The organism is Arthrobacter sp. Y3225209 (genome assembly GCF_059090685.1).
Map to the genome: position 1 here is coordinate 1 of NZ_JBNHFW010000028.1, position 45,417 is coordinate 45,417.

Consider the following 45,417-nt stretch of genomic DNA (forward strand, 5'->3'; position numbering starts at 1 on the left):
CGCCCCCGCGGCTGGCAGCGCAGCCGGTGAGCCGCTGGAGCCGGCCGCGGGCTAAGCGGGCTTCGGCGCCTGCGGCACGTCCTAGACTGGGCTGGTGAGTGATTTCTCGTTTGTGCCCTCCGCGCCCCGCAGCCGGGATACCTGGCTGCTCAAAGCGCTTGCCGCCGATCTCGGGGAGGCCGGCTACACCGTTGACGGCGTAGCCGGTTTCCTCGGCGATGATGCATCGGCTGCGCTGCAGCGGGACCAGCTGGTTCCTGCACTGCTTGCCTGCCGGGCCGAAGCGGAGGCGGAGCAGCCCAGGCGGCTGGCCCTGCCGGTCCTGCTCTGGCTGCTGGGGGAGACCGTGGAGCGTGCGCAGCTGGATGCCGCCCTGCCCCGCACCGGTACGGAAGGCCTGCTGGAGCTGGGGCTGATTGAACGCGGACGCATCTTCGGCACCTTCCGCGCCGCCGTTGACCTGCGGCCCTACGCTGCGGACGACGGCGGAGCCGGCACGGCGGAGAATCCCGGCGGTGACCTGTGGGTCGCCAGCGACCTGGGCAGCCACCAGCGGCCCGGGGTGCTGCGACGCGACCACGTGCTGGGCATCGGCCAGGCATCGCTGAGCCTGGCGCAGCTCACCGTAAGGACCCCCGTGGACCGTGCCCTGGACCTGGGCACCGGCTGCGGCATCCAGACCTTCCACCTCCTGCGGCACGCCCGGCACGTCACGGCCACGGACATCTCCGAGCGCGCCCTCGCGTTTGCCCGGTTCAATCTCCTGCTCAACGCACCCCAGCTGGGTATCGATCCGGAACAGCCCGACGAGCGCTTCACGTTGCGCCTGGGCAGCCTGCTCGAACCCGTGCAGGGGGAATCCTTCGACCTGGTGGTATCCAACCCGCCCTTCGTTATTACTCCGCGCACCGGAACCGAAACGGACGCGGACCGGTTTACCTACCGCGACGGCGGCCTGGCCGGGGACGGCATCGTGGCCGCCCTGATGTCCGGCCTCGAAACGGTGCTGGCGCCCGGCGGCACCGCCCAGATGCTCGGCAACTGGGAAATCCCCGCAGGCCGCGAGGAGGCATGGTCAGAGCGGCTGGAGCAGTGGCTGCCCGAGGGGACGGATGCCTGGGTGATCCAGCGGGAGCGCCTCACCCCGCCGGAATACGCCGAAATGTGGCTCCGCGACGCGGCCCAGGGCCGGGACCGGGAGGACTACGTGGCGGCCTACGCCGGATACCTCGCGGACTTCGCCTCCCGGGACGTGGGTTCCGTGGGCTTCGGCTCAGTGTGGCTACGCCGTCGGCAGAACCCCGGGGCCGAAGCCCTGCGGCGTTTCGAGGAAATCACCCACCCCATTGAACAGCCGGTGGGACCCCACCTGCAGGCCGCCGTCGAACGCTTCGACTGGCTTGCCGGCAGCTCCGATCTGGCAGCGGCCCACCTTCTGGTGGCCGAGGACGTAACCGAGGAACGCCACCAGCGGCCCGGCGCCGAACACCCCGGCGTCATCCTGCTCCGTCAGGGCGCCGGACTGCGGCGGACCAACCTCATGAGCACCGAACTCACCGGGTTTGTCTCGGCCTGTGACGGTGAACTCTCCGCCGGCCAGATATCGTCGGCGCTGGCAGCGCTCCTGGACCGCACCGATGCCGCGTTTGCGCCGGACCTGATGCAGGAAGTGCGTAACCTTGTCTTGGACGGCTTCCTGGTTCCGGTATCCGGATAAGCGGTGCCCGGGATGGCGTCGGAACGTACCTTCGGTGCTTTCCGGTTACCCTAGTGCTGGGGCATCGCGCATACTGTCTGTGGATGAGCCGGACTCGATGCCCGAATCGGAGATGCGCCGGACACCCGGGATTAAAGCAGCCCCACTCATTTGAACCACCCCGTTACGTAGGAGAACAGTGCCAGTTAAGGCTACGGACAAGAAGACCGGCAAGAAGAAGCTTGTAATTGTCGAGTCTCCGGCCAAGGGCAAGACCATCGCCGGGTACCTCGGCGAAGGTTTCGAGGTGACGGCGTCCATGGGACATATCCGTGACCTTCCCCAGCCCTCCGACCTGCCTGCCGAGCTGAAAAAGACGGCTGTCGGCAAGTTCGCAGTGGACCTGGATAAGGACTTTGAGCCGTATTACGTGGTGTCCGCGGACAAAAAGAAGAAGGTGGCCGAACTCAAGGCCGCCCTCAAGGACGCCGACGAACTTTACCTCGCAACTGACGGTGACCGTGAAGGCGAGGCCATTGCGTGGCACCTCCTGCAGGTGCTCAAGCCCAAGGTTCCGGTTCACCGCCTGACGTTCCCCGAAATCACCCGTGAGGCAATCCAGCGCGCTCTGCTGGAGATGCGCGACGTCGACGTCGCCATGGTGGATGCCCAGGAAACCCGGCGCATCCTTGACCGCCTGTACGGCTACGAGATTTCCCCCGTGCTCTGGCGTAAGGTTGCCCGCGGTCTTTCCGCCGGCCGTGTGCAGTCCGTGGCCACCCGGCTGGTGGTTGAGCGTGAGCGTGAGCGCATGGCGTTCCGCCCGGCGTCGTACTGGGACCTGATCGGTACCTTCGCCACCGAGGCTGCGGAGAAGTTCAAAGCCCGCCTGGTATCCGTTGACGGCGCCCGCGTGGCCACCGGCAAGGATTTCACCGACCGCGGTGAGCTGAAGTCCAAGACCGCCGTCCACCTGGATGAGGCCTCGGCCGTTTCGCTGGCCGCCGGACTGGAATCGGCAGCGTTTACCGTCCGTTCGGTGGACACCAAGCCCTACACCCGGCGCCCCGCGGCACCGTTCACCACCTCCACCCTGCAGCAGGAAGCGGGCCGCAAGCTGCGGTTCTCCTCGCGGGTGACCATGCAGGTGGCCCAGCGGCTGTATGAAAACGGCTACATCACCTATATGCGTACCGATTCCCCGGCGCTGTCGGACCAGGCGATCAACGCTGCCCGCCGGCAGGCCTCGGAACTCTACGGTCCCGAATATGTGCCCGACGCGCGGCGTATCTACAAGGGCAAGTCCAAGAACGCCCAGGAAGCCCACGAGGCCATCCGCCCCGCCGGTGATTCCTTCCGGACCCCGGCGCAGGTGGCGTCCTCGCTGCGCGGCGATGAATTCAAGCTTTACGAACTGATCTGGAAGCGTACCGTCGCCTCGCAGATGGCGGATGCCAAGGGCTCCACTGCTTCCGTGCGCCTCGGCGCCGTCTCCACGGACGGCCGCGACGCCGAGTTCTCGGCCTCCGGCACGGTCATCACCTTCCGCGGCTTTATGGCGGCCTATGAAGAGGGCCGCGACGCCGTGCGCGAGGACGACGACGCCGAGGGCACCGAGGGCGCCCGTCTTCCGGTGCTGAAGGCCGATGACCGGCTGACCGGCACGGACATTGCCGCCAACGGGCACGAAACCTCCCCGCCGCCGCGCTTCACTGAAGCGTCCCTGGTGAAAATGCTGGAAGAGCTCGGCATCGGACGTCCGTCCACCTATGCAGCCACCATTTCCACCATCATGGACCGCGGCTACGTCACCAGCCGCGGCCAGGCGCTGGTGCCGAGCTGGATTGCGTTCTCCGTGGTCCGCCTCCTGGAGGAGCATTTCACCGACTACGTGGATTACGACTTCACCGCCGAGCTCGAAGAGGACCTGGACCGCATTGCCCGCGGCGAGGCCGGACGCGTGGAATGGCTGAACCAGTTCTACTACGGCGACCGCGTCGAGACCGGCCTGCACACCATCGTCAACGACCTGGGCGAGATTGATGCCAAGGCGATCAACTCCATCGAGATTGCCGACGGCATTGTGCTGCGCGTGGGCAAGTTCGGCCCCTACTTGGAACGCCCGCTGCCCGCCGACGCTCCGGAGGGAACCGAACCGGAGCGGGCCAACGTGCCCGAGGACCTGGCGCCGGACGAGCTGACCGCCGCCAAGGCCATCGAACTCATGGAAACGGCAGCCCCCGAGGAACGCGTGCTCGGCACCGATCCGGAGACCGGCCGCACCATCGTGGCGCGCAACGGCCGTTACGGTCCGTACGTCATTGAGCTCATTCCGGAGCCCACTGAAGAGGAACTGGCCAACCAGCCGGTGGAGTACTACAAGAACGGCAAGCCCAAGCCCCCGAAGAAGCCGGTGAAGGTCAAGCCGCGCACCGGTTCGCTGTTCAAGTCCATGAGCGTGGAAACGGTCACGCTTGAGGAAGCGCTGAAGCTGATGAAGCTGCCGCGCGTCCTGGGCACCGACGCCGAGGGCAACGAGATCACCGTGCAGAACGGGCGCTTCGGCCCGTATCTGAAGAAGGGCACCGACTCGCGCTCCATCGGCACTGAAGAGGAAATCTTCACGATCACCCTGGAACAGGCACTGGAGATCTACTCCCAGCCCAAGCAGCGCGGGGGCCGGCAGGCCGCGGCACCGCTGGCCGAGTTCGGCACCGATCCCGTGTCCGAGAAGCCCATTGTGGTCAAGGACGGCCGCTTCGGTCCCTACATCACCGACGGCATCACGAACATCACGGTGCCCCGCTCCACCGCAATCGAGGAGCTCACCCGGGAACAGGCCATCGAGCTGCTGGCGGAGAAGCGCGAAAAGGGACCGGCCAAGAAGCCGGCCCGGAAGCGTGCGGCCCCCAAGAAGGCTGCGGCGAAGAAGTAGCGTGCGGGGTAGAGCGATAATGGGAACATGCGCCTAGGCGTCCTCGACATCGGGTCCAACACCGTCCACCTGCTGCTGGTGGACGCGCATCCCGGTGCCCGCCCGGTCCCGTTCGCCTCGCACAAACGCCCGCTCCAGCTGGTCTCCTACCTGGATGCGGACGGTGCCGTCAGCGAGGCAGGCCAGCTGGAACTGATCGGCTTCGTCAACGAAGCCTGGGACTTCGCCCGCCGGCACGGTGCGCAGGACCTGCTGGCGTTTTCCACCTCGGCCATCCGCGAGGCCGCCAACGGTACCCGGGTGCTGGACCGGGTACACCGGGAAACCCCGGTGCGGCTGGAGGAACTCTCCGGCGCGGACGAAGCAGCCATGACGTTCCTGGCAACCCGGCGCTGGTACGGCTGGGGCGCCGGAACCATCCTTGACCTGGACATCGGGGGCGGCTCCTTTGAGATGGCACTCGGGGCGGATGAACTGCCGGAGATCGCCCGGTCCCTTCCGCTCGGTGCCGGCCGGCTGACCCGGGACTGGCTCCCCGAAGACCCGCCCACCCCCAAAAGCATCAAGAAGCTGCGCAAGTACATCAGGGAACTGGTCCGGGAAGCGGCCGAGGAATTCGCGCCTTTCGGCCGGCCGGACCTGGTGACCGGAACGTCCAAGACCTTCCGTTCGCTGGCCCGGATTGCCGGCGCGGCGCCGTCCGCTGCCGGTCCCTTTGTCCGCCGCAGGCTCAGCCGCGATGACCTGTCCGTCTGGACCAAGCAGCTCGGCGCGATGAGTGCCCGGGACCGGTCCAGGCTGGACGGCGTTTCCGCGCTGCGTGCCCCGCAGATGCTCGCCGGTGCCCTTGTGGCGCAGGCGGCCATGGAAGCCTTCGACGTCCCCGTCCTGCGGATCTGCCCCTGGGCCCTCCGTGAGGGCCTGATCCTGCGACGCTTCGACACCCTGCGCTTTGAAACTCCCGGCGAGCTGCCCCGCGGCCCGGCCGAAGGCGAGGAATTCCTCGTGGCCGCCGCGGCAGCGCCCGCCCCGTCAGCTGTCCACGGAATTTCCCCCAACGGAAAGCCCAGCTAAATGCCCACCTCACCACTGCCAGCGACCGAGCCCGCCACCATCCCGGTGGCGCTCTCCAGTGCGTCGGTCTATCCGCTCTCCGTGCACGATGCCTTCGCGGTAGCCAACGACCTCGGCTACGACGGCGTGGAAGTCATGGTCACCAACAGCCAGATCAGCCAGAACCCGGACACCCTCCGCGGGCTCAGCGAACGGTACCAGCAGCCGATCATGGCAATCCACGCACCTACGCTGCTGCTGACCCAGCAGGTGTGGGGGAAGGCCTGGACCAAGATTGAGCTCTCCGCCGCAATGGCCGCAGAGGTCGGCGCCTCCACCGTGGTGACCCATCCGCCGTTCCGCTGGCAGACCGGTTACGCAGAGAATTTCGCCGAAGGTGTGCGCAACATCGCGGAGCAGTACGGCGTCACCATCGCCGTGGAAAACATGTATCCGTGGCGCGTCCGCGGACGGGAAGCCAAGGCCTACCTGCCGCACTGGAACCCGGTGCCGGAACCCTACGAGCACGTGACCTGGGACTTCTCCCACGCCGCAATCGCCGGAATGGACTCCTTCGAGGAAATCCGCAAACTTGGCGACCGGCTCAGCCACGTTCACCTCACCGACGGCACGCCCAACGGCAAGGACGAGCACCTGCTTCCCGGAGAGGGAACCCAGCGCTGTGCCGAAGCGCTCTCCTACCTGGCGGACAACGATTTCAAGGGGGTGGTGGCCATTGAGGTCAGCACCCGGAAGGCCAAGGGGGCCGGGGGGCGCGAGGAACAACTCAAGCAGACCCTCGAGTTTGCCCGGGAGCATCTGCGCCCCAAGGCGCCGGTCTCCCGCTAGTGACCCGGGAACGCCCCGGGGACACTCTCCGGAGCGCCGCATGACAGAATCGAAGCCATGGACAGCGCACAGAACCCCCGACTGACATTCCTGGGCTGCGGCTCGATGAACGAAGCAATTCTTGGCGGCATCCTTGCCGGCGGGCTGGCACCGGAGCAGGTCACGGCCACGGTCCGGCGCGCGGAGCGTGCCGCGGAGCTCAGGTCGGCCCACGGAGTCACGGTGCTGGCCGGGAGCGAGGATCCGGCCGCAAACGCCAAGGCGGTGGCCGGTGCCGATCTGGTGATCGTGGGCGTTAAGCCCGTCGGTGTGGCGGACCTGCTGCGTGAGATTTCCACGGCTCTTCCCGCAACCGCCGTCGTCCTCAGTGTGGCGGCCGCCGTGCCGCTGGTGCTGATGGAAGAGCTCCTTCCCGCAGGTCAGCCCGTGATCCGGGCCATGCCGAACACACCCTCGCGGCTGGGCCGCGGCGTGGTGTCGATTTCCGCGGGCAGCTCCGCCGGCCCTGAGGCCATGGAACTGGCCCGGCAGGTCCTCTCGGCGACCGGCACGGTGGTGGAAGTTCCCGAAGACCAGGTTGATGCAGTGTCCGCTGTCAGCGGCTCGGGCCCCGCATACGCGTTCTATCTGGCCGAAGCCATGGCACGGGCCGGCGTCGAACTCGGGCTGGACCCCGACCTTTCGGCCCTCCTGGCCCGCGAAACCGTGGCAGGTGCCGGGTACATGCTCGCTGAGCCCGATGCGGACGCTCCGGCTCTGCGGCGTGGTGTCACCAGCCCCAACGGCACCACCGAAGCGGCCATCAGGACCTTCGACGAGCAGGACCTGCCCGGCATTATTGAGGCTGGTGCCCGTGCGGCGGCGGCCCGTGCCGAGGAAATCACGGCCCAGCTCACCGCCTAGGGCGGACTCACTACCAGCGCCGGCTCACTACCCGCGCCGGCTCACTACCCGCGCCGGCTCACCACCGGAGTCGGCGGCCGGCGCGGTCGCCCCCGCAGCAGCCTAGGGCCGTGCGGCGAAGCGTTCCAGCAGGTCCACGTGGCCGGCCACAATCAGGGTGTCGCGGCTGGAGACCTTCGTGTCCGGCTGTGCGTAGGTGAAATCCTCGCCCGGGGATTTCACGCCGACCACGGTGACGCCGTACTTGGCCCGGACGTTCGCCTCGCCCAGGGTAAAGCCCTGGGTTTCCTTGGGCGGATGCATTTTGACAATGGCGAAGCCGTCGTCGAATTCGATGAAGTCAAGCATCCGGCCGCCCACCAGGTGTGCGGCGCGGCGTCCGGCGTCGGCTTCGGGGTAAATAACGTGGTTGGCGCCGATCCGGGTGAGGATCTTCCCGTGGGCAGGGGTGATGGCCTTGACCCACAGGTGTTCAATGCCCAGGTCCACCAGGTTTACGGTGATCAGCACGCTGGACTCGATCGAGGTGCCCACGCCCACCACGGCGGCGGAGAAGTCCTCGGCGCCCAGCTGCTTGAGCGCCTCAATGTTGGTGGCGTCGGCCTGCACCACGTGGGTGAGGATGCCGGAGGCCTTCTGTACCAGCTCGGGGTCGCGTTCCACGGCCAGGACTTCACGGCCCTGGCGGACCAGCTGCTCTGCGGTGGCGGCGCCGAAGCGGCCCAGTCCAATGACCAGTACCGGGGCGTTGTGGGCGGGTCTGTCAGCCAATGATCGGCCTTTCTTCGGGGAAGTGATAAAGCGTGGTGCGCTGGCGTACTGCCAGCGCCGCGGCGAGGGTGATGGTACCGACGCGGCCGGCAAACATAAGCAGGGCAAGCACGTATTTGCCCGACGGCGGCAGTATCTCGCTGAGCCCGGTACTCAGGCCCACCGTGGCAAAGGCGGAGATCACCTCGAACAGCACCGGCTGCAGGGTCTCATCGGTAATCACCAGCAGTGCCAGGGTGGCCACTGCCACCAGAGTGGCGCCCAGGATGGTTACGGAAATGGCCACGCGCATGGCGCTCTGCGGAATGGTCCGGCCGAAGGCACGCACATCGGCATCGCCGCGCGCCTCGGCCACAATGGCGAGGAACAGGACCGCAATGGTGGTGACCTTGATGCCGCCGGCCGTTGACGCCGAGCCGCCGCCGGCAAACATCAGCATGTCCGTGACCAGCAGGGTGCTGGAGTCCAGATCGGACATGGACACCAGGTTGAAGCCGCCGGAGCGTGTCATGACGGAAGCGAAAATGGCGTGGATGATTTTGTCCCCCACGGACAGGTCACCGATGGTGCGGGTGTTGAACCATTCGAAGGCGGCCCAGACCAGGGCTCCCACCACCAGCAGGATCAGGGAGACCAGCACGGTCAGCTTGGTGTGCAGGTTCCATTTGCTGATGCGGTGCCGGGTGCTGATGAGCACCATGATCACCGGGAAGCCGAGGGAGCCGATGAAGACGCCCACCATCAGGGGGATGAGGATCCACAGGTCCTCGTCATAGGGCACCAGGCCGTCGGAGTGCGGGGTGAATCCGGCGTTGTTGAAGGCTGAGATTGAGTAAAACACGGCGTGCCAGACGGCCTGGCCGAAGGATTCGCCCAGGATCATGAAGCGGGGCGCCAGGACCAGCGCCAGTGCCAGTTCAATGATGACGGCGGTGCTGAAGACAATGCGGAGCAGGTGGCCCACCTCGCCCAGCCGGCCGGTGTTCATGCCTTCCTGGGCAAGAAGCTTTCCACGGACGCCGAGGCGTTTGTTGACGGCCAGGGCCAGAAGGGATGCCAGGGTGAGGATGCCCAGTCCGCCCACCTGGATGGCGATCAGGATCATGACCTGCCCGAAGGCGGACCAGTACGTGGCGGTGGACACCACGGTGAGTCCGGTGACGCAGACGGCGGAGACCGCCGTGAAGAACGCGTCATGCAGGGGCGCGGGCTCGCCGCTGCTGGAGGCTGCCGGCAGGCTCAGCAGTGCGGTGAAAAGGAGGATGACGAGGATGAAGACAAACAGTGCCAGCCGTGCCGGCCGGCCGCTGAACACGCCTGCAGCGAAGTCCCGGATCCCGGTAAGGACCGCGGGGCCGGTGCGTTGCTCCGTGCGCAGCGGACGCTGCGGAGGCAATGGCATATTCAAGTCGTTCCAGTTCCAGTTCTTGTCCGCAGGGAGTGCGCACGGTTGAGAATTCAGCACAACAGATGGGGCGGGTAAAACTCCTGATCCGGCGGATGCGCGCGGACACCAATATCAGGGTAACCCCCACATCGCGTAGCCTGTCTGCATGATCAGTTCCGGGCTCAGCCTTCCCGTTATGCCAACGTGCATTGTCTGGGATGAATCCCTGCTGGCCTACAACTTCGGGCAGGGGCATCCGATGGCCCCGGCACGCCTTGAACTCACCGCCCGGCTGGCCCGGGAGGTAGGACTGTTCGACGTCGAGGGGGTGCGGCTGGAACAGCCCTACGTCGCCGCCGCTGCGGACCTATTGACCGTGCACAGTTATGAATACGTCAGTGCCGTACAGGCTGCCAGTGCGGATCCGGCCGGCAGCGACCAAGGCATGGGCCTGGGCACCGAAGACACTCCGGCGTTCGCCGGGATGCATGAGGCCAGTGCGCGGCTGGTGGGCGGGTCCCTGGCTGCAGCGGATGCCGTGCTGTCCGGCAGCGTGCTGCACGCAGTGAACTTTTCGGGCGGGATGCACCATGCCGGGCGCGCGAAGGCGTCCGGTTTCTGCATCTATAACGACGCCGCGGCCGCCGTCGCACGTCTGCTGGCCAAGGGCGTGCAACGGGTGGTGTACATCGACGTCGACGCCCACCACGGTGACGGCACACAGAACATTTTCTGGGACGACCCGCGCGTGATGACCATTTCACTGCATGAAAGCGGACTGACGCTGTTCCCCGGCACGGGGTTCGCCAACGAAACCGGCGGCAAGGGTGCCGAAGGCACTGCGGTGAACATTGCCCTGCCCGCCCGCACCTCCGACGCCGGTTGGCTGCGGGCCTTCCACGCCGTCGTGCCGCAGCTCACCGAGGCCTTCGCCCCGGAAGTCATTGTCAGCCAGCACGGCTGCGACAGCCACACCGATGATCCGCTGACCAGCCTGCGGATCAGTGTCGAGGCGCAGCGGCAGGCCGCCCTGACCATCAGCGATCTGGCCGGCAGGCTGTGTGATGGGCGCTGGATCGCCACCGGCGGCGGCGGGTACAACGTGGCCTCGGTAGTGCCCCGCTCCTGGGCGCTCCTGATGTCGGTGGCCGTCAACGGCAAGGTGCGCCCGGCTACCCCGCTGCCCGCCGCCTGGCGCGATTATGTGCTGGAGAAGCACGGGGTCAGGTGCGGGGAGACGATGGGGGACGGGGTGGATCTCTGGTGGCGGTCCTGGGAAGTCGGATACGACCCCAATGATGAGATTGACCGGACCGTCATGTCCACGCGTAAGGAGTTGTTCCCGCTGCACGGGCTGGATCCCTGGTTTGATTAGACCCGCGTCACACCGGTATGCCGCGCCAGACATATGCGGTTAGGGTAATTCCCATGGTCTTTGACGATGTATTTGCAGTGATCGCGGAAGGAACGCGCCGGGAGATCCTGGGCGCCCTGCGTACGGGCGACAAATCGGTGGGAACACTGGTGGAGGAACTGGAGGTCAGCCAGCCCACCGTTTCCAAGCACCTGAAGGTGCTCCGCGAAGCCGGACTCGTCACCATGCGGGCCGAAGGCCAGCGGCGGTACTACTCCCTGCAGGCCGCGCCGCTGGAGGAGCTGGCGCTGTGGCTGCGCGCCTTCAGCCTGCCCTCCATGACGGAGCAGGCGCCCCGTCTGGCCGCCGTGTCCGCCGGTCCCGCACAGAGCGCCGCCGCTGCAGCTTCAAGTGCGCTGGTATCCGGTGCAGCCGAGCCCAGGCCGCTGCCGGTCGACGCCGGTGTCCACCTCGGCCGGACCGTGGGCCGTGCGGCAGAACGTGCCGCGGACCTTCTGGGCCAGCTGCCCAAGTTCCGCCGCCGCCGCCCGTAGGCGGGACTTTTGCGCGCCTTCGTTACGCCCCGCATCGCGCCTTGGCGGACGCGGTATTAGCGTAGTGCGTACCGGGGGAGAACCAGACGCATAAGGAGCAACAGCATATGGAACGTGTACTCACACGCGTGCGCGACGACGTATTCCGCCGGAATCCGGGCGAAACGGAGTTCCACCAGGCGGTGGTGGAAGTGTTCGACTCCCTCGCCCCCGTGCTCCGCAAGCATCCGGAGTTCGCCGAAGCAGCCATTCTGCAGCGGATCTGCGAGCCGGAACGGCAGATCATTTTCCGGGTGCCCTGGGTCGATGACAAGGGACAGGTCCAGATCAACCGCGGCTTCCGGGTGGAATTCAATTCAGCACTGGGCCCGTACAAGGGCGGGCTGCGCTTCCATCCGTCCGTTTACCTGGGCATCGTCAAGTTCCTCGGATTTGAACAGATTTTCAAGAATGCGCTGACCGGCATGCCCATCGGCGGAGGCAAAGGCGGTTCGGACTTTGATCCGCGCGGCAAATCCGACGCCGAAGTGATGCGTTTCTGCCAGTCCTTTATGACCGAGCTGTACCGGCACATCGGCGAATACACGGACGTCCCCGCCGGTGATATCGGTGTGGGCGGACGGGAGATCGGATACCTGTTCGGACAGTACAAGCGCATCACCAACCGGTACGAGTCCGGGGTTCTCACCGGCAAGGGCGTGAGCTGGGGAGGTTCCCTGGTCCGGCCGGAAGCCACCGGCTACGGTGCCGTGATGTTTGTGCAGGAGATGCTTAAGACCAAGGGCATGAGCCTTGACGGGCAGCGGGTTATTGTCTCCGGCTCAGGCAATGTGGCCATCAACGCCATTGATAAGGCGCAGATGCTCGGTGCCACCGTGGTGGCGTGTTCGGATTCCTCCGGTTACGTGGTGGATGAAAAAGGCATTGACGTGCCGCTGCTGCGCCAGATCAAGGAAACCGAGCGCGCACGGATCTCCGAATATGCGCAGCGCCGTGGTTCGCATGTGCGCTACGTGTCCGGCGGGTCCATCTGGGATGCAGGAGCCGGCGTCGCGCTGCCCTGCGCCACGCAGAACGAACTGAATGAAGATGATGCGCTGGCATTGATCAAATCCGGTGTGCGTGCGGTGGCTGAAGGTGCAAACATGCCCTGCACCCCTGCGGCCATCAGTGCGTTCCAAAGCGCCGGGGTGCTGTTCGGGCCGGGGAAGGCTGCCAATGCGGGCGGTGTCGCCACCTCGGCGCTGGAGATGCAGCAGAATGCCAGCCGGGATTCCTGGTCCTTCGAGCACACGGAGCGGCGGCTTAGCGAGATCATGGTCAACATCCATGAGCGCTGCGCCCGTACCGCCGAGGAATACGGGTCTCGCGGGGATTACGTGGTGGGTGCGAACATCAGCGGGTTCGTTAAAGTCGCGGACGCAATGCTGGCCCAGGGTGTGATCTAGGGTCTCTTCCGCCACTTGGCGGCTGACCCGGCGGGAGGAACTTCCACTATGGTTACTTCAGCCACTACAGTAGGGACAATACGGGGACATCTGTGACATACGTCGCCGGAAGTCCGGTGAAGTGTTTCCCCAAAAGATGTCCCTCAGCCTCAGGCGTTCCGCGAATGCCGCTGCTGCGGGCAGCAGCTTAATGAGCAAAGGAACAGGAATAGATGGCAGACGAGGGGAACTTCTCGGATGTGCGGTTTCTGACGGTGTCGGAAGTCGCCGACGTCATGCGTGTTTCGAAGATGACGGTGTATCGGCTGGTCCACTCCGGTGACCTGCCTGCTGTCCGCTTCGGACGCTCCTACCGGGTGCCGGAGTCGGCAGTCCAGAAGGTGCTGCGTGACGCGGTCATAGACCGGCGGTCAGACACGGCCTAGCCGTGACGCTGCACGTATCCCGCCGTTCCGGCGCTCAGGCTCCCGCTGTCAATTTCTGCAGCAACGAAGCTGTACCCTGTTAAGGAACGTTTTCAATCGCAAGTAACTGCCGGTGTCCAACCCCTGCGCCCACGGCTGCAGGGAGAGGATCCCGGTGACTCCTAATAGTTTGTGAGGACTCTGTGGGTTCAGTAATCAAGAAGCGCCGCAAGCGTATGGCCAAGAAGAAGCACCGTAAACTGCTTCGCAAGACCCGTCACCAGCGTCGCAATAAGAAGTAATAACTTCTTCTCAGCGACCGCAGTCAGTTGCCGGCCCTGCCCCGCGCAGGATCCGTGCAACTGCGCAAGAGCCCGTCAGTCCCTTGTGGATAGGCGGGCTCCGGTTTTTAAGCCCCGCGCCGTCGGTGGACCACTCACGGAGATGCCACCGCTAAGCGCGGGACGGGAGCAGGCCCAGACCCGAACGGTTAGCGCGAACGGACCCAGCCCAGGCCGCGCCACAGGCCGTAGGCCGCTCCGGCGACTGTGGCCGATTTCAGGCCCAGGGTCGCGGCACGGCGGCCGGAACGGAAGTCATAGATGGGCCAGTTGCGGTCCCGGGCGTGGCGGCGGAGCCGGGCGTCCGGATTGATGGCTACGGGATGGCCCACCAGGCTCAGCAGCGGCACGTCGTTATAGGAGTCGCTGTAGGCCCAGCAGTTCTGCAGGTCCAGCCCTTCCTTCTCTGCCAGGGCCCGGACACCGGCTGCCTTCGCCGGGCCGTGCAGGAACTCGCCCACAAGGCGGCCGGTATACAGCCCGTCGGTGACCTCGCTGACCGTGCCCAGGGCGCCGGTGAGGTTCAGCCGGGAAGCGATGACGGAGGCAACCTCCACGGGTGTGCCGGTGACCAGCCAGACCGGCCGGCCGGACTTCATATGCTGTTCGGTCAGGGCACGGGTGCCGGGCCAGATCTTCGAGACAATCATCTCGTCATAGACTTCTTCGCCGAGCGTCCGGACATCTTCCGAGGACAGGCCGACGGCGAAGGCCAGCGCGGCGTCCCGAACGGAATGGACGTCCTTCAGGTTCTCGCCCTGCAGGATGAAGCGCAGTTGTTTCCGGGCGAAGCCCGCGGCTTCGCGGAGGGTAAAGACTTTGCGCTGGTACATCTTGCGGCCGACGTGGAAAAGGCTTGCTCCGCGCATGAGCGTGTTGTCGACGTCGAAGAAGGCGGCCTCACCCGGTCTGCCTGCCGCGCCAGTGGTTCCGTTGGCTCGGACAGCAGTGGATCGGGGCATAATCCGAGTCTACGCAAAACGCGGCCCGAGCGCGGAAAAACGGGACTTTGGGGCTATTTTGGATTCATGAGTGAATCCGCAGCACCGGAAGTTGTCCTCCTGACCAGGCCGGGCTGCCACCTGTGCGAAGATGCCCGGCTGGTGCTTCAGCGTGTGGGGCAGGATCTGGGAGTTGCCTGGCAGGAGCGCAGCGCGGATGACGAGCCTGAACTGGCCGCCCGCTTTGGCGAAGAGATTCCCGTGCTCTTCATTGACGGCATCCAACGTGATTTCTGGACCATCGACGAGACGCGGCTGCGGCGCCTTCTGGAGGCGTGATGGATCCTGACGACGCCCGTTCCGGCGAAGCCGCCGGGTTGCAGCCCGTAGCAGCCGGCCCTGGCAGGCCAGCGGCCGGCACGGCAGGGTCAAAGAGGCATATTCCGCCGGCTTCCCTGGCCCGCCTCACCATCTACCTGCGGGCCCTGTCCGTGATGCTGACCGACGGCATTGAGCGGGTTTCCTCGGAGGAACTCGCCGAAGCAGCTGGCGTGAATTCCCCGATGCTGCGTAAGGATCTGTCCTATCTGGGCTCCTACGGAACCCGAGGAGTGGGATATGACGTCTCCTACCTGAGCGGACAGATATCCGCTGCTCTGGGGCTGACCCTGAACTGGCGGGTGGCCATTGTCGGTGCCGGCAACCTTGGCCGCGCCCTGGCCGGGTACCCCGGGTTTGGCACACGGGGTTTCGAGGTGGTGGCCCTGTTCGACGCGGATCAGACGATGATTGGCCAGGAAGTCGGCGGGCTGAAGATCCGGCCCGTTTCCGCGTTGGAAGCGGAGCTCGAGAAGACCGAGGCGAATATGGCGGTTCTTTCGGTGCCTGCCGAGGTTGCGCAGGAGCTCTGTGACCGGTTGGTTGCTTCAGGAATTACCAGCATCCTCAGTTTTGCTCCCGTGGTGCTTCAGGCTCCCAAGAATGTCCAGATCCGCAAAGTGGACATGGCCACGGAGCTGCAGATCCTCGCCTATCACGCGCAGCGGGCCCAGGTATCGGAGATCGCATCGGATGCCCGCGCCCGCCTGGCACGCTAGCTGCTGCGGCGTATGCTGCCTGTCTGCAGGCTGCGCGGACGGAACCAGGGTGCCGCTCCCTTTGTGAACGTTGCCACCGCCCCGGCCGCGGCGAGGCACGCCGCGGCGAGCTGCCATCCCGTGCCCAGGTTGATGCAGTACAAAAGCGCGACAGCGGCCAGCGCGGCGGAGGCCACCCGCGCCCACCGGCGTTTGTCCCGGACCAAGGAGGCAAGCAGCATCGCAATCCCGAAAATCACCACTGCGTAGGCGACGTCCACGGCCGCAAGGATCCGGCCATACAGGGATGCGTTGAAGCCGTAGCGCTCCAACAGGCCTAGATACGGCGGCAGGGTGTCACTGCCCGGGAGCCGTGCAACGGCCGCCAGCGTGGCCATCAGGTTCATAATGCCCGCGCCGGCGATCAGGGCATACGCGGCAACTATGACCGGAACGGGGTTGCCGGTATGGGCCGGAAGCCTGCGTTGCAGGCTGCGCGCCACGGCAACGACCCGCGTCGATGCCGCGCTGGCGCCGGCATGAACCCGCGCGGCTCCGGTGCGGGCAGTGTTGGACGCGCGTACGGCAGCTGTATGGGCACCTGCACGGACGCGGATGGCCCCGGCGTGGACGTGGTTGGCGGTGGTGCGTGCACCGGTCTGGACCCGGACAGCTCCTGCACGGGCGGTGTTGGAGGTGCGGACGGCAGCTGTGTGGGCGCCGTCCCGGACACGGACGGCTCCGGCGTGGACGTGGTTGGCGGTGGTGCGTGCGCCGGCCTGGACTTTAGCGGCTCCGGCGCGGGCGGTGTTGGAGGTGCGGACGGAGGCTGCGTGGGCGCCGTCCCGGACGCGGACGCCTCCGGCGTGGACGTGATTTACGGTGGTGCGTGCGCCGGCCTGGACTTTAGCGGCTCCGGCGCGGGCAGTGTTGGAGGTGCGGACGGAGGCTGCGTGGGCACCGGCCTGGACCCGGACAGCTCCTGCACGGGCGGTGTTGGAGGTGCGGACGGAGGCTGCGTGGGCGCCGTCCCGGACGCGGACGGCTCCGGCGTGGACGTGGTTGGCGGTGGTGCGTGCACCGGCCTGGACCCGGGCCGTCCCGGCCCGGGCGGTGCCGCGGCCCCACAGATACGCAGCACGCGCTCCCTCGCGGAACCACGCGTAGGCACTACCCAGCCCGGCCCCAACCCAGGTAAAAGCCGCATGCAGCCCGGTCCGGAACCAGGCGAAGGCTGAGCGCAGTCCCGCGCCGATCCAGACGAAAGCGGCCCCCAGGCCTGCACCAAACCAGAGGAATGCAGTGCGTGGTCCACCGGCCGGCCAATCCGGCAGTACAGGTTCAGTCCGCTCCGGAGCGGCAGGAGGCCGTTTTTCCCCATCTACCGGTGTCCGAAGGTGGAGCGGGCGCCTCACGGCCAGGACACCTTCCCGGTCGCGCGCGGGAAGAGCGGGAGGATCGTGCTGCTGCGGCGCGTGGGGGAGTGGGGTGTCCTCCGCCGGCGTCTGGGAGTTGGGTGCTTGAGGGTTCGGAAGCAGTGCGGCCATGGTCATCCTTCACAGCGGAACGGCGCCCTCCGGTGAACTTGGCTCTCACCGGGGGAGGACATAACGCTACGCGGGCATAACCGACATGTGACCCCTCCGGGCTGCTTCCCGGGCCTGCGGAGGTGAAAACTCTCCATCGCCCTTTTGAGTTGTTTTGGCGACCGGCACCGTCAGTACGGGTAGGGCGGTGCAGAACGGAAGTATGGTCTTGACGCGGGCAGATAGAGCAGCACAATCCCGGCGATCCCCAGCAGGCTGGAGAGCAGCGCCAGGAAGCCCAGGGGGGAGCTGAAATACGTGCCGGCGGTGGTGACGATGCTGATCAGGGAGAAGGCGGCAAAGACGGTTCCCAGGATGCGGGCCCAGTTCTTTCCACGCCGCACCATCAGCCCGATCAGAATGTAGAAGCCCAGGCCGATCACGGCTACCACAATGCCAAACGAGACGAGAAAGGAATTGACGCTCTGGCCATCCATTCCGCCGTCCGTGATGGTCTGCTGCTCCTCGGGAGTCAGCAAGGACGGAAGGTCGAACGAGGTAATGACATTGTTGATGAAGCTCAGGGCACCGGCAGCCAAAATGAGCCAGGACCCGATAAGCACCTCGCGGGGCGCCGGACCCTTTGCAGGCTTGGCGGGGAAAGACGGTGAGACGTACCCGGATGGCTGGGCGGCCTGATAGCCGTAGGGGCCTGAAGCGTATTGGCCATATTGGGGCTCCGGCCGGTTTCCAATAGTGTTTCCGGCACCGTCGGCGCCTCCCGCGGGTCCCGGGCGGGGATCGGGCGGCCCCTGCGGATTGTTCCCGGGATCAGGGTTGTTCTCTGGTGTACTCATATCCACCTGCCTGCTGGTCGGTATCGAAGAGGCGGTCCGGTGGGAAAGTGCCGTCGGCACACAGGGGCCGGGCACCCCCGCAGCCAGATATCCAGCCTAGCGCGCCCGGCCGGCAAGGGTCAGGGGCCGCGGGAAGTTCATCCCCGGCCCGGGTGCCAAAAGACATCACAAAAAGAAACAGCACAGCCCCCTGCCGGATGGCGGGGGGCTGTGCTGAAGAGGGAGTGCTGCCTACGCGGCTACGAAAGCGGCGTCCACGGTGATGGTGACCTTGTCGCCCACGAGGACGCCGCCGGTCTCCAGCGCTGCGTTCCAGGTCAGGCCGAAGTCCTTGCGGCTGATGACGGTGCTGGCGGAGAAGCCGGCGCGGGTGGCGCCGAAGGGATCCACGGCCACGCCGTTGAATTCGGTATCCAGGACCACGGTGCGGGTGATGCCCTTGATGGTCAGATCGCCGGTGACCTTGTAGGTTTCGCCGGAGCCTTCGATGCCGGTGGCGGTGAAGGTGAGTTCCGGGAACTGCTCGACGTCGAAGAAGTCGGCGCCCTTGACGTGGCCGTCGCGGTTGGCGTCATTGGAGTTGAAGGAATCGGCAGCGATCACAGCGGTGACCGTGGTGTCTGCGATGGTTTCGCCCACAGTCAGGGTTGCTTCAACCTTGTCGAACTTGCCGCGGACCTTGCTGATGCCGGCGTGCCGGACGGTGAAGCCGACTTCGCTGTGTGAGGCGTCGAAATTCCAGGTTCCGGTGGTGAGGCCGCTGGGGATCATGTGATTGCTCCTTCTGTGACAGTGTGGTGCGGAGAAGACCCCCGCAGCATTTTCATGCATTTGCATACAGTGTTGCATGGATTGGTTAAAGGTTCAAGTGAATCCCGGAGTCTGGTTTGGGGAATTTAGCGGCTGGCGCTATCTCTGCGAAACTGGGACACATGTCCCGCTCATCCATACATCTCGTGCGCCACGGTGAAGTCTTCAATCCGGACAAGGTCCTTTACGGGCGCCTTCCCGAGTTCCACCTGTCCGATCTGGGACGCCGGATGGCGGACCGCGTGGCCGGACACTTTGATGAACGGCGCAACGACGGCGCCAATCTGGTTTATCTCGTCGCCTCGCCCCTGACCCGTGCGCAGGAGACAGCTGCTCCGATTGCCGCCGCGCTGAAGCTGGATATCGCCACCGACGAGCGCATTCTGGAAGCTGAGAACCGCTTCGAAGGCATGTCCAACATTCAGAGCAGGCTTCGGAACCCGCGCTACTGGCCGCTGCTGCGCAATCCCATGCGTCCGTCCTGGGGTGAGCCCTATGCCAAGCAGGTGGCCCGGGTGATGGCTGCCGTCGACGACGCGCGGATGCGTGCCGTGGAGCTCGGCGGAGATAACGCAGAGGCTGTCCTGGTCAGCCACCAGCTGCCCATCTGGGTGACCCGGCTCGCCGCCGAAGGCAAAAAGCTCTGGCATGATCCGCGCCAGCGGGAATGCACCCTGACCTCGGTCACCACACTGGATTTTGACGGCGCAGAACTCGTAGGCGTCCGCTACGCGGAGCCCAGTGCCGACCTCCTTCCCGGCGCAGCAAATGTCCCGGGAGCATAATAGAATTACTACGCGTTGTAGAAGTGGCTTCCCCCTGCCGCGATGAAAGCTGGAAATCCTTGAAGAAAAGTCAGAGCCCTGACGCGGCCCTCGGGCGCCGCTCCTTCCTTCGGCTCGGTGCCGGACTGGCCGTCAGCGTACCGTTTGTCGCCGCTGCTGCCGGCTGCTCCTCGGATGATCCGCTGGCAGAACAGGCCAATGCAGGAGACAACAAGAACTACATTGCCGGTGACGGCTCAGTCACGGAATACGATCCCGCCGACCGCGGCGAAGCAGTGCAGCTTTCCGGCACGCTTTTTGACGGCACCGAAGTGAGCTCCGCGGACTGGGCAGGCGCCGTCGTCGTCCTCAACTTCTGGTACGCCGCCTGCGCCCCCTGCCGCAAGGAAGCCCCCGACCTGGTGGAGCTGCACAACACCTTCGAACCCGACGGCGCGCGTTTCTACGGCGTGAACATCCGCGACGAAAAGGCCACGGCCGAAGCCTTTGAACGGAACTTCAACGTTCCGTACCCCAGTTTTTATGACAAGGACGGCGGCGTGCTGCTTGCGATGGCCAACGTGGTTCCGCCGCAGGCCGTACCCACCACCCTGGTGCTGGACCGGCAGGGCCGTGTCGCAGCGCGCATCCTCGGACTGGCGGACAAGGGCACCCTGAAGGCCCTGATCAGCGACGCGCTGGCAGCGTAGGGACGTGTCCTTTCTTACAGCAGCGGTGAACCCGGCCGCGGAATCCACCGCCAATGCCTTTGCGGACACCGTACTCAACGGCTCCGTGCTGCTGGCCATCCCCGTAGCTGCCCTCGCCGGGCTGGTTTCCTTTCTCTCACCCTGCGTCCTTCCCCTGGTCCCGGGATACCTGGGGTACGTCACCGGACTGACCGGGGTGGATCTGCAGAAGCAGCGCCGGGGGCGGATGTTCGCCGGCATCGGACTGTTTGTGCTCGGGTTTTCCCTGGTGTTCGTGGCGCTCGGTGCAGGCATCGGGCAGCTCGGGGCCTGGCTGAAGGGTTCTGAACAGGAATGGATCACCCAGGCGCTTGGCGTGGTGGTGATCCTGCTGGGCATTGTCTTTATGGGCGGCATGAGCTGGTTCCAGCGCGACCGCAAGATCGAAGCCAAGCCGCCGGCAGGCCTCTGGGGCGCTCCGGTGCTGGGAATCACGTTCGGGCTGGGATGGGCACCGTGCATCGGCCCGACGCTCTCCGCTGTACAGTTACTCTCCTTCTCCGGCAGTGACGCCAGCGCCGCCAAGGGTGCACTGCTGACTTTTGTCTACTGCCTCGGGCTGGGACTGCCGTTCCTGCTCCTGGCCGTCGGCTTCCGGCGGGGAATGGGTGCCCTGGGCGTCTTCCGCCGGCACCGTCTCGCCCTGCAGCGTTTCGGCGGCGGAATGCTGATTGCCTTGGGCGTGCTGATGGTCAGCGGCGTCTGGAACGTGTGGATCAACCAGCTCCAAGGTTGGTTGGGTAACGTGACACTGCCGATCTGATGTACGAGCGAATGAACAGTGAGAACAGACGAAGCATGAGAACACCTTGACCCCGAAACCGGATGACGTGACTGACAAAGCCAAAAAGCCCGTATCCCCGTCCCGCCCGTCCAAGGCCGGCCGGGATGACGTGGCGCTGCCCGCGCTGGGCGTGCTGGGCATGCTCCGGTGGGCCTGGAACCAGCTGACCAGCATGAAGACGGCGCTGTTCCTGCTGCTGCTGCTCGCCGTCGCGGCTGTGCCCGGTTCGCTGTTTCCGCAGCGGCCCGCCGATCCGTCGGTGGTCACGCAGTACATCAAGGACAACCCCGAGACCGGGCCGTGGCTGGACCGGTTCCAGCTTTTTGATGTGTACTCCTCGGTCTGGTTCTCCGCGATCTACCTACTGCTGTTCATCTCCCTGATCGGCTGCGTGATCCCGCGGGCCAAGGCGCACTTCAAGGCCATGCGCTCCAAGCCGCCGCGCACCCCCAGCAAACTGTCCCGGATGCCCGAGTACGGCACCCTCACCGTTCCGGCGTCCGCGTCCCTGACCCCGGCCGACGCCGTGCGCGACGCCGCGAAGGTCCTGCGCAAGCGTGGCTACCGCGTGGATGTCCGGGGGACCGACACGGACCGGCCCTCGGTTGGCGCCGAGCGCGGGTTCGCAAAGGAACTGGGCAACCTGGTTTTCCATACCTCCATGATTGGGGTGCTGGCCTGTGTGGGTATCGGCGGGCTCTTCGGCTACAGCGGACAGAAGATCGTGGTGGAAGGCGAGTCCTTCGTGAACACCCTGGTCAGTTATGACACCTTCACACCGGGCTCCAACTTCACCGAGAACCAGCTGAGCCCGTACGCGCTCACCCTGGACAAGTTCGAGGTCGAATTCGACCGCGAGTCAGAGACCCACTACGGCCAGCCGCTGGACTTTTCCGCCTACATGACCGTGAGGGAGAGCCCCGACGCCGAACCGCGCGAGGAGCTGCTCAAGGTTAACTCGCCCCTCACGGTGGGCGGCACCCGCGTGTACCTGGTCGGCAACGGTTACGCCCCCACCGTGACGGTGCGCGACGGCGAGGGCAACGTGGCGCTGCAGGGTCCGGTCGTCGCGGTCCCCACCGACGGCGTGTACACCTCGCTGGCGGTGATCAAGGCTCCCGACGCCAAGCCGGACCAGCTGGGCTTTGTCGGCTTCTTCCTGCCCACCGCCATGATCGACGAGGCAGGGGTCAGCTACTCCGGGGACCCGGATCCGATCAACCCACAGCTGAACCTGAACTCCTACTACGGGGACCTTGGCCTGGATGAGGGCGTGCCGTCCAACGTCTACGTACTGGAAACCGAAGACCTCACCCCGCTGAACAACCGTGACCTGGACGCCGGGGGCATTGTGCTCGCCGCCAACCAGACCTACGAACTGCCGGAGGGCAAGGGGTCAATCACCTTTGACGGGCTGAAGCGCTACGCGGCCCTCGACATCCACCACGATCCGGGCAAGACCGGTGTACTGATCTTCTCCGTCCTGTCCCTCTCCGGCCTGGCAGCCTCGCTGTTCCTGGCCCGCCGGCGGGTCTGGGTCCGGGCCGGCCAGCATCCGGACGGCCGCGTGATGGTCGAGTACGGCCTGCTGGCCCGCGGCGAGGATGCCCGCCTGTCCAGCGAGGCGTCCACTATCCGGGGCCTGCTTTCGGAGAAGTGGCTGGCACAACAGGACACGCACGGACACAATGATGGGCGGGTCAGCGTACCCGCAAACGCAGCGGCGGAGCGCAGCACCGCCGAAGAATCAGGTAAGGACCGGTAATGCCATCCATCGATTACACCCTCGCGAGTTACAGCGAGCTGTTTATGCTGCTGGCAGCATTCGCTTATACGGTCGCGTTCCTGGCCTTTTCATGGGATCTGGCCAAGAGCAGCAAGACCATTCAGGCGGTCGAAAGCCGGCTGGAGACCAAATCCCGGGTGCGGGAAACCGTTCCGGCCGGCGCTCCGAAGAACGGCTCCGCGCGGTCCTGGGACCCTGACGGCGGGCGCGAAGCCCAGACCGCCGACGCCGGCATGGGCTACACCGGTCCGCGCCGCAACGCCGCCCGCGTCGGCGTGGCGCTGACCGTGCTGGCTGCCGCCGTGCACGCAGCGGGCGTTATCACCCGCGGCATGGCTGCCCACCGCGTGCCCTGGGGCAACATGTACGAGTTCTGCACCACGGGCGCGCTGGTGGTGACCGTAGTGTTCCTGCTGGTGCTGACCCGCCGCGACCTGCGCTTCCTGGGCACGTTTGTCCTCGGTCTGGTGCTGATCATGATGATGGCGGCCACCATCGGCTTCCCCACCCCGGTGGCGCACCTGGTACCGGCCCTGCAGAGCTACTGGCTGATCATCCACGTTTCCGTTGCCGTGATTGCCTCGGCCCTGTTTACGCTCACGTTTGCCATGTCGGTGCTGCAGCTGCTGCAGGCTGACCGGGAAACCCGCATCCGCTCCGGACGCCCGGAACGTCTGCCGTTCCTGCGGATTGTTCCCTCCGCCCAGAGCCTTGAGAACCTGGCCTACCGCATCAACGCTGTTTCCTTCGTGCTGTGGACCTTCACCCTCATGGCCGGCGCTATCTGGGCCGAACAGGCCTGGGGACGCTACTGGGGCTGGGACACCAAGGAAGTCTGGACCTTCGTGATCTGGGTGGTCTACGCCGGTTACCTGCACGCCCGCGCCACCCGCGGCTGGACCGGTACCCGTGCCGCCTGGCTCTCGATTGTCGGTTACCTCTGCGTGGTCTTTAACTTCACCATCGTGAACATGTTCTTCTCCGGCCTGCACAGCTACGCCGGCGTCTAACCCCGCCAGTGGAAAGGCCCGCCCCGGAATCCCGGGGCGGGCCTTTTTACGCCTGGAGGGGAAGCCCTTTTCAGCGGGCTCATGGCGGAGGAATGCCTGCTGCGGCGGGCGGCCGCGAATGCGGGGAGCCTAGGCCCCGGGCTTGCCGTCGTCGCTTCGGCGGTCCTGTTGTTCTTCGCGGGCCCGAAGCTCCGCCTCGCGGGCTTTGAGCTCGGCTTCCTTCTGTTCCTGCCGGCGGCGGATTTCGAGGTTACGCAGGAAATCGGGATCGTCGTCGGGCGCTGAGGGACGGCGGGGCTGCCGCGGTCCGGACCCGCCGGAACCGCCGGACGGCCGGCCGAAGAGGAACCACAGCGCAGCACCGATCACCGGTACCAGGATGATGGCAAGCACCCAGGAGACCTTCGAAATGCTCCGCACCTCGTTCGCGCGGGACATGATGCAGTCGATGACGGCGTAAATGATCACAGCAGCGACAAGGATGACGCCGAACAACACAAGACGAGGCATAGGCCCATTGTAGTTGAGCGGCCCGTCGGCAGGCTCCGGCGCCGCCAAGGAGCCGGCCGAACCCGCGTGCGCCTAGAATGGAGGCGTGGCTTTCTGGAAATTTACTGCACTCCGCCTGGGTTTGGTGGCCGTCTTCTTCGTGATCTGCCTGTGGATGGGACTGGGCGTCCTGGTCTCGGCGCTGGCCGCTGCAGTCCTGGCCTGGTGCGTTACCTACCTGTTTGCCCGCAACATGCGCGACGAAGCGGCCCGTACCGTTCAGCGCCGCTTCACCGAGGAACGGGCACCCAAGCGCAACCGTGCCGAACTGGATGACTCAGCTGCCGAGGACGGTTTGGTTGCCGGTAACCCCGATGTGCAGATCGACAACGACCGCCGCCGCGACGTCTAAAGCGCCGCCGGGAGGCAAGCCGCGCCGCCGGCCGGTCCGGCCAGACCGGGAGCCGGCCGGGCCCGGCTAGGCCAGGAGCCGGGTGATGACCAGCCCGGCAGCGTAGAGCACGCTGAAGCCCAGGTTGATCAGCCCGGTCTGCTTCAGGACCGGGATCAGGCTTCCGCGCTTTTTGCCCGTCAACATCAGCCAGCACGGCATGATGCACGCCGGCACCAGTAGCAGCACCAGCAGGATCCACGGGTAGCTGCCGGCGATCAGCAGCGGCAGCAGCAGGGCCAGGGCCAGCATCATCACGTAGCTGATCCGCGCGGGGCCATCGCCCAGCCGCACGGCAAGTGTCCGCTTGCCAGCCTCACGGTCCGTGGGAATGTCCCGGACGTTGTTGGCCATCAGCAGCGCCATGGCGATCAGCCCGGTGCCCACCGCTCCCAGCACGGCAGCGGTATTGATTTCCAGGGCCTGCGTGTAGGTGGTGCCGAGGGTGGCGACAAGGCCGAAGAAAACGAAGACAAACACATCGCCCAGGCCCAGGTAGCCGTAGGGGTTCTTTCCGCCGGTGTACCCCCAGGCGGCGGCCACGCAGCCGAAGCCGACCAGAATCAGGTACCAGCTCGAGGCCAGGATCACCAGGGCGAAGCCGGCCACCATCGCGGCGCCAAAGCACACGAAGGCCGCGTACTTGACCTGCTTGGGTGTGGCCAGCCGGGAACCGGTCAGCCGCAGCGGGCCCACCCGGTTATCGTCGGTGCCGCGGATGCCGTCGGAGTAGTCGTTGGCGTAGTTCACGCCCACCTGCAGCAGGATGGCCACAATGGCTGCCAGCGCGGCACGGACCGGATGGAAGGCTCCGAGGTCGTAGGCGGCAGCCGAGCCGATAATGACAGGCGCTATTGCCATCGGCAGCGTCCGGGGACGGGCGCCTTCTAACCATTGGGCGGCTGTAGCCACAGTTTCAGTCCTTAGTTCTTCGGTTACGGGAAATCAGGTTCAGTGTTTAGCCGCGGCAAGCAGCCGCAGCAGCGTCATCCGGTCCGCTTTGCCGTTGGGCAGCAACGGCAGGGATTCGAGCAGCAGGACCACCTTCGGCACGGCCGCGGCTCCCAGCCGGGAGCGGACGGCCTCGCGGACCAGCTCCGGGTCAACGCTGCCGACGACGGCGGCGCCCACCCGGGAGCCCCACTCGGCGTCGTCGAGGCCCAGCACAAAGGCCTGTTCCACGCCGGCCACGGTTTCCACGGCCCCGGCAACCGCCTGAGCCGAGATCTTGATGCCACCGCTGACGATGACGTCGTCCAGCCGGCCGGACACATGAACCCGGCCCTGATCATCCACCGTGCCGGTGTCATCGGTGCGGAACCAGCGGCGTCCGGAATTGAACCGGAAGCGGTCCCGGGTCAGTTCGGGGCGGCCCATGTAACCGTCGGCCAGCACGTCGCCTGCAATCCACAGGCGTCCCTCTTCCCGGATGACGTCGATGCCGGGCAGCGGAACACCGTTGTAGACGCAGCCGCCGCAGGTTTCGCTCATCCCGTAGGTGGTCACCACGTTCAGGCCGTGGCTGCGCGCCTTCTCCAGCAGGGGAGCGCCCGCGGGGGCGCCGCCGAGCAGGATCGCGTTGAAGCGGCGCAGCACGCGGAGGGTTTCCGGTGCCGGGTCCTGCAGCAGCCGGTGCAGCTGGGTGGGCACCAGGGAGGTAAACCGGTTGCGGTCCGTCATGTCCTCGGCCGCCCGGGTAAATACCTCCGCGCTGAACGGAACGGACAGGTCCATAAACACCGGCTGCGTGCCGGCATAGAGGGACCGGATGAGGACCTGGACACCGGCAATGTAGTTCACCGGCAGCGCAGCCAGCCACTGGCCGTCGGCTTCCAGCGCCATGGCGGTGGACATCGAGGACGCGGCCAGTGCGTCCGTGGAGAGCATGGTCTGTTTCGGGGTTCCGGTGGAGCCGGAGGTGCTGATCACCAGCGCAATGTCATCATTGGGCAGTTCGCCGTCGAAGGTCTGGCCGGGATCCGTGTGCGGTGCCACGGCGGGCCCCTCGCCGGCCAGCGCATCGGCCAGCGGGGCAAGGAGCATACCCGGATCGAATCCGGGGGAGATCAGGACTGGGAGCAGTTCCAAAGCGGTCCTAGAAGTAGTAGGGGAAGGAGGACCAGTCCGGCTCCCGTTTGGCCAGGAACGCCTCTTTGCCTTCCACCGCCTCATCCGTCATGTACGCCAGCCGGGTGGCCTCGCCGGCAAAGACCTGCTGTCCGGCCAGGCCGTCGTCGGCCAGGTTGAACGCGAACTTCAGCATCCGGATGGCCTGCGGAGACTGCCGGGCAATGTCCGCCGCGTATTCCAGTGCCACCTTTTCCAGGTTTTCATGGTCCACCGCTTCATTGACCGCGCCCATGGCCACCATGTCCTCGGCGGAGTATTCGCGGGCCAGGAAGAAGATTTCACGTGCTTTCTTCTGGCCGATCTGCCGGGCCAGGAGCGCGGAGCCGTAGCCGGCGTCGAAACTGCCCACGGTGGCGTCGGTCTGCTTGAATTTTCCGTGCTGGCGGGAGGCGATGGTCAGATCCGAGACCACGTGCAGGCTGTGCCCGCCGCCGGCTGCCCAGCCGTTGACAACGGCGATGACCACCTTGGGCATGGTGCGCATCAGCCGCTGGACTTCCAGGATGTGCAGCCGGCCGGCGCGTGCGGGGTCAATGGTTTCCTTCGTCTCGCCCTCGGCATAGCGGTAGCCGTCGCGTCCGCGGATGCGCTGGTCTCCGCCGGAGCAGAAGGAGTGGCCGCCGTCCTTGGGAGAGGGGCCGTTGCCGGTGAGCAGAACGGTGGCGACGTCGGGGGTCATCCGGGCGTGGTCCATGGCCCGGTACAGCTCGTCCACGGTGCCGGGACGGAAAGCATTGCGCACCTCGGGGCGGTTGAACGCGATCCGCACGGTCGGCAGGTCACGTATGACGGCGCCGTCGGCGTCGCGCTCCACCTGGCGGTGGTAGGTCATGTCTGCCAGGTCCTCGAACCCGGAGACGAGACGCCACTGCCGCGGGTCGAAGATATCGGACACCTGTGCTGGAAGTTCTGTGCTCACAAATCGAGTTTATCGCCCGGGTCCAAACCGGCCGGACACTGCCGCCGTCCGAAAAACTGCCGGGTCGGGACTGCGATATGCGGGTTCCCCCTGTTTGCGCGGGCCGCCCTGTTCCAAGCTGGTACCTATGGCTGGCTCCGCTCCGGGGATCGATGGCCCCGCATCTGACGCAATGCTCAAACTCGGCCGGTTCTTCACCCGATGGGATGAGACCGCTGACGGACGGGCCGTGTTCCGGGAAGGCGGCCGGCAGGGGGACGCCTTCTACCGGAACCGGTGGAGCCACGACAAGGTGGTGCGCTCCACCCACGGCGTGAACTGCACGGGATCCTGCTCCTGGAAGGTGTACGTCAAGGACGGGATCATCACCTGGGAGGCGCAGGAGACGGACTACCCGAGCGTGGGACCGGACCGGCCCGAGTACGAGCCGCGCGGCTGCCCGCGCGGCGCGGCGTTCTCCTGGTACACCTATTCGCCCACCCGGGTCCGGTTCCCCTATATCCGCGGGGTGCTGCTGGAAATGTACCGTGCGGCCAGGGAACGAACCGGGGACCCGGTGCTGGCGTGGGAAGAGATTGTGAATGATCCGCAGAGCCGGCGCACCTACCAGCAGGCACGGGGCAAGGGCGGACTGGTGCGCTCCAGCTGGGCCGAGGCACTGGAGATGACTGCGGCCGCACACGTCGCCACGGTGAAGAACTTCGGCCCGGACCGCTGCACCGGGTTCTCACCCATCCCGGCCATGTCCATGGTCTCGCACGCGGCCGGTGCCAGGTTCATCAACCTCATCGGCGGGGTGATGAACAGCTTTTATGACTGGTACGCGGACCTGCCGGTGGCCAGCCCGCAGGTCTTCGGGGACCAGACCGACGTACCCGAATCCGGGGACTGGTGGGACGCCACCTATCTGATGATGTGGGGTTCCAATATCCCGGTCACCCGCACTCCGGACGCGCACTGGATGGTGGAAGGGCGCTACCGCGGCACCAAGGTGGTCTCGGTCAGCCCGGACTATGCGGACAACACCAAGTTCGCCGATGAATGGCTCCCCGCCGCGGCCGGCTCCGACGCCGCGCTCGCGATGGCAATGGGCCACGTGATCCTGAAGGAGAACTTCGTGGACCGGCGGGTGCCGTTCTTCGAGGACTACGTGGTGCAGTACACCGATCTGCCGTTCCTCGTCGCACTGGAGCAGGGCCCTGACGGAACCGTGGTTCCGGGCAAGTTCCTCACCGCCGCGGAGCTGGGGCGGAGCGAGGCCAAAGCCGCGGACGCCGCCTTCAAGACGGTGCTGCTGGACCGCGACGCCGGCACCCCGGTGGTGCCCAACGGTTCCGTGGGCTTCCGGTACAACGAGGCCGACGCCGGGAAATGGAACCTGGACCTGCAGGGCGTGGTGCCCGCCCTGTCGATAGCCGATGCCTCCTCCTACAGCCAAAAGGTCAGCCGGGTGGACCTGCCCGCCTTCACCGACCCGTCCGGGGTCGGAACGGTAGTGCAGCGCGGCGTGCCGGTGATGGAGGTAGCCGGGCGGACGGTCACCACCGTCTTTGACCTGATGCTGGCCCAGTACGGGGTGGGCCGGGACGGGCTGCCCGGACAGTGGGCGGCCGGGTATGACGACGCCGCCAGTCCCTACACCCCGGCATGGCAGCATGAAATCACCAACGTCAGCCCGGAAGCCGTCATCCGCACGGCCCGGGATTTCGCCGCCAACGCGGAAAAATCCAAGGGCCGGTCCATGATCATCCTCGGCGCCGGTATCTGCCAGTGGTACCACGGCGATGTGACCTACCGTGCCATTCTGGCCATGCTGATGCTCACCGGCTGCCAGGGCCGCAACGGCGGCGGCTGGGCGCACTACGTCGGCCAGGAGAAGTGCCGGCCCATTACCGGCTGGGCAGCCATGGCCTCCGCCGGGGACTGGAACCGGCCGCCCCGGTTCATGATCGGCACGGCATTCTGGTACATGCACACGGACCAGTTCCGCTCCGATGGGTATTCCTCCGACGCCATGCAGTCCCCGCTGGCGACCGGCCACCTGCGCGGCATGCACACCGCCGATGTGGTTGCTAAGTCCACCCGGATGGGCTGGATGCCGTTTTTCCCGCAGTTCGATGCGCGCAATTCCCTGGACGTGGCCGATGACGCCGCGGCGGCCGTGGCCCGCGGGGAGGCGGACACGGAGGCCGCCTGGGTGGCACGGCAGCTGAAGGAGGAGAAGCTGCGTTTCGCCGTGGAGGATGTGGATGCCCCGGAGAACTGGCCGCGGACCCTGATCCTGTGGCGCTCGAACCTCCTGGGCTCCTCGGCCAAGGGGGAGGAGTACTTCCAGAAGCACCTGCTGGGCACCCTGAACAACGTGATGGGCAAGGACCACGCCGAAGCCCGTCCCAAAGACGTGGTGTGGCGCGAGGAAGCACCGCAGGGCAAGCTCGACCTGCTGGTCTCCGCGGATTTCCGGATGACCAGTTCCACGCTGCTTTCCGACGTCGTGTTCCCGGCCGCCACCTGGTACGAGAAGTACGACCTGTCCTCCACCGACATGCACCCCTACGTGCATGCCTTCACGCCGGCCATCGCCCCGCCCTGGGAAGCCAAGACGGATTACGATCTGTTCCGGCTGCTCGCCGAGGAGTTCTCCCGCCAGGCGTTGACGCACCTGGGCGTGCGCAAGGACATGGTGGCCACGGCGCTGACCCATGACACCCCCGGAGAGATCGCCCAGCCCGGCGGCCACGCCCCGGACTGGAAGGGCACGGATATTCCCGCTGTCCCGGGGAAGAACCTGCCCTCCCTGGCGGTGGTGGAACGGGACTACACGGCGATCGGTGAAAAGTTCGTGGCCATCGGACCGTTGGCGGACAAGCTGGGCCTCACCACGAAATACGTCACCTACGATGTGTCCCGTCCGCTGGTCCAGCTGGCGCGCAAGCACGGCGTTTTTGACCGGGGGGCCGCGGCCGGGCGGCCGGCCGTGGACACGGATGCCCGGATGGCCGAAGCCATCCTGCTGCTCTCGGGCACCACCAACGGGGAGCTGGCCGTGCAGGGCTTTAAAACCCTGGAAAAGCGGACCGGGGTCCCGCTGGCGGATCTGGCCGAAGGTGCGGAGGACCGGCAGATCACCTTCCGCGACACCCAGGACCGGCCCACACCCGTCATTACCTCCCCGGAGTGGTCCGGGTCCGAGACCGGCGGGCGGCGGTACGCGCCGTTCACCATCAACATCGAACGGCTCAAACCGTTCCATACCCTGACCGGTCGGATGCACTTCTTCCTGGACCATGACTGGATCCTGGACATGGGTGAGGCGCTGCCGGTGTACCGGCCGCCACTGGATATGCACCGCCTGTTCGGCGAACCGCAGCTGGGGACCCGCGGCGAGCTGTCCGTTGCCGTGCGGTACCTGACCCCGCACAACAAGTGGTCCATCCATTCGGAGTACCAGGACAACCTGCTGATGCTCTCCCTCTCCCGCGGCGGGACCTCGGTCTGGATCAGCCCGCAGGACGCCGCGCTGATCGAAGTGTCGGACAACGAGTGGGTGGAGTGTGTGTCCACCAACGGGGTGCTGGTGGGCCGGGCGATCGTCAGCAGCCGGATGCCTGCCGGGGTGCTGTACGTCTACCACGCGCAGGAACGCATCATTGACGTGCCCAAGTCCGAAGCCACCGGCCGGCGCGGGGGCATCCACAATTCGGTGACCCGGATCCTGGTTAAACCCACACACATGATCGGCGGTTATGCGCAGCTGTCCTGGGCCTTTAACTACCTCGGCCCCACAGGCAACCAGCGCGACATTGTCTCCGTCGTCCGGAAGCGTTCCCAGGAGGTGGCGTACTGATGCGAATCATGGCGCAGACGGCAATGGTGATGGCACTGGATAAGTGCATTGGCTGCCATACCTGTTCAGTGACGTGCAAACAGGCCTGGACCAACCGGGCCGGCACCGAATACGTGTGGTTCAACAACGTGGAGACCCGCCCCGGGCAGGGCTACCCGCGGCGGTATGAGGACCAGGAGAAATGGAAGGGCGGCTGGGAACTGAACAGCCGCGGGAAGCTGAAGCTGAAGGCCGGCGGCCGGCTCGCCAAACTCTTCGGCATTTTCGCCAGCCCGGTCCAGCCCGAACTGAATGACTACTACGAGCCGTGGACCTACGACTACGAAAACCTGATCAACGCGCCCGCAGGCAAGGACTTCCCCGTGGCCCGGCCCAAGTCCCTGATCACCGGCGAAAACATGAACATTGAATGGTCCGCGAACTGGGACGATGACCTGGGCGGTTCGAAAAACACCGAGCAGCAGGATCCCGTGCTCCAGAAGCTGCGCAGCGAGGCCGAAGAGAAGGTCAAAGCGGACTTCGACAACACCTTTATGTTCTACCTGCCCCGGATCTGCGAGCACTGCCTGAACCCCTCCTGCATGGCCTCCTGCCCCTCCGGCGCCATCTACAAGCGCGAAGAGGACGGCATTGTGCTGGTGGACCAGGACCGCTGCCGCGGCTGGCGACAGTGCATCACCGGGTGCCCGTACAAAAAGATGTACTTCAACCACCGCTCCGGCAAGGCGGAGAAGTGCACCTTCTGTTATCCCCGCATCGAGGTGGGCCTTCCCACCGTCTGCGCCGAGACCTGCGTGGGACGGCTGCGGTACATCGGGATTTTCCTGTACGACGCCGACCGCGTCACCGAGGCCGCCTCCACACCGAACGTGCAGGACCTGTACGAGGCCCAGCTGGACCTGATGATGGACCCCAATGATCCGGAAGTCATTGCCGGCGCCCGGGCCGAAGGCATTCCGGAGGACTGGCTGGACGCGGCCCGGCGCTCGCCGGTCTACGCGATGGCCAAAACCTTTAGGGTGGCGCTGCCGCTGCACCCGGAATACCGGACCATGCCCATGGTTTGGTACGTCCCGCCGCTGTCCCCGATTGTGGACGTACTGAACGAACAGGGGCACGACGGCGAGAGTGCGGACAACCTCTTCGGCGCCATCGAGGCGCTGCGGATTCCGGTGGAGTATCTGGCCGAACTGTTCACCGCCGGGGACACGGACCTGGTCACCGGGGTGCTGCGCAAGCTCGCGGCCATGCGCGCCTACATGCGCGACATCACCCTCGGTGACGCACCGGATGAAAAGATCGCCGCCGACGTCGGCATGTCCGGAGAGCAGATCGTGGCGATGTACCGGCTGATGGCCGTGGCCAAATACGAAGAGCGGTACGTGATCCCCAGCGCGCACCTGGAGGACGCCCACAACCTGGAGGAAATCGGCTGTTCCCTGGATGTGGAAGGCGGGCCCGGGATGGGCCAGACCGGCGTCTTCGGTGAGGCCTCCGGCCGTCCCACCCCCGTGGCGGTGGAAAACTTCGAGGCACTGCAGGCCCGGCAGCGCGGAGACGACCCGACAGGGAACGGCGATCTGGGCGGACGGGTCAACCTGCTGAACTGGGACGGACGGGGATCACCCAAGGGCCTGTTTCCGCGGAACAACAACCGCGGTGCTGCGGACGCCGATGCCGGTGCGGATAAGGGTGCCGGATATGACCAGGCCGCCGGTGACGGACCGGCTCCCGCGACAGGGAACAGCGACGGCGGGGAACCCCCGTCCTCCGGGCCGGGGGTACGGCAGTGAGCCTGCTCGAGAAACTGCTGGGCAAACCGGGCAAGGGCACAGTGGCCCCGGAACCTTACGCGGACGCCCATCCTGCGCGCAGCCGGGTCATCCGGCAGGCGGCGGCGCTGCTGCTCGAGTACCCGGACCGGGCACTGATGGACGCTCTGCCTGCCCTGCGGTCCGCGCTCGCCGAAGCCGGGGCCACCGGTTCCGAGCTGGAGGACCTGTTCAGCTGGTTCACCGACACACCGCTGCGCGAGGTGCAGGCAAGCTACGTGCAGGAGTTTGATCTTTCCAAGCGGCACAGCCTGCACCTGACCTACTGGACCGACGGCGATACCCGCCGGCGTGGGGAGGCCCTGGCCGCCTTCAAGGAGGTCTACCGCTCCCACGGCGCGCTGCCGGAGGGAAGCGAACTGCCGGACTACCTGCCGCTGGTGCTCGAATTCGCCGCCAAGGTGTCTCCGGAGGACGGCTACGAACTGCTGCAGCGTTACCGGCCCTCCGTGGAACTGCTGCGCCTGGCCCTGCGGGATGACGGGCTGCCCTATGAAGGGGTGCTGACCCTGCTCTGCACCACGCTGCCCGGGGTATCTCCGGAGGACAGGGCCGAGGTGATGCGGACGGCCGGGTACGGGCCGCCCACTGAGACGGTTGGCCTGGAGCCCTACAGTTCGCGGCTGCTGCCGGTGAGTGAAAGGAACAGCCCATGATGAGCCTGCCGCTGGATGTGCCGCCCCCCGGGAATGTGCAGGTAGGGCTGGATGACGTGATGCTGTGGGGCGTGCTGCCCTACCTGGTGCTGGCCATCCTGATCCTCGGCTCCATTTGGCGCTACCGGTATGACCAGTTCGGCTGGACCACCCGCTCTTCGCAGCTGTACGAGTCCCGGCTGCTGCGCATTGCCTCGCCGCTGTTCCATTTCGGCATCCTGGCCGTGATTGTGGGCCACTTCGTGGGTCTGGTGATCCCCAAGACCTGGATGGATGCCGCAGGGGTAAACGAGGACACGTACCATTTCTTTGCCCTCAGCGTTGGCAGCATCGCCGGGGTAGCCACCCTGGTGGGGATCGTGCTGCTGATCTACCGGCGCCGCACCACCGGTCCCGTGTTTATGGCCACCACCCGGAACGACAAGGTGATGTACATTTTCCTGCTGGCCGCCATCCTCGCCGGGCTGGCGACCACGGTCTTTTCCGTCTTCGACACGAAGATCGTGAACTACCGGGACACGGTCTCACCGTGGTTCCGCTCCATCTTCATCTTCCAGCCGGACCTCGTGGGCATGACGGCAGCCTCCATGTCCTTCAAGATCCACACGCTGACGGGTTTGGTGCTCTTTGCCCTCTGGCCGTTCACCCGGCTCGTGCATGCCTTCACCGCACCGCTGCAGTACCTGTTCCGCCCCTACATCGTGTACCGCTCGCGCGGAAAGCGGCCGGCTCCGGGTGTGGGAACGCCGCGGCGGGGCTGGGACCCGGTCGGAACCCCGGACCGGGACCGGCCCGGGGTGCCTCCGAAATGATTCCCTGACGGTACCTTCTCAGAAGCGAGGACACCATGCCGGCATCTCCGGTTACCCCGGCACCAACTCCGGACCTGAAATCAGGCCAGCTGCGAAACCTGATCGTGGCCACCATCGCCTCCACCGTCGGCTTCTGGGCCTGGACGGTGATCGGCCCGCTGTCCAGCCGGTATGCGGCGGACATGGACCTGGGTGCCGGGCAGACCTCGATTCTGGTGGCCATGCCCATCCTCGTGGGCTCGGTGGCGCGCATTCCGGTAGGCGCCCTCACGGACCGGTACGGCGGCCGGATTATGTTCACGGTCATCCTGGGCGTCACCGCTCCGCTGGTTCTGCTCACCGGCATCGTGGGCGGGATGGGCAACTTTCCCTTCCTGGTGGTTATCGCCTTTTTCCTGGGCATCGCGGGAACAGTGTTCGCCATCGGCATCCCGTTCTGCTCGGCCTGGTATGACCGCAGCCGCAAGGGTTTCGCCACCGGCGTCTTCGGAGCCGGCATGGTGGGTACCGCCGTCTCCGCCTTTTTCACTCCGCGCCTGGTCAATGCCGTCGGCTACATGGGCGCACACATCACCATCGCCGTCGTCGTGGCCGCCATGGCCGTGCTGAGCTGGCTGGTGCTGCGCGAATCGCCCGCCTGGTCCCGGCCCACCGAACCGGTGCTGCCCAAGATCACCCATGCCTTCACCCTGCGCGTGACCTGGCAGTTGTGCTTTTTGTACGGGGTGGTGTTCGGCGCGTTCGTGGCCTTCTCCAACTACCTGCCCACGTACCTGGGCAACGTGTACGACTACGACGCGACGGCGGCCGGTACCCGTACCGCGGGCTTCGCGGTGGCAGCCGTTATCGCCCGGCCCATCGGCGGCACCATCGCGGACAAGGTGGGTCCGAAACTGGTCACCCTCGCTTCCCTGGCCGGAACCGTGGTGCTGGCCGTGATCGTGGCGCTGCGGCCCGAGGAGGAACGGGTCTACGGCACCGCATTCATCCTGATGGCACTGTTCCTGGGGCTGGGGACCGGCGGGGTATTCGCCTGGGTCGGCCGCGCAGCACCGGCACAGGACGTGGGGACCATCGGCGGGATCATTGCCGCGGCCGGCGGCCTGGGCGGATATTTTCCGCCGCTGGTCATGGGCGCAACCTACGACCCGGCGAACCGAAGCTATTTTGTGGGGCTGATTTTGCTGGCAGCCTTCGCCGCCGTGGCGTTCCTGCTGACCTTTACCGTGCGCAACGGCGGCCGGGTGGATGAGCGGACGCGTACCTGAGCGGCCTGCTGCGGACCGCGTTTCGCTCCCGTGCCGGCGCAGGCGGGAGTAAGGTCACCGGCATGGGTGCAACCGAACTGATCCTGATCCGGCACGGTGAAAGCGCAGGCAACGTGGCTGCTACCCGCGCGAGCCGAGAAGGTGCCCAGCGCATCGAGATCGAATGGCGGGACCCCGACGTCCCGCTCAGCGCGGACGGGGAATCCCAGGCAGAAGCAGTGGGCCGCTGGTTCGCCGGGTTGCCTGCCGACGAACGTCCTGACGCCGTGTGGTGCTCGCCCTACCTTCGGGCCCGGCAGACCGCGGAACTGGCCGGGCTGCCCGGCATCGCCGGGCCGCTGCGCATCGATGAACGCCTTCGCGACCGGGAACTGGGCATCCTTGACCTGCTCACCTCCGCCGGCGTCGCAACCCGCTACCCGGAGGAAGCCGAACGCCGGGCCTGGCTGGGCAAGTTCGTTTACCGGCCGCCGGGCGGGGAGTCCTGGGCAGACGTTGCCCTGCGGCTGCGTTCGGTCTTCCGGGACCTGGACGAGGAAGAGGACGGCAAGCGGGTGGCCGTGGTCTGCCACGACGCGGTGATCATGCTGATCCGCTACATCTGCGAACGGTTCTCCGAGCAGGAGCTGCTGGATACGGCCGCGGCCAACAGCGTGCGCAACGGCTCCGTCACCCGCCTGGTGCGCCCGTCGGGCACCGGACCGTGGGAGGTCCACACCTTCAACAGCGTGCTGCACCTGCAGGACAGCGGAGCGCCCGTCACCGAACACGCAGGAGATGAACATGACATCCACCCGCGCTGACCTGGTTACCCCGGACCTGCTCCGCGGCTGGCAGCTCTCCACCGACACCGCCGGCAAAAAGGAACGCGGAACGGTGCTGGTGATCGGCGGGGAACGCCGCACTCCGGGTGCCGCAATGCTGACGGGCCTTGCTGCGTTGCGCGTCGGGGCCGGCCGGCTGACCATGGGACTGGCCGAGTCCGTTGCCGTGAGTGTCGCCGTCGCCGTTCCTGAAGCCGGCGTCGCGGGACTCGCTGAGTCCGGCGGCTACATCGACGGCGGTGCTGCCGGTGCGGTCCTTGCAGCAGATCTGGACTCGGCCGCTGCCGTGGTGATTGGGCCGGGCCTGGCGGACGCTGAACAGACAGCGGCGCTGCTGGTGTCCGTGGTTCCCCTGTTGGGGGAAAAGACCCAGGTGGTGCTCGATGCCTACGCGCTCGGGGTCCTGCCCGGACAGCCGGAGGTGGCCAAGGTGCTGGTTGGCCGGCTGGTGCTGACGCCGAACCGGACCGAGATCCTGCACCTGCTGGGGGAGGAGGACACTGAAGAAGAGTCTTTGGACATGGCGAACGCCTCGTTGAAGGTGGCGAGGAAATACTCGGCAGTGGTGACGGCCCAGAACCTCATCACGGCACCGGACGGTTCCAGCTGGGAAGTACCCGCTGGCAATCCCGGTTTGGGGACCTCCGGTTCGGGGGATGTCCTGGCTGGCGCGGTAGGCGGTTTCCTGGCCCGCGGGGCGACGCCGGAACAGGCGGCATGCTGGGGCACCTACCTGCACGCCGTGGCGGGGGACCGGCTCTCGGCGTCCCGCGGGCCGTTGAGTTTCCTGGCCCGGGAACTGCTTGAGGCACTGCCTCCGGTGATCGCGGAGCTGAACTAGGCAGCGGGTGCGTTTTTGAAGGCCGCCGTGCGCGCTGAACCAAGAACGGGCTGCACGGGGGCGGCACGGCCTCTTATCCTGAGGTGATGACAGCTAACGAATACCGGACCGGCCCGTCGGGGCGGGCAGCGGCACAAATCCCGTGGCTTTCCTACCGGTTCACCCGCAGCGACGGCGTCGCGGCGGGCTTTTACGTCCTGTTCCTGCTGTTGCTGAGTTTTGTGCCCATCAACATTCCCGGGCTCTCGGTGCTGATTCCGGACCCGGTGGTGGCGGCCTACGTCATCAATCTGGGTTTCTATGCGGTGGCTGGAATTCTGGCCCTTATTGCCGCCCGGCGGTATGTTGCCCGCGAGACCCGGGTCCTTGCCACCCGGCCGGTGCTGACCGCTGCCCTGATCCCGATTGGCGTGATCCTCACGATCATCGCTTCCATGGTGGGCGTGATCATCGCCGGCCAGGCCGAAACCGCCGTGAACCAGGAGGCTGTGCAGGGGCTGGTTACCGAAATGTCTCCCTGGCTGGTGGTGCCGCTGGTCGTCATCCTGGCGCCCTTCGTGGAGGAGTACATTTTCCGGCACCTGCTCATCGGCAAACTCAGCCGCTACTGGAACATCTGGGCGTGCAGCATCCTGTCGGTCCTACTCTTCGCCTCCATCCACATTGTGGGTAAGGAATCCCTGTCACTGCCGGTCCTGATGCCTTATCTGGCCACTGGTGCCGTCCTGGTCGGGTTGTACGTATGGGCAGGAAACAACTTCATGCTGTCCTACGGCGTGCATGCTGCGAAGAACCTGCTCAGCGTGGTGCTGATCTACGCCATTCCGCCGGAACTGCTGCAGCAGTAATCTCGACGCGGGAAATGCGGCCCCGCAGGAAGCCATGCCCTAGCATCGGTGGCAGGACCGGACCCGTCCCGGGGCCGGCACACAGAATCGGGGGATCGGCGTGTCAGTAGGCTCAGGAATCGGCGCAGTGTTCGTAATTTTGTATTTCCTGTTGGTGGTTGCAGTGGCCGTCCTTGTGGTCTGGGCCCTGGTACTCGTGATCATTTTCCTCCGGTTGCGGATTGCCCAGCTGCGCGGAGAGTTGCGCGGAGACACCGGAACGGTTAACTGACGCGGCCGGGGGCCCGCGGCCTGCGCCGCCGGTCCCCGGCAACCCCGTCAGCTGATGCAGAACTCGTTGCCCTCGGGATCCGCCATGACGTACCAGGAGTGCGGTCCCTGGCTTGCTTCGGTCAGGAAGGACGCGCCGCGTTCCTCCAAGGCGGCCCGGGCCGCGTCCTTATCCTGACCCTGAAGCCGGACATCCAGGTGAATGCGGTCCTTGACGGTTTTGGGCTCGGGAACCGGCTGAAACAGGACGCGCAACCGGTCCTTCCGGCCCACCTCGTCGGCAGGACAGATGGCGGCGCCGTCCCGCCAGACCCGGACACCGTTGTGCTCGATAACGTCCTCCGGGTTCGCCAAGCCCTGGTCCAGCATGGACGAAATGAAGTCCTGGTCCACGGGCTCCAGCGTCCAGCCCAGGGTCTCGGCCCACCAATCCGCCTGTTGGTGGGCATCGGTGCAGTCAACGCAGATCTGTATATTCGTCATGGCATTGAGGCTAGAACCCGAACAGCACGGCCGTCATCGGTATCCGGACAGATACAGTCCGCATATTAACCGGCCGGGAATCACGCCTGGCCGTCAATCCGCTCGGTTTCGGGAGCCCGGACCGGAGACCCGATGCAGGGCAGCACCCGCTCCGGCCGGGCCAAGTAGAAAAAAGAGCTCCGGGCATCCGAGCCGAAACCGCCGGGCACCATCAGTGTGGAGTATCGCTGGCACCACTGTGGTGTGTCGACGGCGGCGTCCAGGGCGGCGGCCACGGCGCCCACGTTGTGGAACCACATCAGCTGCTGCGTTCCGTCGATGACGAGGTGGATGAGGTCAAGCTCCGGGTCGGCTGCGACCTCGACGTCGGACCACTGATCCCACGCCTCGAGCCGGCGGCGGTGGATCCAATGGACGTTGTGGCCGGGCGCAAAACCGGAGCAGCTGCTGCTGATGGAAGAGTTGTTGAAGCCGGAGTTGTTGGAAGCGGAGTTGCTGACACTGGACGTGCTCACAGTGGGTTCCTTTTCAGGTTGTCCTTGCCTGCACCGGTTGGAGCAGGCCGCTTCGTCATCCGAACCACCCGCCGAACAGTGGGGTTGGTGTGGGGCCAGTCGGAGCTTTTATGCCCGGCGAACCGGGCGGAGGCCACATCTCGTGAAGCTAGAAACTACTGTAACCGAGGGCACCGACATTTCGACAGACACGCGTTATCAGGGTCTGGTGTGGTCGTGCGGCGTCGGGCGGCGGTGCGCCGGGCGGACCGGGACAGCGGCAACGAAAACTCCCGCTCGCAGAGCTCGCGAGAGTTATTAAAGCCGCCTTACCCGGCCCGTCCGGCACACGGCATCGCGTCTGGGCGATGGCACCCTGACTTGCCTGTCAGGCACTAGCCTCAATCACCAATTCGGCTGGCAGTCTTGAGCCTACGGGTCGTGGAAGTACCCCGTCGCGGGGTCAATGGACGAGAGGAAATCGCGAATAGCGGCCACGTGCTGTTCATGCGTGGGCGGTTCACGCCTGCCGAGGGCGTTGAATCCATAACCATTGTTGGGTCCCGAGACCCAGTCATAGAGAATCGTTCCATCCTCGTCACGCCTGCGCACTGCAAACGTCTCGCCGTCGACGGTGATTGTCCCAAGGCCCGTATAGGTACGCGTGTCCGGCGGTGCAGGGGCAAACACCCACCCCTCATCTGCGGGGTGGCGATCGCTCTCCATACGTTTGATCCTACCGAGCGGGGAGCGGTTCCTCACACCGCCCCGTTACCGCCAGCCGGCGTCCGGTGCCACCAGTTTGACGATGCTTTCGAGCAGGTGCGCGTTGTAGTCCACGCCGAGCTGGTTGGGCACGGTGATGAGCACGGTGTCTGCGGCCTGCACGGCAGCGTCAGCGGCCAGTTCGGCAGCGATCACGTCGGGTTCGCCGATGTAGCTCTTGCCGAACCGGGCGAGGCCCCCGTCGAGGTGGCCCACCTGGTCACGTCCCTCGGCCTGCGCGCGGAGACCGAAGTAATGCCGGTCCTCCCCGGTCACCAGAGGGATGACGCTGCGGCTCACGGAGACCCGCGGCGTGCCCTGGTGGCCGGCGTCGGCCCAGGCCTTGCGGTAGACCTCGATCTGCTCGGCCTGCAGCTGGTCGAACGGAACTCCGGTGTCTTCGGTCAGCAGGGTGGAACTCATCAGGTTCATGCCCTGCTCGCCGGTCCACTTGGCCGTGGCGCGGGTCCCCGAACCCCACCAGATGCGCTCAGGCAGACCGGGAGAAAGAGGATCGATGGCCATGGGGGCGGTTGTCCCGGTCATTGCCGGATCGGACTGGGCCACCCCGGCACCGGCAATGGCGGCACGGAACACCTCGGTGTGCTGGCGAGCCATGTCCGCGTCGGTGGAGTCCGGCCCCGGCACGTAACCGAAGGACTCATAGCCCCGCAGGGCAGGCTCGGGGGATCCCCGGCTGATGCCCAACTGCAGCCGTCCGCCGCTGATCAGGTCCGCCACGGCGGCATCTTCCGCCATCGAAAGCGGATTCATGTAGCGCATGTCGATCACGCCGGTGCCCAGTTCGATTTTGCTGGTCCGGGACGCCATGGCGGCAAGCGTGGGGAACGGGGCGGAGAACTGCGGCGCGAAGTGATGTACCCGCATGTACGCGCCGTCGACGCCGATTTCCTCCGCGGCTACCGCCAGCTCGATCTGCTGCAATACTGCGTCCCGGGCACTGGGCGTCCGGGACCCCAGTGCGTTCCGGTAGTGTCCGAAGGACAGGAACCCTATTCGTTTCATATCAGCCACAGCGCCGGAGCACTCTGCGGTATTCCCGGCCGTCCAGACCCGCGGCCGGGCGCCGCGAAACCACCGTAAGGAAACAGGCACAGTGCACATCACCATGGTCCCGGGTTACAACGGCTCACCACCCGACCAGTGGCAGAGCCGCTGGGAAGCGGAGCTGCCCAACGTCAGCCGTTTCGCGCCGTCGTCGTGGGATGAACCGGAGCTGGAGGACTGGATGGCGGCGCTGGACCGGGCCGCCGGAGAGCAGCACGGGGAGACCGTGCTCGTGGCGCACAGCCTGGGCTGCCTGGCTGCCGCGGAATGGCTGCTGCGAAATCCCGGTGGCGCCCGCGGCGTATTCCTCGTCAGCCCGCCTGATCCTGCCGCCGCATCCTTCCCGGCACCGGCCGGAACCTTCCGTAATCCGCGGCTGCAGGAGTTGCCCGTTCCGGCCCTGCTCGTGGCCAGCGAAAGTGATCCGTACTGTGCGTTGCCGGCAGCAGAAGCGATGGCCGCGGCATGGCGGGTTCCCGTGATCTGCGCGGGGGAGCTGGCCCACATCAATGAGAAAAGCGGCGTCGGCTACTGGGAGCAGGGCAGGGATTTACTTACCGCCTTCCTCGCAGGGCTGGGGGAACGGGCTCCGCTCGGATAAGAATGGGCTCATGCAACTTCCGGTGATGCCTCCCATTGCGCCCATGCTGGCCAAAGCGGTCAGTTCCCTCCCTGAGGGGGACTATCTTTACGAGCCCAAGTGGGACGGGTTCCGTTCCATCATTTTCCGGGACGGGGACGACGTCGAAATCGGGTCCCGGAACGAAAAGCCCATGACGCGCTATTTCCCCGAACTCGTGGAAGCCCTTAAGGCCAACCTCCCGGAGCGCTGCGTGGTGGACGGCGAAATTGTCATGGTGGCACCGGACGGCAAACGGCTGGACTTTGAACTGCTGCAGCAGCGTATTCATCCTGCGGCCAGCCGGGTGAAACTGCTCGCGGAAGAAACGCCGGCCCGGTTCGTGGCGTTCGATCTGCTGTCCCTGGGGGATACCGACTACACGGACAAGCCGTTCGCCGAACGGCGCGAGGCACTCGTACAGGCGCTCAAGGCAGCAAAGGCTCCGCTGTCCGTGACAGCGGCTACGGACGATCCGGCGCTGGCCCGGGACTGGTTCGAGCGCTTCGAAGGTGCGGGGCTGGACGGGGTGGTGGCCAAACCGCTGGACGGGCCCTACGCGCCGAACAAGCGCACCATGGCCAAGCTCAAGCACGAACGCACAGCCGACTGCGTGCTCGCCGGCTACCGGGTACACAAATCCGGCCCGGACCTGATCGGTTCACTGCTGCTGGGGATATACAACGACGACGGCGTGCTCACCAACGTGGGCGTGGCAGGGGCCTTTTCCATGGACCGGCGCCGGGAGCTCTTCGAGGAACTGCAGCCCCTGGTCGCTGAGGAGGACGGCCATCCCTGGGCCGCACAGGAGCAGGAGGGTGGCACCCGCACGCCGCGGAACTCCGAAGGCAGCCGGTGGAGCGGAAAGAAGGATCTCTCCTTTGTTCCGCTGCGCCCCGAGCGGGTGGTGGAAGTGAAGTATGACCACATGGAGGGTGAACGGTTCCGCCACGTGGCCCGGTTTGTCCGCTGGCGGCCCGACCGCACACCGGAATCCTGTACGTACGACCAATTGGAGGAGCCGGTGAAGTTTGATCTGGCAGAGGTGCTCGGGGCCTGACGGGGAGAGGGATTGGCGGATTCCGCCGGGGCCCTATACTTTCCGGATCGGAAAGTCTAGAGTTGCCGATATGGAAAGTCGAGACGTCACCCCGGAGACCGCAAAACACCACCTCGAGGCGCTGGACGCCGACGGGGCGGCAGTCAGCGGGTCCACCGGAGCTCCGTTCTGGTACGTGTTGCTCCAGTCCTGCTGCATATCGGGCTTTGTGCTCTCCTTCGGCCTGGGGCGCTGGGAATCGGCAGGGTTCGCCCTTTCCGCAGTTGCCCTGGTTTTGCTGGGGATGCTGCGTCCGCTGATCACCGGAACCCGGGCTGATCCGTGGGCTTACCCTGCGTCCGTGCGCGTCGCCCTGACATTCATTGGCTGTGCTGCGCTCGCAGTGGGGATCGGCATGGTTGTCTCCAAGTCAGGAGGCTCCATGGCCCTCCTCTTCGCGGCAGCCCTGCTGACCTTCGCAGCCACGCTGGTGCTCGGACTCCGGATGGAGCGGGCCCTGGTCCGGTCCATCCACGGGCAGCCCTGATGCCGGCGGCACGTTTTGACGAGGTGGTGCACGGCCCGGTCCGGCTGCGGGTCTGCGGACTGCTCTCACGCCTGGGAAGCACCGAATTTGCGCTGCTCCGCGACACCCTCGAAGTTAGCGATCCCACGCTGAGTAAACACCTGAAGCAACTCGAACAGGCGGGGTACGTCAAGCTGAGCAAGGGGCCCGGGCTGGCCGGACGGACCCACACCTGGGCGGAGCTGACGGTCAAAGGCAGGGCGGCCTTTGACTCTCATGTGGCCTTCCTGCGCGAGGTTATTTCCGGTCCGGAGGGCGACGGCGCCTGACCGGTGTCCCTGCCTCCTGCCTCCTACGGGCAGGATGGCAGGCCGTCCGCAGGTTCAGTGCCGGCCGCGGCATCCCGGGGCGGAGAACTCGCTGCCGGCGTCCGCGAGGATCGCTGCCAGATAACCCTCCCGGTAACCCGTTTCGTTGGGGTGAAGGTCGAACTGGCCGCCTTCGAGCCGGATCCAGGAATCCGCTGCTCCCACGCCGTGCCCGGCAAACTCGTCCACCACGTCCACAAAGACGCCGCTTTCCGGAACCTGCCCTGCAATCACTGCGTTCAGGTCATCGGTGCCGGCATTAAACAGCGTCTGTGCCTCTGCGCTCAGCGGTCCTGATGTGCCCGCTTCGAAGAGGTAGGGGTATCCCGTGACCACCAGGGTTGCCCGTGGTGCCAGCTCCGCGATCCGTGCGAACTGGGCCGCCAGCTGGGGCGCAAGGACCGTCGATGCATAGGTATTCGCCTGTTCCAGGGCGGGTGCACACGTGGCCGGCAGCTGCTGGCCGATGCACGCGGCCACCACCGTGCCGAAACGGATGTCGTTCCCGCCGATGGTTACCGTCACGACGTCGGTCCGGGCGTTGAGCGTGCCCCGGGCTGCGGCGTCGCTGATCTGCTCCGGGAGATCCGCCGGCGCATCCGGCGGGGTAGTCAGGGCAGTGGCGCCGGCGCAGGTGGCGTCGGTCTCCAGATCCACCCGGTTCAAGGCGTCCAGCAGGGCGGGGTAGCCCTGTGCGGTTCGCCCGCAGGCGTCCAGCAGCGGACCGCCACCGAACCCGGAGGCATAGGAATCCCCGAAGGCTACATAATCGATGTCTCGACCCCAGCCGTTGCCCCCGCCGTGCCCTCCGGCGTTGCCCCCGCCGTGCCCTCCGGCGTTGCCCCCGCCGTGCCCTCCGGCGTTGCCCCC

General features: G+C 66.1%; 46 protein-coding genes and 1 riboswitch. Of the genes, 31 read left to right on the forward strand and 15 right to left on the reverse strand.

Going from position 1 to position 45,417, the window contains the following annotated elements; all coding sequences use genetic code 11:
• Positions 1-94: 94 nt before the first annotated feature.
• The 5 genes from AC5RVB_RS13815 to proC all read left to right on the forward strand — a co-directional run bounded on the left by AC5RVB_RS13815 (position 95) and on the right by proC (position 7,436).
• Positions 95-1,717 carry a DUF7059 domain-containing protein gene (locus AC5RVB_RS13815; protein WP_227902494.1) on the forward strand — a complete coding sequence of 541 codons (1,623 nt, stop codon included), beginning with the start codon at positions 95-97 and terminating at the stop codon, positions 1,715-1,717.
• A gap of 178 nt (positions 1,718-1,895) precedes the next feature.
• Positions 1,896-4,631 (forward strand): type I DNA topoisomerase, encoded by a 2,736-nt coding sequence (gene topA, locus AC5RVB_RS13820; protein WP_227902492.1) that lies wholly within the window; start codon positions 1,896-1,898, stop codon positions 4,629-4,631.
• Positions 4,632-4,658: 27 nt separating this feature from the next.
• The gene (locus AC5RVB_RS13825) at positions 4,659-5,705 is read left to right on the forward strand and encodes a Ppx/GppA phosphatase family protein (protein WP_227902491.1); all 1,047 of its coding nucleotides are present in this window, start codon (positions 4,659-4,661) and stop codon (positions 5,703-5,705) included.
• Positions 5,706-6,533, forward strand: a complete 828-nt coding sequence (locus AC5RVB_RS13830) for a sugar phosphate isomerase/epimerase family protein (protein ID WP_227928593.1) — start codon at positions 5,706-5,708, stop codon at positions 6,531-6,533.
• A 57-nt stretch (positions 6,534-6,590) separates the two neighbouring features.
• Complete coding sequence (gene proC / locus AC5RVB_RS13835) at positions 6,591-7,436, forward strand: pyrroline-5-carboxylate reductase (protein ID WP_290244136.1); 846 nt, start codon at positions 6,591-6,593, stop codon at positions 7,434-7,436.
• Positions 7,437-7,538: 102 nt separating this feature from the next.
• Here proC and AC5RVB_RS13840 read toward each other — a convergent pair whose 3' ends face one another.
• A complete protein-coding gene (locus AC5RVB_RS13840) occupies positions 7,539-8,207 on the reverse strand; it encodes a potassium channel family protein (protein ID WP_227902487.1) in 669 nt (222 codons plus the stop codon).
• Positions 8,200-9,609: a TrkH family potassium uptake protein gene (locus AC5RVB_RS13845; protein WP_227902485.1), complete on the reverse strand. Its 1,410-nt coding sequence runs from the start codon at positions 9,607-9,609 to the stop codon at positions 8,200-8,202. The genes AC5RVB_RS13840 and AC5RVB_RS13845 overlap by 8 nt, the downstream gene beginning before the upstream one ends.
• 151 nt (positions 9,610-9,760) lie before the next feature.
• Here AC5RVB_RS13845 and AC5RVB_RS13850 point away from each other — a divergent pair, with 151 nt between their 5' ends.
• The 5 genes from AC5RVB_RS13850 (at position 9,761) to AC5RVB_RS13870 (ending at position 13,656) form a co-directional block, all read left to right on the forward strand.
• Positions 9,761-10,969 carry an acetoin utilization protein AcuC gene (locus AC5RVB_RS13850; protein ID WP_494142937.1) on the forward strand — a complete coding sequence of 403 codons (1,209 nt, stop codon included), beginning with the start codon at positions 9,761-9,763 and terminating at the stop codon, positions 10,967-10,969.
• A 53-nt stretch (positions 10,970-11,022) separates the two neighbouring features.
• Positions 11,023-11,502 carry an ArsR/SmtB family transcription factor gene (locus AC5RVB_RS13855; RefSeq protein WP_227902482.1) on the forward strand — a complete coding sequence of 160 codons (480 nt, stop codon included), beginning with the start codon at positions 11,023-11,025 and terminating at the stop codon, positions 11,500-11,502.
• A 107-nt stretch (positions 11,503-11,609) separates the two neighbouring features.
• Positions 11,610-12,950, forward strand: coding sequence for an NADP-specific glutamate dehydrogenase (gdhA, locus tag AC5RVB_RS13860; RefSeq protein ID WP_494142938.1), 1,341 nt, complete (start codon positions 11,610-11,612; stop codon positions 12,948-12,950).
• A 212-nt stretch (positions 12,951-13,162) separates the two neighbouring features.
• Entirely contained in the window at positions 13,163-13,375 is a 213-nt protein-coding gene (locus AC5RVB_RS13865; protein WP_227902479.1) for a helix-turn-helix domain-containing protein, read from the forward strand.
• A gap of 182 nt (positions 13,376-13,557) precedes the next feature.
• Positions 13,558-13,656, forward strand: a complete 99-nt coding sequence (locus AC5RVB_RS13870; RefSeq protein ID WP_003792170.1) for a 30S ribosomal protein bS22 — start codon at positions 13,558-13,560, stop codon at positions 13,654-13,656.
• A 188-nt stretch (positions 13,657-13,844) separates the two neighbouring features.
• Here the strand turns inward: AC5RVB_RS13870 and AC5RVB_RS13875 are convergent, their stop codons facing one another.
• Positions 13,845-14,657 carry an HAD family hydrolase gene (locus tag AC5RVB_RS13875; protein ID WP_227902478.1) on the reverse strand — a complete coding sequence of 271 codons (813 nt, stop codon included), beginning with the start codon at positions 14,655-14,657 and terminating at the stop codon, positions 13,845-13,847.
• A gap of 66 nt (positions 14,658-14,723) precedes the next feature.
• Between AC5RVB_RS13875 and AC5RVB_RS13880 the strand changes: the two genes are divergently transcribed.
• Together AC5RVB_RS13880 and AC5RVB_RS13885 are read left to right on the forward strand one after the other, a co-directional pair.
• The gene (locus AC5RVB_RS13880; protein WP_494142939.1) at positions 14,724-14,975 is read left to right on the forward strand and encodes a glutaredoxin family protein; all 252 of its coding nucleotides are present in this window, start codon (positions 14,724-14,726) and stop codon (positions 14,973-14,975) included.
• On the forward strand, positions 14,975-15,733 hold the full coding sequence (locus AC5RVB_RS13885; RefSeq protein ID WP_494142940.1) for a redox-sensing transcriptional repressor Rex: 759 nt from the start codon (positions 14,975-14,977) through the stop codon (positions 15,731-15,733). Before AC5RVB_RS13880 ends, AC5RVB_RS13885 begins: the two co-directional genes overlap by 1 nt.
• Here AC5RVB_RS13885 and AC5RVB_RS13890 read toward each other — a convergent pair.
• The 3 genes from AC5RVB_RS13890 to AC5RVB_RS13900 all read right to left on the reverse strand — a co-directional run bounded on the left by AC5RVB_RS13890 (position 15,730) and on the right by AC5RVB_RS13900 (position 18,866).
• Entirely contained in the window at positions 15,730-17,127 is a 1,398-nt protein-coding gene (locus AC5RVB_RS13890; protein ID WP_494142941.1) for a hypothetical protein, read from the reverse strand. The genes AC5RVB_RS13885 and AC5RVB_RS13890 overlap by 4 nt on opposite strands.
• Before the next feature lie 302 nt (positions 17,128-17,429).
• Positions 17,430-18,095 (reverse strand): hypothetical protein, encoded by a 666-nt coding sequence (locus tag AC5RVB_RS13895; RefSeq protein WP_227902470.1) that lies wholly within the window; start codon positions 18,093-18,095, stop codon positions 17,430-17,432.
• Between the two features lie 231 nt (positions 18,096-18,326).
• The gene (locus AC5RVB_RS13900) at positions 18,327-18,866 is read right to left on the reverse strand and encodes a YceI family protein (protein ID WP_227902467.1); all 540 of its coding nucleotides are present in this window, start codon (positions 18,864-18,866) and stop codon (positions 18,327-18,329) included.
• A gap of 161 nt (positions 18,867-19,027) precedes the next feature.
• On the opposite strand from AC5RVB_RS13900, the gene AC5RVB_RS13905 reads away from it, so the two are divergent.
• From AC5RVB_RS13905 to ccsB, 5 genes are all read left to right on the forward strand, one after another.
• Positions 19,028-19,690 (forward strand): histidine phosphatase family protein, encoded by a 663-nt coding sequence (locus AC5RVB_RS13905; RefSeq protein ID WP_227902466.1) that lies wholly within the window; start codon positions 19,028-19,030, stop codon positions 19,688-19,690.
• 59 nt (positions 19,691-19,749) lie between these two features.
• Entirely contained in the window at positions 19,750-20,379 is a 630-nt protein-coding gene (locus AC5RVB_RS13910) for a TlpA family protein disulfide reductase (RefSeq protein WP_423724607.1), read from the forward strand.
• A 4-nt stretch (positions 20,380-20,383) separates the two neighbouring features.
• Complete coding sequence (locus AC5RVB_RS13915) at positions 20,384-21,181, forward strand: cytochrome c biogenesis CcdA family protein (protein WP_227902465.1); 798 nt, start codon at positions 20,384-20,386, stop codon at positions 21,179-21,181.
• A gap of 67 nt (positions 21,182-21,248) precedes the next feature.
• Entirely contained in the window at positions 21,249-22,967 is a 1,719-nt protein-coding gene (gene resB, locus AC5RVB_RS13920; RefSeq protein ID WP_423724608.1) for a cytochrome c biogenesis protein ResB, read from the forward strand.
• Positions 22,967-23,998 (forward strand): c-type cytochrome biogenesis protein CcsB, encoded by a 1,032-nt coding sequence (gene ccsB, locus AC5RVB_RS13925; protein ID WP_290244153.1) that lies wholly within the window; start codon positions 22,967-22,969, stop codon positions 23,996-23,998. The genes resB and ccsB overlap by 1 nt, the downstream gene beginning before the upstream one ends.
• A gap of 129 nt (positions 23,999-24,127) precedes the next feature.
• Here ccsB and AC5RVB_RS13930 read toward each other — a convergent pair whose 3' ends face one another.
• Positions 24,128-24,508 carry a PLD nuclease N-terminal domain-containing protein gene (locus AC5RVB_RS13930; RefSeq protein ID WP_227928602.1) on the reverse strand — a complete coding sequence of 127 codons (381 nt, stop codon included), beginning with the start codon at positions 24,506-24,508 and terminating at the stop codon, positions 24,128-24,130.
• 85 nt (positions 24,509-24,593) lie between these two features.
• Between AC5RVB_RS13930 and AC5RVB_RS13935 the strand changes: the two genes are divergently transcribed.
• The gene (locus tag AC5RVB_RS13935; protein WP_227902462.1) at positions 24,594-24,899 is read left to right on the forward strand and encodes a DUF4229 domain-containing protein; all 306 of its coding nucleotides are present in this window, start codon (positions 24,594-24,596) and stop codon (positions 24,897-24,899) included.
• 66 nt (positions 24,900-24,965) lie between these two features.
• On the opposite strand, the gene AC5RVB_RS13940 is transcribed toward AC5RVB_RS13935, so the two are convergent.
• From AC5RVB_RS13940 to AC5RVB_RS13950, 3 genes are read right to left on the reverse strand one after another with little or no spacing between them, the layout of a single operon-like run.
• Entirely contained in the window at positions 24,966-25,850 is an 885-nt protein-coding gene (locus AC5RVB_RS13940) for a 1,4-dihydroxy-2-naphthoate polyprenyltransferase (protein WP_227902461.1), read from the reverse strand.
• Between the two features lie 39 nt (positions 25,851-25,889).
• Entirely contained in the window at positions 25,890-27,026 is a 1,137-nt protein-coding gene (locus AC5RVB_RS13945) for an AMP-binding protein (protein WP_290244159.1), read from the reverse strand.
• Positions 27,027-27,033: 7 nt separating this feature from the next.
• Positions 27,034-27,987, reverse strand: a complete 954-nt coding sequence (locus AC5RVB_RS13950; protein ID WP_227902459.1) for a 1,4-dihydroxy-2-naphthoyl-CoA synthase — start codon at positions 27,985-27,987, stop codon at positions 27,034-27,036.
• A gap of 127 nt (positions 27,988-28,114) precedes the next feature.
• On the opposite strand from AC5RVB_RS13950, the gene AC5RVB_RS13955 reads away from it, so the two are divergent.
• The 9 genes from AC5RVB_RS13955 to AC5RVB_RS13995 all read left to right on the forward strand — a co-directional run bounded on the left by AC5RVB_RS13955 (position 28,115) and on the right by AC5RVB_RS13995 (position 39,186).
• The gene (locus AC5RVB_RS13955) at positions 28,115-31,834 is read left to right on the forward strand and encodes a nitrate reductase subunit alpha (RefSeq protein ID WP_494142942.1); all 3,720 of its coding nucleotides are present in this window, start codon (positions 28,115-28,117) and stop codon (positions 31,832-31,834) included.
• A complete protein-coding gene (narH, locus tag AC5RVB_RS13960) occupies positions 31,834-33,627 on the forward strand; it encodes a nitrate reductase subunit beta (RefSeq protein WP_227902457.1) in 1,794 nt (597 codons plus the stop codon). The genes AC5RVB_RS13955 and narH overlap by 1 nt, the downstream gene beginning before the upstream one ends.
• The gene (gene narJ / locus AC5RVB_RS13965; RefSeq protein WP_227928605.1) at positions 33,624-34,322 is read left to right on the forward strand and encodes a nitrate reductase molybdenum cofactor assembly chaperone; all 699 of its coding nucleotides are present in this window, start codon (positions 33,624-33,626) and stop codon (positions 34,320-34,322) included. Before narH ends, narJ begins: the two co-directional genes overlap by 4 nt.
• Positions 34,319-35,134 carry a respiratory nitrate reductase subunit gamma gene (gene narI / locus AC5RVB_RS13970; protein WP_423724609.1) on the forward strand — a complete coding sequence of 272 codons (816 nt, stop codon included), beginning with the start codon at positions 34,319-34,321 and terminating at the stop codon, positions 35,132-35,134. The genes narJ and narI overlap by 4 nt, the downstream gene beginning before the upstream one ends.
• A 35-nt stretch (positions 35,135-35,169) precedes the next feature.
• A complete protein-coding gene (locus tag AC5RVB_RS13975) occupies positions 35,170-36,402 on the forward strand; it encodes an MFS transporter (protein WP_494142943.1) in 1,233 nt (410 codons plus the stop codon).
• 62 nt (positions 36,403-36,464) lie between these two features.
• On the forward strand, positions 36,465-37,205 hold the full coding sequence (locus AC5RVB_RS13980) for a histidine phosphatase family protein (RefSeq protein ID WP_494142944.1): 741 nt from the start codon (positions 36,465-36,467) through the stop codon (positions 37,203-37,205).
• Positions 37,186-38,067: an NAD(P)H-hydrate dehydratase gene (locus AC5RVB_RS13985; protein ID WP_494142945.1), complete on the forward strand. Its 882-nt coding sequence runs from the start codon at positions 37,186-37,188 to the stop codon at positions 38,065-38,067. Before AC5RVB_RS13980 ends, AC5RVB_RS13985 begins: the two co-directional genes overlap by 20 nt.
• A gap of 86 nt (positions 38,068-38,153) precedes the next feature.
• A complete protein-coding gene (locus AC5RVB_RS13990) occupies positions 38,154-38,915 on the forward strand; it encodes a CPBP family intramembrane glutamic endopeptidase (protein ID WP_227902452.1) in 762 nt (253 codons plus the stop codon).
• A gap of 100 nt (positions 38,916-39,015) precedes the next feature.
• On the forward strand, positions 39,016-39,186 hold the full coding sequence (locus AC5RVB_RS13995) for a hypothetical protein (protein ID WP_290244171.1): 171 nt from the start codon (positions 39,016-39,018) through the stop codon (positions 39,184-39,186).
• A gap of 47 nt (positions 39,187-39,233) precedes the next feature.
• Here AC5RVB_RS13995 and AC5RVB_RS14000 read toward each other — a convergent pair whose 3' ends face one another.
• From AC5RVB_RS14000 to AC5RVB_RS14015, 4 genes are all read right to left on the reverse strand, one after another.
• Positions 39,234-39,668, reverse strand: coding sequence for a VOC family protein (locus AC5RVB_RS14000; protein WP_494142946.1), 435 nt, complete (start codon positions 39,666-39,668; stop codon positions 39,234-39,236).
• 80 nt (positions 39,669-39,748) lie between these two features.
• Positions 39,749-40,183: a hypothetical protein gene (locus tag AC5RVB_RS14005; RefSeq protein WP_494142947.1), complete on the reverse strand. Its 435-nt coding sequence runs from the start codon at positions 40,181-40,183 to the stop codon at positions 39,749-39,751.
• Positions 40,184-40,198: 15 nt separating this feature from the next.
• Positions 40,199-40,331, reverse strand: a riboswitch (SAM riboswitch).
• A 263-nt stretch (positions 40,332-40,594) separates the two neighbouring features.
• Positions 40,595-40,888 carry a hypothetical protein gene (locus AC5RVB_RS14010; RefSeq protein WP_494142948.1) on the reverse strand — a complete coding sequence of 98 codons (294 nt, stop codon included), beginning with the start codon at positions 40,886-40,888 and terminating at the stop codon, positions 40,595-40,597.
• A 45-nt stretch (positions 40,889-40,933) separates the two neighbouring features.
• Complete coding sequence (locus AC5RVB_RS14015) at positions 40,934-41,953, reverse strand: LLM class flavin-dependent oxidoreductase (protein WP_494142953.1); 1,020 nt, start codon at positions 41,951-41,953, stop codon at positions 40,934-40,936.
• Positions 41,954-42,044: 91 nt separating this feature from the next.
• On the opposite strand from AC5RVB_RS14015, the gene AC5RVB_RS14020 reads away from it, so the two are divergent.
• The 4 genes from AC5RVB_RS14020 to AC5RVB_RS14035 all read left to right on the forward strand — a co-directional run bounded on the left by AC5RVB_RS14020 (position 42,045) and on the right by AC5RVB_RS14035 (position 44,508).
• Complete coding sequence (locus AC5RVB_RS14020; RefSeq protein WP_494142949.1) at positions 42,045-42,596, forward strand: RBBP9/YdeN family alpha/beta hydrolase; 552 nt, start codon at positions 42,045-42,047, stop codon at positions 42,594-42,596.
• 10 nt (positions 42,597-42,606) lie between these two features.
• Positions 42,607-43,674, forward strand: coding sequence for an ATP-dependent DNA ligase (locus tag AC5RVB_RS14025; protein WP_494142950.1), 1,068 nt, complete (start codon positions 42,607-42,609; stop codon positions 43,672-43,674).
• 70 nt (positions 43,675-43,744) lie between these two features.
• A complete protein-coding gene (locus tag AC5RVB_RS14030) occupies positions 43,745-44,200 on the forward strand; it encodes a hypothetical protein (RefSeq protein WP_494142951.1) in 456 nt (151 codons plus the stop codon).
• A complete protein-coding gene (locus AC5RVB_RS14035; RefSeq protein ID WP_227902444.1) occupies positions 44,200-44,508 on the forward strand; it encodes a transcriptional regulator in 309 nt (102 codons plus the stop codon). The genes AC5RVB_RS14030 and AC5RVB_RS14035 overlap by 1 nt, the downstream gene beginning before the upstream one ends.
• Before the next feature lie 54 nt (positions 44,509-44,562).
• On the opposite strand, the gene AC5RVB_RS14040 is transcribed toward AC5RVB_RS14035, so the two are convergent.
• A partial coding sequence (locus tag AC5RVB_RS14040) for an SGNH/GDSL hydrolase family protein (protein WP_494142952.1) occupies positions 44,563-45,417 on the reverse strand: 855 nt, incomplete at its 5' end.

Bases quoted from the DNA above. Each gene is read 5' to 3' on its own strand.
- AC5RVB_RS13825 (WP_227902491.1), top strand. From the start codon at position 4,659: ATGCGCCTAGGCGTCCTCGACATCGGGTCCAACACCGTCCACCTGCTG.
- AC5RVB_RS13830 (WP_227928593.1), top strand. From the start codon at position 5,706: ATGCCCACCTCACCACTGCCAGCGACCGAGCCCGCCACCATCCCGGTG.
- proC (WP_290244136.1), top strand. From the start codon at position 6,591: ATGGACAGCGCACAGAACCCCCGACTGACATTCCTGGGCTGCGGCTCG.
- AC5RVB_RS13845 (WP_227902485.1), bottom strand. From the start codon at position 9,609: ATGCCATTGCCTCCGCAGCGTCCGCTGCGCACGGAGCAACGCACCGGC.
- AC5RVB_RS13850 (WP_494142937.1), top strand. From the start codon at position 9,761: ATGATCAGTTCCGGGCTCAGCCTTCCCGTTATGCCAACGTGCATTGTC.
- AC5RVB_RS13855 (WP_227902482.1), top strand. From the start codon at position 11,023: ATGGTCTTTGACGATGTATTTGCAGTGATCGCGGAAGGAACGCGCCGG.
- gdhA (WP_494142938.1), top strand. From the start codon at position 11,610: ATGGAACGTGTACTCACACGCGTGCGCGACGACGTATTCCGCCGGAAT.
- AC5RVB_RS13865 (WP_227902479.1), top strand. From the start codon at position 13,163: ATGGCAGACGAGGGGAACTTCTCGGATGTGCGGTTTCTGACGGTGTCG.
- AC5RVB_RS13875 (WP_227902478.1), bottom strand. From the start codon at position 14,657: ATGCCCCGATCCACTGCTGTCCGAGCCAACGGAACCACTGGCGCGGCA.
- AC5RVB_RS13880 (WP_494142939.1), top strand. From the start codon at position 14,724: ATGAGTGAATCCGCAGCACCGGAAGTTGTCCTCCTGACCAGGCCGGGC.
- AC5RVB_RS13885 (WP_494142940.1), top strand. From the start codon at position 14,975: ATGGATCCTGACGACGCCCGTTCCGGCGAAGCCGCCGGGTTGCAGCCC.
- AC5RVB_RS13895 (WP_227902470.1), bottom strand. From the start codon at position 18,095: ATGAGTACACCAGAGAACAACCCTGATCCCGGGAACAATCCGCAGGGG.
- AC5RVB_RS13900 (WP_227902467.1), bottom strand. From the start codon at position 18,866: ATGATCCCCAGCGGCCTCACCACCGGAACCTGGAATTTCGACGCCTCA.
- AC5RVB_RS13905 (WP_227902466.1), top strand. From the start codon at position 19,028: ATGTCCCGCTCATCCATACATCTCGTGCGCCACGGTGAAGTCTTCAAT.
- ccsB (WP_290244153.1), top strand. From the start codon at position 22,967: ATGCCATCCATCGATTACACCCTCGCGAGTTACAGCGAGCTGTTTATG.
- AC5RVB_RS13930 (WP_227928602.1), bottom strand. From the start codon at position 24,508: ATGCCTCGTCTTGTGTTGTTCGGCGTCATCCTTGTCGCTGCTGTGATC.
- AC5RVB_RS13955 (WP_494142942.1), top strand. From the start codon at position 28,115: ATGGCTGGCTCCGCTCCGGGGATCGATGGCCCCGCATCTGACGCAATG.
- narH (WP_227902457.1), top strand. From the start codon at position 31,834: ATGCGAATCATGGCGCAGACGGCAATGGTGATGGCACTGGATAAGTGC.
- narI (WP_423724609.1), top strand. From the start codon at position 34,319: ATGATGAGCCTGCCGCTGGATGTGCCGCCCCCCGGGAATGTGCAGGTA.
- AC5RVB_RS13975 (WP_494142943.1), top strand. From the start codon at position 35,170: ATGCCGGCATCTCCGGTTACCCCGGCACCAACTCCGGACCTGAAATCA.
- AC5RVB_RS13980 (WP_494142944.1), top strand. From the start codon at position 36,465: ATGGGTGCAACCGAACTGATCCTGATCCGGCACGGTGAAAGCGCAGGC.
- AC5RVB_RS13985 (WP_494142945.1), top strand. From the start codon at position 37,186: ATGACATCCACCCGCGCTGACCTGGTTACCCCGGACCTGCTCCGCGGC.
- AC5RVB_RS13990 (WP_227902452.1), top strand. From the start codon at position 38,154: ATGACAGCTAACGAATACCGGACCGGCCCGTCGGGGCGGGCAGCGGCA.
- AC5RVB_RS14000 (WP_494142946.1), bottom strand. From the start codon at position 39,668: ATGACGAATATACAGATCTGCGTTGACTGCACCGATGCCCACCAACAG.
- AC5RVB_RS14010 (WP_494142948.1), bottom strand. From the start codon at position 40,888: ATGGAGAGCGATCGCCACCCCGCAGATGAGGGGTGGGTGTTTGCCCCT.
- AC5RVB_RS14015 (WP_494142953.1), bottom strand. From the start codon at position 41,953: ATGAAACGAATAGGGTTCCTGTCCTTCGGACACTACCGGAACGCACTG.
- AC5RVB_RS14025 (WP_494142950.1), top strand. From the start codon at position 42,607: ATGCAACTTCCGGTGATGCCTCCCATTGCGCCCATGCTGGCCAAAGCG.
- AC5RVB_RS14030 (WP_494142951.1), top strand. From the start codon at position 43,745: ATGGAAAGTCGAGACGTCACCCCGGAGACCGCAAAACACCACCTCGAG.
- AC5RVB_RS14035 (WP_227902444.1), top strand. From the start codon at position 44,200: ATGCCGGCGGCACGTTTTGACGAGGTGGTGCACGGCCCGGTCCGGCTG.